Source organism: Thiemannella venezuelensis (assembly GCF_014203605.1).
GTDB classification, from domain to species: Bacteria; Actinomycetota; Actinomycetes; order Streptosporangiales; family Streptosporangiaceae; genus Planomonospora_A; species Planomonospora_A venezuelensis.
In genome coordinates this window covers 1-56,174 of sequence record NZ_JACHJJ010000016.1, presented here as the reverse complement: position 1 = coordinate 56,174, position 56,174 = coordinate 1, and the positions used below count along the sequence as shown (strand labels likewise).

Annotated in this window: 52 protein-coding genes, 2 rRNA genes and 1 riboswitch (1 of these 55 running past the window's edge); of the genes, 26 read left to right on the top strand and 28 right to left on the bottom strand. The window is 72.0% G+C overall.

All coding sequences use genetic code 11. From position 1 onward, the window contains the following. Positions 1–79, bottom strand: the 5' end (the start) of a protein-coding gene (locus FHS22_RS22565) for a PIN domain nuclease (RefSeq protein WP_184944554.1). The gene continues 350 nt to the left of window position 1, outside the view; 79 of the gene's 429 nt are visible here — the first part of the coding sequence; its start codon is at positions 77–79; its stop codon lies beyond the left edge, outside the window. After that, a complete protein-coding gene (locus FHS22_RS22560) occupies positions 76–342 on the bottom strand; it encodes a type II toxin-antitoxin system VapB family antitoxin (protein WP_184944553.1) in 267 nt (88 codons plus the stop codon). Before FHS22_RS22560 ends, FHS22_RS22565 begins: the two co-directional genes overlap by 4 nt. 298 nt (positions 343–640) lie before the next feature. Between FHS22_RS22560 and FHS22_RS22555 the strand changes: the two genes are divergently transcribed. Then, entirely contained in the window at positions 641–2,146 is a 1,506-nt protein-coding gene (locus FHS22_RS22555; protein WP_184944552.1) for an ATP-binding protein, read from the top strand. A 301-nt stretch (positions 2,147–2,447) separates the two neighbouring features. On the opposite strand, the gene FHS22_RS22550 is transcribed toward FHS22_RS22555, so the two are convergent. Beyond that, on the bottom strand, positions 2,448–3,929 hold the full coding sequence (locus FHS22_RS22550; protein ID WP_184944551.1) for an NCS2 family permease: 1,482 nt from the start codon (positions 3,927–3,929) through the stop codon (positions 2,448–2,450). 131 nt (positions 3,930–4,060) lie between these two features. On the opposite strand from FHS22_RS22550, the gene FHS22_RS22545 reads away from it, so the two are divergent. Continuing rightward, positions 4,061–4,390: a DUF2530 domain-containing protein gene (locus tag FHS22_RS22545; protein WP_184944549.1), complete on the top strand. Its 330-nt coding sequence runs from the start codon at positions 4,061–4,063 to the stop codon at positions 4,388–4,390. A 30-nt stretch (positions 4,391–4,420) separates the two neighbouring features. Here the strand turns inward: FHS22_RS22545 and FHS22_RS22540 are convergent, their stop codons facing one another. Together FHS22_RS22540 and FHS22_RS22535 are read right to left on the bottom strand one after the other, a co-directional pair. Further along, a complete protein-coding gene (locus tag FHS22_RS22540) occupies positions 4,421–7,552 on the bottom strand; it encodes a sacsin N-terminal ATP-binding-like domain-containing protein (protein ID WP_184944548.1) in 3,132 nt (1,043 codons plus the stop codon). Positions 7,553–7,687: 135 nt separating this feature from the next. Next, on the bottom strand, positions 7,688–8,506 hold the full coding sequence (locus tag FHS22_RS22535; protein WP_184944546.1) for a DUF3027 domain-containing protein: 819 nt from the start codon (positions 8,504–8,506) through the stop codon (positions 7,688–7,690). A gap of 200 nt (positions 8,507–8,706) precedes the next feature. Here FHS22_RS22535 and FHS22_RS22530 point away from each other — a divergent pair, with 200 nt between their 5' ends. Further along, on the top strand, positions 8,707–10,323 hold the full coding sequence (locus tag FHS22_RS22530) for an MFS transporter (protein WP_184944544.1): 1,617 nt from the start codon (positions 8,707–8,709) through the stop codon (positions 10,321–10,323). Between the two features lie 21 nt (positions 10,324–10,344). Here FHS22_RS22530 and FHS22_RS22525 read toward each other — a convergent pair whose 3' ends face one another. Together FHS22_RS22525 and FHS22_RS22520 are read right to left on the bottom strand one after the other, a co-directional pair. Further along, positions 10,345–10,743 (bottom strand): cold shock domain-containing protein, encoded by a 399-nt coding sequence (locus FHS22_RS22525; RefSeq protein WP_184944542.1) that lies wholly within the window; start codon positions 10,741–10,743, stop codon positions 10,345–10,347. A gap of 122 nt (positions 10,744–10,865) precedes the next feature. Beyond that, complete coding sequence (locus FHS22_RS22520; RefSeq protein WP_184944540.1) at positions 10,866–11,483, bottom strand: HAD family hydrolase; 618 nt, start codon at positions 11,481–11,483, stop codon at positions 10,866–10,868. Positions 11,484–11,715: 232 nt separating this feature from the next. Between FHS22_RS22520 and FHS22_RS22515 the strand changes: the two genes are divergently transcribed. Beyond that, positions 11,716–12,354: a TetR/AcrR family transcriptional regulator gene (locus FHS22_RS22515; RefSeq protein WP_184944539.1), complete on the top strand. Its 639-nt coding sequence runs from the start codon at positions 11,716–11,718 to the stop codon at positions 12,352–12,354. A gap of 43 nt (positions 12,355–12,397) precedes the next feature. Here the strand turns inward: FHS22_RS22515 and FHS22_RS22510 are convergent, their stop codons facing one another. After that, positions 12,398–13,459, bottom strand: coding sequence for a hypothetical protein (locus tag FHS22_RS22510; RefSeq protein WP_184944537.1), 1,062 nt, complete (start codon positions 13,457–13,459; stop codon positions 12,398–12,400). 123 nt (positions 13,460–13,582) lie between these two features. On the opposite strand from FHS22_RS22510, the gene FHS22_RS22505 reads away from it, so the two are divergent. The 4 genes from FHS22_RS22505 (at position 13,583) to FHS22_RS22490 (ending at position 19,756) form a co-directional block, all read left to right on the top strand. Further along, the gene (locus tag FHS22_RS22505; RefSeq protein ID WP_184944536.1) at positions 13,583–15,997 is read left to right on the top strand and encodes a helicase-associated domain-containing protein; all 2,415 of its coding nucleotides are present in this window, start codon (positions 13,583–13,585) and stop codon (positions 15,995–15,997) included. Between the two features lie 31 nt (positions 15,998–16,028). Continuing rightward, positions 16,029–17,588, top strand: coding sequence for an AMP-binding protein (locus tag FHS22_RS22500; protein WP_184944534.1), 1,560 nt, complete (start codon positions 16,029–16,031; stop codon positions 17,586–17,588). A gap of 46 nt (positions 17,589–17,634) precedes the next feature. Beyond that, positions 17,635–18,039, top strand: a complete 405-nt coding sequence (locus FHS22_RS22495) for a hypothetical protein (protein WP_184944532.1) — start codon at positions 17,635–17,637, stop codon at positions 18,037–18,039. A gap of 70 nt (positions 18,040–18,109) precedes the next feature. Then, a complete protein-coding gene (locus FHS22_RS22490; protein ID WP_184944530.1) occupies positions 18,110–19,756 on the top strand; it encodes a DNA repair helicase XPB in 1,647 nt (548 codons plus the stop codon). 196 nt (positions 19,757–19,952) lie between these two features. Here FHS22_RS22490 and FHS22_RS22485 read toward each other — a convergent pair whose 3' ends face one another. Then, positions 19,953–20,279, bottom strand: a complete 327-nt coding sequence (locus FHS22_RS22485; RefSeq protein ID WP_184944528.1) for a hypothetical protein — start codon at positions 20,277–20,279, stop codon at positions 19,953–19,955. Between the two features lie 120 nt (positions 20,280–20,399). Here FHS22_RS22485 and FHS22_RS22480 point away from each other — a divergent pair, with 120 nt between their 5' ends. Together FHS22_RS22480 and FHS22_RS22475 are read left to right on the top strand one after the other, a co-directional pair. After that, entirely contained in the window at positions 20,400–22,469 is a 2,070-nt protein-coding gene (locus FHS22_RS22480) for a HelD family protein (protein ID WP_184944526.1), read from the top strand. 20 nt (positions 22,470–22,489) lie between these two features. After that, the gene (locus tag FHS22_RS22475) at positions 22,490–22,909 is read left to right on the top strand and encodes a GNAT family N-acetyltransferase (RefSeq protein WP_184944772.1); all 420 of its coding nucleotides are present in this window, start codon (positions 22,490–22,492) and stop codon (positions 22,907–22,909) included. Here FHS22_RS22475 and FHS22_RS22470 read toward each other — a convergent pair. The 6 genes from FHS22_RS22470 to FHS22_RS22445 form a co-directional block, all read right to left on the bottom strand. After that, positions 22,906–23,088, bottom strand: a complete 183-nt coding sequence (locus FHS22_RS22470) for a hypothetical protein (protein ID WP_184944524.1) — start codon at positions 23,086–23,088, stop codon at positions 22,906–22,908. The genes FHS22_RS22475 and FHS22_RS22470 overlap by 4 nt on opposite strands. A 246-nt stretch (positions 23,089–23,334) precedes the next feature. After that, the gene (gene groL / locus FHS22_RS22465) at positions 23,335–24,963 is read right to left on the bottom strand and encodes a chaperonin GroEL (RefSeq protein WP_184944522.1); all 1,629 of its coding nucleotides are present in this window, start codon (positions 24,961–24,963) and stop codon (positions 23,335–23,337) included. A 413-nt stretch (positions 24,964–25,376) separates the two neighbouring features. Continuing rightward, a complete protein-coding gene (locus tag FHS22_RS22460) occupies positions 25,377–25,577 on the bottom strand; it encodes a cold-shock protein (RefSeq protein ID WP_113704857.1) in 201 nt (66 codons plus the stop codon). A gap of 356 nt (positions 25,578–25,933) precedes the next feature. Then, positions 25,934–26,209 (bottom strand): MoaD/ThiS family protein, encoded by a 276-nt coding sequence (locus FHS22_RS22455; RefSeq protein WP_184944520.1) that lies wholly within the window; start codon positions 26,207–26,209, stop codon positions 25,934–25,936. A gap of 22 nt (positions 26,210–26,231) precedes the next feature. Next, entirely contained in the window at positions 26,232–27,506 is a 1,275-nt protein-coding gene (thrC, locus tag FHS22_RS22450; protein ID WP_184944518.1) for a threonine synthase, read from the bottom strand. Positions 27,507–27,520: 14 nt separating this feature from the next. Then, positions 27,521–27,661, bottom strand: a riboswitch (SAM riboswitch). Positions 27,662–27,784: 123 nt separating this feature from the next. After that, entirely contained in the window at positions 27,785–28,348 is a 564-nt protein-coding gene (locus tag FHS22_RS22445) for an RNA polymerase sigma factor (protein ID WP_184944516.1), read from the bottom strand. A 101-nt stretch (positions 28,349–28,449) separates the two neighbouring features. Between FHS22_RS22445 and FHS22_RS22440 the strand changes: the two genes are divergently transcribed. Continuing rightward, positions 28,450–29,874 carry an alpha,alpha-trehalose-phosphate synthase (UDP-forming) gene (locus FHS22_RS22440; protein WP_184944515.1) on the top strand — a complete coding sequence of 475 codons (1,425 nt, stop codon included), beginning with the start codon at positions 28,450–28,452 and terminating at the stop codon, positions 29,872–29,874. Positions 29,875–29,978: 104 nt separating this feature from the next. Continuing rightward, positions 29,979–31,223, top strand: a complete 1,245-nt coding sequence (locus FHS22_RS22435; protein ID WP_184944514.1) for an MFS transporter — start codon at positions 29,979–29,981, stop codon at positions 31,221–31,223. A 51-nt stretch (positions 31,224–31,274) separates the two neighbouring features. Here FHS22_RS22435 and FHS22_RS22430 read toward each other — a convergent pair whose 3' ends face one another. The 3 genes from FHS22_RS22430 to FHS22_RS22420 all read right to left on the bottom strand — a co-directional run bounded on the left by FHS22_RS22430 (position 31,275) and on the right by FHS22_RS22420 (position 33,210). After that, entirely contained in the window at positions 31,275–31,862 is a 588-nt protein-coding gene (locus FHS22_RS22430; RefSeq protein ID WP_184944513.1) for a hypothetical protein, read from the bottom strand. 112 nt (positions 31,863–31,974) lie between these two features. Further along, complete coding sequence (otsB, locus tag FHS22_RS22425) at positions 31,975–32,748, bottom strand: trehalose-phosphatase (RefSeq protein ID WP_184944512.1); 774 nt, start codon at positions 32,746–32,748, stop codon at positions 31,975–31,977. Between the two features lie 159 nt (positions 32,749–32,907). Next, positions 32,908–33,210, bottom strand: a complete 303-nt coding sequence (locus FHS22_RS22420; protein WP_184944511.1) for a DUF3263 domain-containing protein — start codon at positions 33,208–33,210, stop codon at positions 32,908–32,910. A 118-nt stretch (positions 33,211–33,328) separates the two neighbouring features. Here FHS22_RS22420 and FHS22_RS22415 point away from each other — a divergent pair, with 118 nt between their 5' ends. The 5 genes from FHS22_RS22415 (at position 33,329) to FHS22_RS22395 (ending at position 37,710) form a co-directional block, all read left to right on the top strand. Next, entirely contained in the window at positions 33,329–34,135 is an 807-nt protein-coding gene (locus FHS22_RS22415) for an SAM hydrolase/SAM-dependent halogenase family protein (protein WP_184944510.1), read from the top strand. A 173-nt stretch (positions 34,136–34,308) separates the two neighbouring features. Continuing rightward, positions 34,309–35,580, top strand: a complete 1,272-nt coding sequence (mycP, locus tag FHS22_RS22410) for a type VII secretion-associated serine protease mycosin (protein WP_260408184.1) — start codon at positions 34,309–34,311, stop codon at positions 35,578–35,580. 24 nt (positions 35,581–35,604) lie between these two features. Continuing rightward, the gene (locus tag FHS22_RS22405) at positions 35,605–36,009 is read left to right on the top strand and encodes a Zn-ribbon domain-containing OB-fold protein (RefSeq protein WP_184944506.1); all 405 of its coding nucleotides are present in this window, start codon (positions 35,605–35,607) and stop codon (positions 36,007–36,009) included. A gap of 38 nt (positions 36,010–36,047) precedes the next feature. Next, positions 36,048–37,232 carry a lipid-transfer protein gene (locus FHS22_RS22400; RefSeq protein ID WP_184944504.1) on the top strand — a complete coding sequence of 395 codons (1,185 nt, stop codon included), beginning with the start codon at positions 36,048–36,050 and terminating at the stop codon, positions 37,230–37,232. Between the two features lie 124 nt (positions 37,233–37,356). Then, a complete protein-coding gene (locus FHS22_RS22395) occupies positions 37,357–37,710 on the top strand; it encodes a hypothetical protein (protein WP_184944503.1) in 354 nt (117 codons plus the stop codon). A gap of 85 nt (positions 37,711–37,795) precedes the next feature. On the opposite strand, the gene FHS22_RS22390 is transcribed toward FHS22_RS22395, so the two are convergent. The 5 genes from FHS22_RS22390 to FHS22_RS22370 all read right to left on the bottom strand — a co-directional run bounded on the left by FHS22_RS22390 (position 37,796) and on the right by FHS22_RS22370 (position 43,534). Further along, complete coding sequence (locus FHS22_RS22390; protein WP_184944501.1) at positions 37,796–38,812, bottom strand: ABC transporter ATP-binding protein; 1,017 nt, start codon at positions 38,810–38,812, stop codon at positions 37,796–37,798. Then, entirely contained in the window at positions 38,796–39,827 is a 1,032-nt protein-coding gene (locus FHS22_RS22385) for an ABC transporter ATP-binding protein (protein WP_184944770.1), read from the bottom strand. The genes FHS22_RS22390 and FHS22_RS22385 overlap by 17 nt, the downstream gene beginning before the upstream one ends. Positions 39,828–39,845: 18 nt before the next feature. Beyond that, entirely contained in the window at positions 39,846–40,865 is a 1,020-nt protein-coding gene (locus FHS22_RS22380; RefSeq protein WP_184944499.1) for an ABC transporter permease, read from the bottom strand. After that, complete coding sequence (locus FHS22_RS22375) at positions 40,858–41,799, bottom strand: ABC transporter permease (RefSeq protein WP_184944497.1); 942 nt, start codon at positions 41,797–41,799, stop codon at positions 40,858–40,860. Before FHS22_RS22375 ends, FHS22_RS22380 begins: the two co-directional genes overlap by 8 nt. Before the next feature lie 109 nt (positions 41,800–41,908). Further along, complete coding sequence (locus FHS22_RS22370; protein WP_184944495.1) at positions 41,909–43,534, bottom strand: peptide ABC transporter substrate-binding protein; 1,626 nt, start codon at positions 43,532–43,534, stop codon at positions 41,909–41,911. Between the two features lie 501 nt (positions 43,535–44,035). Between FHS22_RS22370 and FHS22_RS22365 the strand changes: the two genes are divergently transcribed. The 4 genes from FHS22_RS22365 (at position 44,036) to FHS22_RS22350 (ending at position 46,771) form a co-directional block, all read left to right on the top strand. Further along, positions 44,036–44,971 (top strand): ABC transporter permease, encoded by a 936-nt coding sequence (locus FHS22_RS22365; RefSeq protein ID WP_184944493.1) that lies wholly within the window; start codon positions 44,036–44,038, stop codon positions 44,969–44,971. Next, positions 44,964–45,818, top strand: a complete 855-nt coding sequence (locus tag FHS22_RS22360) for an ABC transporter ATP-binding protein (protein WP_184944492.1) — start codon at positions 44,964–44,966, stop codon at positions 45,816–45,818. Before FHS22_RS22365 ends, FHS22_RS22360 begins: the two co-directional genes overlap by 8 nt. Positions 45,819–45,870: 52 nt before the next feature. Next, entirely contained in the window at positions 45,871–46,440 is a 570-nt protein-coding gene (locus FHS22_RS22355; RefSeq protein ID WP_184944490.1) for a YbhB/YbcL family Raf kinase inhibitor-like protein, read from the top strand. A 151-nt stretch (positions 46,441–46,591) separates the two neighbouring features. Continuing rightward, on the top strand, positions 46,592–46,771 hold the full coding sequence (locus FHS22_RS22350; RefSeq protein ID WP_184944489.1) for a hypothetical protein: 180 nt from the start codon (positions 46,592–46,594) through the stop codon (positions 46,769–46,771). Between the two features lie 119 nt (positions 46,772–46,890). On the opposite strand, the gene FHS22_RS22345 is transcribed toward FHS22_RS22350, so the two are convergent. Together FHS22_RS22345 and FHS22_RS22340 are read right to left on the bottom strand one after the other, a co-directional pair. After that, positions 46,891–47,700 carry a hypothetical protein gene (locus tag FHS22_RS22345; protein ID WP_184944487.1) on the bottom strand — a complete coding sequence of 270 codons (810 nt, stop codon included), beginning with the start codon at positions 47,698–47,700 and terminating at the stop codon, positions 46,891–46,893. 443 nt (positions 47,701–48,143) lie between these two features. Further along, a complete protein-coding gene (locus tag FHS22_RS22340; RefSeq protein ID WP_184944485.1) occupies positions 48,144–49,466 on the bottom strand; it encodes a KamA family radical SAM protein in 1,323 nt (440 codons plus the stop codon). A gap of 129 nt (positions 49,467–49,595) precedes the next feature. Between FHS22_RS22340 and FHS22_RS37400 the strand changes: the two genes are divergently transcribed. The 4 genes from FHS22_RS37400 (at position 49,596) to FHS22_RS22325 (ending at position 54,217) form a co-directional block, all read left to right on the top strand. Beyond that, positions 49,596–49,703, top strand: coding sequence for a DUF1707 domain-containing protein (locus FHS22_RS37400; RefSeq protein ID WP_221473972.1), 108 nt, complete (start codon positions 49,596–49,598; stop codon positions 49,701–49,703). Positions 49,704–49,778: 75 nt separating this feature from the next. Then, positions 49,779–50,885 carry a phosphate acyltransferase PlsX gene (plsX, locus tag FHS22_RS22335; RefSeq protein ID WP_184944483.1) on the top strand — a complete coding sequence of 369 codons (1,107 nt, stop codon included), beginning with the start codon at positions 49,779–49,781 and terminating at the stop codon, positions 50,883–50,885. Positions 50,886–50,952: 67 nt separating this feature from the next. Next, positions 50,953–52,686 carry an arginine--tRNA ligase gene (gene argS, locus FHS22_RS22330; RefSeq protein WP_184944482.1) on the top strand — a complete coding sequence of 578 codons (1,734 nt, stop codon included), beginning with the start codon at positions 50,953–50,955 and terminating at the stop codon, positions 52,684–52,686. A 184-nt stretch (positions 52,687–52,870) separates the two neighbouring features. Next, positions 52,871–54,217 carry a hypothetical protein gene (locus FHS22_RS22325; RefSeq protein ID WP_260408182.1) on the top strand — a complete coding sequence of 449 codons (1,347 nt, stop codon included), beginning with the start codon at positions 52,871–52,873 and terminating at the stop codon, positions 54,215–54,217. A 120-nt stretch (positions 54,218–54,337) separates the two neighbouring features. On the opposite strand, the gene FHS22_RS22320 is transcribed toward FHS22_RS22325, so the two are convergent. Beyond that, positions 54,338–54,730, bottom strand: a complete 393-nt coding sequence (locus FHS22_RS22320) for a cell division protein SepF (RefSeq protein ID WP_184944480.1) — start codon at positions 54,728–54,730, stop codon at positions 54,338–54,340. A 192-nt stretch (positions 54,731–54,922) separates the two neighbouring features. Between FHS22_RS22320 and FHS22_RS22315 the strand changes: the two genes are divergently transcribed. Then, on the top strand, positions 54,923–55,714 hold the full coding sequence (locus FHS22_RS22315) for a PhzF family phenazine biosynthesis protein (protein ID WP_184944478.1): 792 nt from the start codon (positions 54,923–54,925) through the stop codon (positions 55,712–55,714). A gap of 97 nt (positions 55,715–55,811) precedes the next feature. Here FHS22_RS22315 and rrf read toward each other — a convergent pair. Then, a 5S ribosomal RNA gene (gene rrf / locus FHS22_RS22310) occupies positions 55,812–55,928 on the bottom strand. A gap of 151 nt (positions 55,929–56,079) precedes the next feature. Continuing rightward, a 23S ribosomal RNA gene (locus FHS22_RS22305) occupies positions 56,080–56,174 on the bottom strand; the annotation flags it as partial.

Genomic DNA, 56,174 nt, shown 5'->3' with positions numbered 1-56,174 from the left:
AGCGTCGGCGGACCTCGGCGTCCCGGTAAATTCGCATCAGCGCCGAGGTGTCGGCGAGATGGGTGCCGAAGGCGCTCACGCGATCTGACGCCCCTCGACCCCCTTCCGGGGAATCGGATCATGACCCTCCGGGACGGAACGGTAGTTGCGCTTGTCCATCAGGGAGTCGAAGTCCTCGCCGGAGAAGAGTCTCACCCCTTCTTCCAGGGCCTTTAGCCTGGTCACCCGGGTGACGGCTTCCGTCAGCGCCAGGTTGATGGTGTCCTTCTTCGTCTTGGTCCCGAAGATCCGCTGGGCGGCTTCCAGCGCTTCGTCGTCGACATCAACCAAGATCTTTGTCATCGGACACCTCCATATATAAAGACACCGCATGCGGTATATCCATCGTACCCAGCCGGTGCCTCACTCCGGCAGAACTTCCGGAACGAGAAGCCGAGCGACCTCATGCGTGCGGCACGCCCGGAGAACGTGCGGTCGCCCCCTTGCAGAGCCCGCTCTCCTCCAACCTCGGCTCCGGCATCCGGTGGAGCCGCTTTGAGCAATCCGCAGCGGGCAGACGATCCCTTATCTGGGAGCTAAAAAGCTAACATGAGCAACATCTATTTTGTATGCTTGGAAGCATACAAAATAGGAGGCATCCATGCACCCGCCTACACATGTCCTCTCGCGTGACTCCGAGTGGTCGACCCTCACGGAGTTCGTGACCCACCCCGATCCGCACCTTCGGCTGGGAGTCCTCTCCGGGCGGCGGCGTGTCGGCAAGAGTTACCTTCTGCGGGCGCTGGCCGATGCGATGGACGGGCTCTACGTCTCCGCCGTGGCCGAAGAGGGACCGGTGACCGCGCGGCGGCGATTCGCCGGTGACATCGCGCGGTACGCAGGCGTGAACTCCAACCTTTTGCGGGATGATGCCGACTGGGAGTCCCTGTTCGACACGGCGATCAGTCTGACCGTCCAGCGCCGTGGCGCCCCCGGACTGCTGATCATTGACGAGCTGCCCTACTGGATGGCTCACTCTCCGGAGGTGCCGGGCCTGCTCCAGCTGCTCTACGACCGTTCCCAGACAGGTCACGGCCACAACGGCGGCCGGGTGATCCTCTGTGGATCGGCGATGTCCGTGATGAACGACCTTCTGTCAGGCACGAAGGCGCTGCGCGGCCGGGCCGTCGTGGACATGCGCCTGCAACCGTTCGATCCGGCCACCACGGCACGGCACTGGGAGATCGACGATCCCGCGACCGCCCTGCGGCTGCACGCCGTACTCGGCGGATCTCCCGGATACCGCAACCTGACTTCGCAGCCCGCGCCCCGGAACCTCCAGGAGTTCGACACCTGGGTATCGGACACGGTCCTCAATCCCGGCCAGGCGCTCTTCTCCCGCAGCGAGGCGGAGTATCTCCTCCGGGAGGACCCGCAGTTCACCGGGAGCTCACTCCATTATGCGATCATCAACGCGGTCGCGGCGGGAGCCACCAGCCCGGCGAAGATCGGTGGCCTCCTGGAGCGGGACCGCACGTCCCTGAGCCGCCCGATCGAGATGCTGACGAGCTCCGGCTACCTCGACCAGACGATGGATCCTCTCTGGAAGCGGCGCCCGGTGATCACGGTCGCGGATCCCATCATCCGATTCCACAACCTGATCACCGTCCCCAATCGGGACCGTGTCGAGACGGGCGCGTCTCCGCAGGCATGGCGCGAATCCCAGCCCACCTTCGTCTCCCGCGTCCTCGGCCCCCATTTCGAGGAGTGCTCACGTGAGTGGCTCCGCCGCCACGTCGGCTCCGCCATCTCCGGGGAGGCGAGGATGGTCGCTTCGACGGTGGTCAACGACCGCGGCGGGCGGGCCAAACACGAGATCGACGTCATCGCCTTGGCCCCGGGGTCCGACCGCGCCACGGTGGGACTCATCGGAGAGGCGAAAGCCACTCTCGTACGGCGCGGCCCCGCGGACCTGGATCGGCTCGAACGGCTGAAGGCGGCTCTCCACGGCCAAGGCCATGACGTCACCTCCACCCGGCTGGCGATCTTCTCTCTTGAGGGTTTTCATCCTGACCTCATGACGACCGCACGCCGCCGGGGAGACGTCCTCCTGGTGGACCTGCCCGCCCTCTTCGGACGGACGGAACCGCCCGTCCTACCGAAATGACCCGGGGCCGCCACCTCGGCGGCCCCGGCCTCCCGTCATCGACGGCATCGTCGAGCTCACCGTCCGTCCTTCCCGCGCAGGACGGTCCGCACCCGACCGTGGTCGCGTGCCTCACCTACCAGAGTCGCTCCCGGCAGTCGGCTGTTCGCCGGCCCCCAGATCCCCATTCGGCCCCTTTCCAATCGATGTTCCCGGTGACGTTGCCGCCCGGGCCTGCGACCTGCCGCCGGAAGCGCTCCGGGTACGGAAGGCCGTCACGGTGACTCGACTCGGCCACCGTGACGGCCCGCTGAACCGGTCCTCAGGCGAGGCCGAGCAGGACCTTGATGGGACCGAGGGCGAAGTAGACGACGAACAGCGCCGCGACCACCCACATCAGCGCGTGCACCTCACGGGCCTTGCCCTTCACCAGCTTGATCAGCACGAAGGTGATGAACCCGGCGCCGATGCCGTTGGCGATCGAGTAGCTGAACGGCATGACCACGATGGTGAGGAACGCCGGGATGGCGATCTCGTAGTCGGTGAAGTCGATGTCGCGGATCGCGGTCATCATCAGGAAGCCGACGACGACCAGGGCCGGGGCGGCGGCCTCGTAGGGGACGACCGCGACCAGCGGCGAGAGGAAGATCGCCAGCAGGAACAGCACGCCGGTGACCACGCTGGCCAGGCCGGTGCGCGCGCCCTCGCCCACGCCTGCGGCCGACTCGATGTAGGTCGTGTTGGAGGAGACGGAGCCTGCACCGCCGGCCGCCGCGCCGATCGAGTCGACGAGCAGGATCTCGCGCGTCCTGGGCAGCGTGCCGTCCTCCCTGATCAGCCCGGCCTGGCCGCCGACGCCGACGATCGTGCCCATGGTGTCGAAGAAGTCGGTGATGAGCAGGGTGAAGACGAGCAGCAGGACCATGATGACCGAGACGGAGCTGAACGCGCCCACGGGATCGAACTCCCTGAACAGCACCAGCGGGTTGGTGAACCCGAAGATGTTGTCGGGCAGCTCGGGGACGACGAGCCGGAAGCCGAACGGGTTGGGGTTGTCGGGCGTTCCCGGGCCGCCGACCTTGGCCACCGCCTCGACGACGATCGCCAGGACCGTGGTGGCGACGATGCCGATGAGGATCGCGCCCTTCACCTTGCGGGCCACCAGCAGGGCGATCAGCAGCAGACCGACCACGAACACGAGGATCGGCCAGCTGGTGAGGTTGCCGCCGATGCCCAGCTCCAGCGGCGTGGCGGGGGCCTTGCGGACGAAACCGGCGTCCACGAAGCCGATCAGCGCGATGAACAGGCCGATGCCGACGCTGATCGCGGTCTTGAGCTGGGCCGGGATGGCGTTGAACACCGCCGTGCGGAAGCCGGTCAGCACCAGGAGGGCGATGATCACGCCCTCCAGGAAGACCAGGCCCATGGCCGACTCCCACGACATCTGCGTGGCGATGCCGAAGGTGACGAAGGCGTTCAGGCCCAGGCCCGCCGCCATCGCGAACGGCACCTTGCCGATGACGCCCATCAGGATGCTGAGCATCCCGGCGACGAAGGCGGTGCCCGCGGCCACCAGGGGGATGGGCGCCGAGGTCGCGTCGGCGATGTACTGACCCTCGACGTCCTTGGCCGTGGCGATGATCAGGGGGTTGAGCACCACGATGTAGGCCATCGTGAAGAAGGTCGCGAAGCCGCCGCGGACCTCCCGGCCCACCGACGAGCCGCGCTCGGAGATGTGGAAGAAACGGTCAAGGGCGTTTATTGGGGGTGTTTTAGCATCATGAACTGTCTTAGCGTCACTCACGGACGCAGGGTGGCAGTAAGCACTCCTGTCCGGAAGACCCGGTTCACGATGGTGATGGGATCGCAACCGATCCGCGCCCTCACGCGGCCCGTTTTGCGGGTAGTGGGATTTCGTCGCCTACGCTGGATCGTGTGAACCAGCCTCACCGTCAGGATCTCCAGCCGCTGAAGACCAACGACACGGCGACGATCCTCGCGGGCATGGGCCTGTGGGTGATCGCCCTGATCGTGCTCCTGGTGCTCCGGCCGGGGCCGGAGCACCAGTGGTGGATCTGGACGTGCGTGTCGGGCCTGTGCGGCGGCCTCTTCGGCCTCTGGTACGTCCGGCGGCGCGACCGCCACGGCCCGCCGCCCGCCTCGGAGGCGCCGGTCGAGCCCGCGACGGCGGTCCCGCCCGCCCCGCCCGCCCCGGAGGCCGGCGCCCCCGGTGCACTCGACGACCGCGGGCGGCCGGTCACCTGACGGCCCCGCCGGTACGGCCCCGCCCGGGCGTCAGCCGGTCGAGGCGGTCCAGCTGTCCAGGTCGGCCTCGGCGAGCAGCAGCGGCACCGCGGCGGGGTCGCGCAGCAGCGCGGCGACCGCGAGCCGGTCTCCCCACTGACCCGACGCCCACGCCAGCCCCCGCGCCAGTCCCTCCACCCCGCAGGCGTGCACGACGCCCTCGTCGAACCGCCAGGTGACCGGGACGCCGTCCACGAGGAGCTTCTCGTGCTCCAGGTAGGTCGCCGGAGCGGTCGGCAGCAGGGACCGCACGGCGGGCGGGACCTGCCGCACCTCGCCCAGGGAGGTCACCTCGCCGGCCGCCTCCTCCCCCGCGAGCGGCAGGTCGAGCAGCTCCGACAGGGCCTCGGCCAGGTCGAACGGGGCCAGGACCAGCGGCCGGTCCGCCACCAGCGGGAGCAGGTCCGGCGCCTCCACCACGACCGGCTCGCCCGACCCGGAACCCGGGCCGGAGCCGTGGCCGTGGCCACCGGAGAGCAGGTGCCCGTCCTCGACGTCCGCGACGACGATCTCGCCGTCGCGGACGGCGCGGACCGCGCGCGGCGGCGCGACGCGGGCCGGATCGACCGCGGCGAGGGCCACCCACAGGGCCCGCAACTGGGCCCGGTCGACCTCGATCGAGGGGTCGGCGAGCAGGTCGAGGAGCTCGTCCGGGCCGCCGTGCGAGGCGAGCAGGTCGGGCAGGGTGGTCCGTACGCCGATCATCGCCAGGGCCGCCTCGTCGGCGGCGGCCGGGGCCTCGCCGTACAGGCCGAACAGCAGCGGGTCGCCGGTGGCCAGGCGCAGCTCCGTGGGGCGCTTCCCGCCGAGCACCGGGTGGGTGGAGAGCCACCACGCGGTGTAGGAGGGCACCTCCACGACCTCTCCCGCCGCCAGGACGCGCAGCGGGTGCAGGACCGAGCGGAGCGGCGGCCGGGAGAGCAGGGCGAGGGCGGCGGGCCAGTCGGCGACGTACTCCAGGTCCCGGACGGCGGAGAACTCGCGCGCCACCGGGGGCACGTCCAGCTCGGGCAGGAGGTCGAGCACGTGCTCCAGCCACTCGTCCTCGCGGTCCAGGTCGTGGTCGCACTCGTCCGGGTCGATCATGACGTCGGCGTCGTTCACCACGGCGAAGCCGTCGAGCACCCCGGTCGCGGCCAGCACCCGCGAGCCGTACCGCTCCACCAGCTCGGGGGCCGCGGTGCCGAAGTGGGTCTCCGAGTCCAGCAGTCCGGCCAGCGCGCCCTCGGCCAGCAGCAGCTCGCCCGCCGGGTAGAGCCCGCCGTCGGCGCCGCGCAGCGCCAGGTCGGCCAGCCAGGGGGCCTCGCCCGCGGTCAGCCCGGCCGCGTCGACCAGGGCGAGCACCGCCTGGGCCACCGGCTCGGGGTCGGCACTCTCCAGGGACTCGGAGACCGCCGCGCGGGTCAGCGGGTCCTCCAGGACCGTCCGGGGCGTCGCCTCACCGGCGCCGAGGCGGAGCAGGAGCGGGTGGGCGGCGGCGGGATGGACCACGCGGAGGCCGAGCGGGGCGAGCACGGCCAGGTCCAGGGAGCCGCGCTCGGTCAGCACGAGCGTGCCGCGCGGCCCGCGGACCAGGCGGCCGTCGGCCAGCGGGACCGGCAGCGCGCCGAGTGCCTCGGGGTCGTCGGCGGGCAGCACCTCGTACAGCGAGCGCCACCAGGCCGGATCCCGGTCCTCGGCCGCACCGCCGGAGAGGTCGCCGGCGAGCAGGTCCACGACGTCGGCCAGCTCCACCCGCCTCACGCCGAGCGCGGCGATCGCGGGGTGCCGGGACGGCCATCCGGCGGGCAGCAGGCCGGGCACCACGGCGGCGACCTTCTCCAGCAGCGCGCCGGGGGCCGCCACCACCGAGGCCCGCCTGCCGGGCACGACCAGGTCCCCGCCCTCGGCCGCCGGGGGGTCGGCGGGCGGGGAGAGCGCGGGCAGGAGCGGGGCGTCCGGGAGCACCCGCAGGATCGCCCTGCGGATGCGGGCGTCGAGCTCGCCCTTGCCCATCAGGCCGGGCACGAGGTCGAGCAGCTTCGGAGTGCGGGGCAGTCCGGAGAGCAGCTCCAGGTAGGCCTCCGCGGCGCGCTCGACCAGGAAGTCGGTGAGCGGGCCCATCGCGACGTGCCGCCGGTCGGTGGCCAGCGGGAAGGAGGCGATCAGCAGCGCGGGCAGGTCGAGCGGCTCGTCGCTGGGGGTCGGCGCGTGCACCACGGCCGGCACCCTCGCGGGCAGCGGCAGCGGCTCGCCGCCCACCGGCCCGTCCCCGGCCCCGGAACCGCTCCGGGCGCCCCCGCCGGATCCCGCCGCCCCCTGCGGGGTGACGGGCACGGCCCAGCGGACCTGCCAGTACGGCCGGGCGCGCTCCTCGGTCGGCCGGTCGGCGAACAGCTCGGCCGCCTGGTCCGGGGAGAACCGCCCGGAGGCCGAGACGACCCGCCAGCCGTCCGGGACGACGGTCCGGGTCTCGCCGTCCACGTCGATCTCGATCGACTCCAGGACGGGCATGCCGAGCAGCAGCGCGGGCCCTGCCTCCCGGAGCATCCCCCGGACGGCCTCCACCGCCGCGCCGTCGCGCAGCGGGAGCCGTACCAGCGTGTCGAACCCCTGCGGGATCTCCACCGGCCCGCCGGGGAACGGCAGGCGGAGCAGGGGCACGTGCCCGCCGCGCTCGGCGAGCTCCCGGGCCAGCGCGGGCTCGGCGGCCACCAGCGCGGCGGTCTGCTCGCGGGACCAGCGGACCACCCCGGAACCGAGTGAGCCGATCACCGGCTCGTCGCAGACCGAGACCACGGCCGCGAACCCGACCCCGAACCGGCCCGTCGCCCCGGCCTCGTCGCGCTTGGCGGAGGCCCTGAGGGTGGACAGGCTCTCGATCCCGGCGGCGTCGATCGGGGCGCCGGTGTTGGCGGCCGAGAGCACGCCCTCGCGCAGCGAGAGCCGCAGGCGGCCGGGGACCCCGGCCCGCAGGGCGGCGTCGGCGGCGTTCTGCGCGAGCTCGACGATCAGCCGGTCGCGGTAGCCGCCGAGCGCGAAGTCCTCCTCCGCGTTGGCGTCCTCGCGGAAGCGCGCGGGTGAGGCGGTCCACGCCGCGAGCACGGCGGAGCGCAGCCGGTCGGTGCCGAAGGTGTCAGTCACAGCGATGATTCCAAACGTCGGGGCCCGCGGACGGCGTCACCCCGCCTCCGGACCGGGACCGAAGGCGATCCGGACGACGGCGGAATGACGGCCCCGGAGCATACCGAGCCGGGAGGACAATCCCGGCCCGGCCGGTCAGGAGTGGCCCAGCGGCTCGTCGGAGGAGGCGTCGTCCACGGAGCCGGCCAGATCCGCCTCGGAGGGCTCCTCCTCCAGGTCGTAGAGGTGGTCGTCGAGGATCGGGACGGCCGGCTCCACCTGGTGCGGCACCACGGTCGCCTCGGAGTGCGCGCCGCAGCCGTGGTCGGCGGCGACCACCTTGCCGTCGTCGGGGGCGTACTCGTTGGCGCAGACGCCGAAGCCGGTGCGGAGCGCGCCCGCGAGCGGCCAGTAGAAGCCGCAGGTGGAGCACTGCGCCGGAGCGGCGTGCGCGATCGGGGTGTGCGGGCCGGACTCGCCGGCGTGCCAGCGCCGCACGGCGAGGTCGCGGCCGATCGGGGAGAGCACCCGGGCCCGGCCGAGGCCGTACTCGAAGATCATCTGCCGGTCGGTCTCGTCGTCGGTCTCGGTGAAACCGGGCGCGAGCCGGTCGTCGTCGTCGGTGGTCGGCAGCAGGTCGCCCACGCCCAGGTCACCCGGGCGCAGCCGCTCGCTCCACGGCACCCACGGGGGCGGCAGGATCGCGCCGGCGCCGGGCAGCAGCACGACCTCGCTCACCGTGACGTTGCGCGCGCGGGAGGCCCGCGTGACGGTGACCGCCCATCGCCACCCGCGGTAGGCGCGGTCCAGGCAGGCGAAGTAGTGGGTGACGATCCGGTCGCCCTCGCTCTCGACCCCGAGGTGATCGCCGATCTCGTCCGGCCTGACGTCCTCCTCGACCGCGGAACGGGCCAGGTCGACCGCGGCGGCGCACGCCTGGTCGGGGGCTGCGGCACGGGCTCGGGTACGGGTCACGAGTCCTCCTTCGTCGTCCTCGCAACCCGAGGGGCGCCGTGTCCACTCGCGGCCCGGGGGGCGCCGTGTCCATTGGCTCGTTCACTCACGGTTTCATTCTCGCCCATGCCCGGAGCGGACCGCACCGGATACCGCCCATCGTCCGGCAAGCGACCGGTCAGGCCGGGCAAGACATCTGTCCGTCAGGTAAGACTGGATGTGTGGCAGGTGGCTGGGAGAGAACGTGGCGGACGGCGGTGGACGCCTCCCGCCGGTTCGGCCGTGCGGCCGCCGAGGCGGGGCGGGCGACCGTGCGGGCCGGCAGGAGCACGGGAAGGGCCGCGGCGCAGGCGGGCAAGAGCACCGGGCGGGCGGCGGCGCGGGCCGGGCGCGGCGTCGCCGGCGCCACCCGGGGGGCCGGCCGGGCCACGCGGCGGCTGACCCACGCCCAGGGGGCGGGCCGTACGGGGCTGGGCCAGCTGATCGAGCTGACCGCCGCGCACAGCGCGGGCGACGCGCTGGTCACCGCGGCGCTGGCCGGGACGCTGTTCAAGCTGCCGGTCAACGAGGCCCGGGGGCAGGTCGCGCTCTACCTGCTGATCACGATGATCCCGTTCGTGGTCGTCGCGCCGTTCGTCGGGCCGGTCCTCGACCGGTTCCGCTCGGGCCGCCGTTTCGTCATGGCCGGCACCCTGTTCGGCCGCGGGCTGCTCTGCTTCGCGATGGCGGCGGCGGTCGTCTCCGAGGACGCGTTCACCATCTTCCCGGCGGCGCTGGCCGTGCTGGTGCTGTCCAAGGCCTACAACGTCTCCCGGGCCGCGATCATGCCCAGCGTGCTGCCCGCGGACATCGCGCTGGTCACCGCCAACGCCAGGGTCGCGCTGTTCGCGCTGGTCTCGGCCGGGATCGCGGTGCCGGCCGGGGCGGGCGCCAGCGCCTGGCTCGGCGCCGAGTGGGTGCTGCGCGCGGCGATGCTGCTCTTCCTGCTCCAGGGGGTGCTGGCCGTACGGCTCCCGCGCCACGTCGACTCCCCGGACCTGGAGGAGCTCCAGGAGGACGACGAGCGCCCGCCCCGCTGGCGCACCATGCTCAACGTGGGCCCGGTGGTCGCCGAGTCGATGCTGGCCAACGTCGCCATCCGCCTCTACTCCGGGTTCCTCCTGTTCTACCTGCTCTTCCTGGTGCAGGAGAAGAAGGTGCCGGGCCTGCCGACGGCGGTCACGATCGGCGTGCTGGCGCTGGCCGCCGGGGCGGGCGGCCTGGCCGGGGCGGGCGTGGCCTCATGGGTGCGCAACCACTCGCCGCAGGTGATCGTGCTGGCCACGCTCGCGCTGTCGGGGGCGGCCACGGCCGTGGCGGCCGCGGTGTTCTCCCTGTGGACGGCGGTGGCCGTCGCCCTGGTGGCCGCGTTCGCGCAGGGGCTGGGCAAGCTGGCGCTGGACGCGATCGTGCAGCGCGAGATCGGCGAGGAGGTGCGCTCGTCCACCTTCGGCGTGGTCGAGGCGTTCCTGCAGATCGCCTGGGTGGGCGGAGGGCTGGTCGGGCTGCTGCTCTCGCTGTTCGCCGCCGGACCCGGCGGGCTCGCGGCGATGGCCGCGGTGCTGGCGGTCTCGCTCGGCTGGCTGCTGCTCCGGCGGCGTGCGCGGATCCGGGAGCGGGACGCCCGCGTCGCGGCCGCCCGGGCCGCCGCCCCGAGGAGGGCGCCCGCCGCCCCGGGGGCGGAGTCCGGCGCGGCGCGCCCGGAGAGCCGGAACGGGGGGACCACCACCACCGTCGTGCGGCGTGGTGATCCCCCCGCGGAGAAGCGGACCAAGCCGCTGACCAACCCGCACGGCTGAGGGCCCGCGCGGTGCGCGCGGTCAGGCGTCCAGGTCGTCGGCGACCGCGCGGAGCACGGTGGCGATCTTCTTGGCGTGCGCGGCCTCCGGGTGCTTGCCCTTCTGGTAGGACGTGGAGACCGCGTCGAGGAGCTTGATCAGGTCCTCGACGATGACGACCATCTCGTCGGGCTTCTTGCGTTTGCCCTTCGGCTTGGCCGCCTTGGCGAGGGTGGGGGGCTGGTCGATCACGCGGACCGAGAGCGCCTGCTGGCCGCGGCGCCCTTCGGCCACGCCGAACTCGACCTTCTGGCCCGGCTTGAGGGAGTCCACGCCGCCGGGCAGCGCGGACGAATGCACGAAGACCTCACCGCCGTCGTCGCGGGTGAGGAAGCCGAAACCCTTGTCGGCGTCGTACCACTTGACCTTGCCACTCGGCACAGGGGTGACCTCGTTCAGACTCTCGTTGAAGGAATGGAAACAGGTTATGCCCACGGGGGTCCGAGGGCGACCGGGTAAACCGGGCGAAGCGTCGCCGGTTGGAGGAGTGCCCTGCGGACGCCCTAGACGAGCGCGGCCGGGGTGCGCCACCCGTCGAACCACCCGGCGAACTCGGTCAGGTCTCCCAGCACGACATCGGCTCCGTGATCACGCAGCTCTCCTACCGGATAGAGGCCGGTCGCCACCGCCACGCTGACGGCGTCTCCCGCCCGCGCCGCCTCGATGTCGGCGACGTGATCTCCAACATAGGCCGCCGCGCCGAAAGTCGCGAGAGCCGGACCCTTGTCGGCGCCGAAAACCGATCCGGCGACCTCGTCCACCCCCAGGCCGAGGAACTCCACCGTGCTCCGCGCGTCGCGGAGGTTCTTGCCGGTGACCACGATGACCCTGCCTCCGGCCCGCCGTACGGCCTCGACGGCCTCCCGCGCGCCGGGCATGAGGGTGGTGGCGGGTACGGCGAGCGAGGGGTAGAGCGACCGGAAGACCGCGGCGGCTCCGGGGACCTCCTCGGCCGGGAGCCAGTTGGCCAGTTCCCATTCCAGCGGCGGGCCCAGCCGGGCCACCACGGAGGCGCTGTCGATGGCCACCCCGAGGCGCAGGGACAGCTCGTCGTAGACGGCGGCGATGCCCGCGCGGGTGTCCGCGAGTGTCATGTCGAGGTCGAACCCCACCGAATGCATACCTCGAAGCATGCCAAAGCACCGCATAACTGGGTAATCCCAGTTTTCTTCCGTTGATTCGCGACACAGCGTCCGGGGAGTGCTGTACGCGGCGGCGAAACCTGTGGAACCCTTTGGAAAGGAATCACTTACCGGGCGGCGGAGTGGTCGTCCCCACAGGTCCCGGCAGGGGGATCCGTGCTCCGGCGGATTCCCCAGTGGATAGGGTCATGGCGGAGGTATCGGCAGAGAAATGACCAGATCGACGCGCGAGCGGATCATCGACGAGGCCCTGCGGCTCTTCGCCGAGCGGGGGTACTCGGCGACCTCGGTGGCCGAGATCGAGGCCGCCTCCGGGCTCTCCCCCGGCGCGGGCGGGCTCTACCGGCACTTCAAGTCCAAGTACGAGGTGCTGGCCGCCGCGATGAACGAGCACGCCTCCCGCACCCGGGCCCAGATCGCCGAGGCACTGGCCGAGCTGGACGTCGTCGACGCCTCCCTCGGCGTCGAGGCCCGCCTGTCCCGCCTGTGCCGGGCCGGACTGGCCAAGGTCCGCGAGGAGAGCGAGCTGACGCGCGTCTTCTTCCGCGACCTGAGCCAGTTCCCCGAACTGGTGGCGGTCGTGCGCGAAGGACTGCTCCAGCCCATGTTCGACGCGATCACCACGTGGTTCCGCGCCCAGCCCGAGTACGCCGAGGCCGACCTCGACTGGGCCGCGCTCGGCGCCGTGCTCGGCGGCGCGGTGGTCCACTACCGGCTGTTCCAGGAGACGGTGGGCGAGCCTCCCGGCCACGCGGAGCGCGACCGCTTCGTGGCCGCCTGGGTGCAGCTCGCGCTCGGCCTCCTGCCCCGCCCCGCGGCGCTGAGCCCCGCGGCGGGAAGCGCGGGCTGAGCCCCCGCGGCGGGAAGCGCGGGCCGAGCCCCGCGGCGGGCGGCTACCGCGTCCTCCCCGTGAGCGGGGCGGGCGGGCTGACCAGCCGGTGGACCAGCCAGAGCACGCCCAGCGCCGTGCCGATCACGAACATGACCCCGCTCACCTCGAAGAAGTCCGCGACCATCAGGTCGAACCTCCCCCCGGTACGGACGAACGCCGCCACCACGCCGCCGACGGAGTAGGCGAACACCGGCACGGCCGCGCCGAGCACCTTGTCGCCGACCTCCCAGCCCGCGCAGGACAGCACGATCACCGCCCCGACCGCCCAGACCACGGCCGGGACCGGGAAGACCGCGATCGGCGCCAGCGGGAGCGGGACGAGGAGCGCGGCGAGGGCGAGCACGACCAGTCCCGCCACCTCGCGCGGATGACCGGCCAGGACCGCGACCGCGCCGGAGGCGTCCCACCCGTCTCCGGCCCGGCGGTCCCGCCCGGTCCGCCACCCGCCGCGCGCCCTCCCCGCGCGCGCCCTCCCGCCGCGCGGTCTTCTTCCGCGCGCCCTCCCGGCGCCCTCCGGCCCGCCCGGCTCCTCCCCGTCGCCGCCGTCCCGTCCGGACCGCCTCCGGCGCCGGGCGAACCGGGTTCCGGACCGCTCTCCGGCCAGCATCCTCCTGGCCTCCTCCATCGACCTGGCCATGCCGGGCGGTACCGCCCGGAGCCCGCCGCCGGGCGGCGCGCCCGCCGGGAGCGGCGCCCGCGCGGCCGGCGCCGTGCCCGGCGGCCGCGCCTCCACCGCGGGGAGCTCCTGGGTGACGGGTTCCACGGAGGCGACGAGCGTCGGGGGGTCGGCCGGGACCGGCCGGGGCGCGGGCCCCGCCGTACGGCCGGGCGTCTCCCCCGCCAGGCGCCTGACCTCCCGCTCCACCAGGACCGCCGGGTCACCGAAGATCGCGAGAACCTTCTCCGCGACGGCGGCGCTCTCCGACCCCCTCCGCTCGGCGTCGATCCGCGCGCGCAGGCGGTGGACGAAGTCGATCCTCTGCTCCGGGCGGAGCACGCCGTGCGCGGCGTCGGCCGCCCGGCTGACGTACTCCAGGACGAGCTGGTCGGCATGCTCGATCACTCTCGCCATCCTCCCTCAGCGGTGTCCTCCGGGCGACCCCTTCCCCGATTCGGCGCCGATCAGATGGTCATGGACATTTCCCCCTACGGCACATTGTCGGCGGAGCGGCTTACCATTGTCGGAATGAGCACGGAGTTCGCGGAGTGGCTGCGCGGCCGGAGTGACGAGCAGTTGAGGGAGCTCGTCACCCTGCGTCCGGAGCTCATCACCCCGGTCCCCGCCCACGTCGAGGGACTGGCCGGCCGGGCCAGCAGCCCGTCGGCGATCGGCCGGGTGCTCGACCGCCTCGACCGGTTCACCTCCGCGGTCCTGGAGACGCTCGCCGTGCTCGCCCCGCCCGTCGCCTACCGGCCGCTCCGCGCCCAGGTGGCCCGCGGGCTGAGCGGTCCCGCGGACTCGGTGTTCGAGGCCCGCTTCCGGGAGACGGTCGACCGGCTCCGCTCGCTGGCCCTCGTCCACGGGCCCGACCGGGCCCTGGTCCCCGCCCCGGGCGTGCGGGAGGTGCTGGACGGCCCGGCGGGACTGGGCCCGCCCGCGGCGGAGACGTTCCGCCACTACCACGCGGAGCGGCTGGCCGAGCTGGTCGAGGATCTCGGCGGGGGCGGCGGCGGGACCAAGGAGGGGCTCGCCGCGCTGCTGGCCGACCGGGAGACCGTCGCACGGCTGGTCGGGGAGGTCTCGCCGCAGGCCCGCGCGGCCCTCGACGAGCTGGCCTGGGGGCCGGCCGGGGGGCGGGTGCCCAACGCGCGCCGGGAGGTGCGGGTGGCCACCGCCCGCTCCCCCATCGAGCAGCTCCTCGCCCGCGCGCTGCTGGCCGCGACCGGCGAGGAGTCCGTCGTGCTGCCCCGCGAGGTCGGGCTGTTCCTCCGCGACGGCCGGATCCACCGGGACCTGTCGCCCGTCCCTCCCCCGCTCGGCGGCACCGCCCGCGACCGCGCGCTGGCCGACCGGACCGCCGCCGGGCAGGCGTTCACGTTCACCCGCGCGGTGGAGGAGCTGTGCGAGCGGTGGAGCGCCGACCCGCCCGGCGTGCTCCGCGGCGGCGGCCTGGCCGTGCGCGACCTGAAGCGCACCGCGGCCCTGCTCGACCTGCCCGAGTGGGCGGCCGCCCTCATCATCGAGGTGGCGCACGCGGCGGGGCTGGTGGCCGCGAGCGGCTCGGTCGACGGCGACTGGATGCCCACCCCCGGCTACGACGCCTGGAAGGTCCGCCCCGCCGAGGAGCGCTGGACGGCGCTGGCCACGACCTGGCTCGCCATGGACCGGGTGCCGGGCATGATCGGCGAGCGGGACGAGCGCGACCGGCTGCGCAGCGCCCTCCACCCCGACCTGCGCCGCGCGGCCGCACCGGAGGTCCGCGCCACCACGCTGGCCATGCTCGCGGCGGCGGGCGGGCCCGACGCCCCGCTGGCCCCGACCCTGGAGGCGGTCCGCGAGCGCCTCGCCTGGGAGCAGCCGCGCCGCCGGGTCGCCGACCGCGACCGGCTGGTGGAGTTCGCCCTGCGGGAGGCCGAGCAGATCGGGGTCACCGGCCTGGGCGCGCTCTCCGGCCACGGGCGGGCCCTGATCCGCCCGGTCCCGGGGTCCGGAGCCGAGGGCGGGAGCCGTACGGCCCCCGGATCCGGGGCCGCTGAGCTGCTGGCCCCGCTGCTGCCCGAGCCCCTCGACCACGTGCTGCTCCAGGCCGACCTGACCGCCGTGGCGCCGGGCCCGCTCACCGGTGAGCTGGGCCGCTGGCTGGCGCTGGCCGCCGACGTGGAGTCCACCGGCGGCGCGACGGTCTACCGGTTCTCCGAGGGCTCGATCCGGCGGGCGCTGGACGCCGGGCAGGGCGCCGACGAGATGCTGGCGATGCTGGCGCGGCACTCGACGACCCCGGTCCCGCAGCCGCTCGCCTACCTGGTCTCCGACGTGGCCCGGCGCCACGGCCGCATGCGGATCGGCACCGCCAGCGCCTACGTGCGCTGCGACGACCCCACGGTGCTCGACGAGGTGATGGCCGACCGCCGGGCGACCCCCCTGCGGCTGCGCCGCCTGGCCCCCACCGTGATCGCCTCCAAGACCTCCCGGGCGACCCTGGTCGACTCGCTGCGCGCGATGGGCTACGCGCCGGTGGCCGAGTCCCTGGACGGCGACGTGATCGTCACCCAGCTCGACGTGCGCAGGACCGAGGGCCCGCCGCAGCAGCGCGTCCCGGCCGCGTTCACCGGGCTGGACGCCGAGGTGATCACGGCGGCCGTGCGCGCCGTGCGCGCCGGGGACGCCGCCCACCGGGCCCGGCGCAGGCCGGTGGACGCGCCCGAGGGCCAGGTGCCCCGGTCCCCGGCGACCGCCACGATCGGCGCGCTGCGCGAGGCCATCCGGCAGGGCTCCCAGGTCTGGATCGGCTACCTCGACTCCCAGGGCAACGCCACCAGCCGCATCCTGGAACCGGCCCGGATGGAGGGCGGCTACCTCACCGCCTACGACGAGACGCGGGCCGCGGTGCACCGCTTCGCCCTGCACCGCATCACGGGGGTGGCCGAGGTCCAGGGTTGACGGCGCGGCCGTACCGGATCACGTTGGCGTCATGAGCGCTGAGCACACCCTGGGCCGGCTGGCGGAGGAGTCGTGGACCCGGTTCGGAGACGTCGACTCGCTGTACTACGAGGGCACCTGGCACCGCGCCGAGGCGCTCGCCGGGCGCGCCAGACGTGCCGCGGGCGGCTTCGGGGCGTTCGGGATCGGGCCCGGCGACCGGGTGGTGGTCATGATGGCCACCTGCCCGGAGGTGCCGATCGTCTACCAGGCGCTCTGGTCCGCGGGGGCGGTGGTCACGCCCGTGGTCTTCCTCGTCGGCGTCGAGGAGCTGCGGCACATCGTCTCCGACAGCGGGGCCGCGGCGGTGGTGACCTCCCCCGAGCTGCTGGGGACCGTGCGGGCCGCCGCCGGGGAGACCCCGGTGGTCGTGGTGGGCGACGCCCCCGCGGGCACGACGCCGTTCTCCGAGATCGAGGCGGCGCGGGAGCGGGGCGCGGTCGCGCGCGACCCGGCCGACCTCGCCGCGCTGATGTACACCGGCGGCACGACCGGCCGGGCCAAGGGCGTCATGCTCACCCACGGCGGGCTCTGGCACGTCGCGCGGGCCGCCCAGGAGATGTCCCACCTGCCCGGCGTGAACCGGGCGATCGTGCCGGTTCCGCTCTCGCACGCCTACGGGCTGATCGTCACCATCGCGGGCATGCACGCCGTCGAGCCGCAGCAGGCCGTGCTCATGCGCTGGTTCGACCCCAAGGCGTTCCTGGACCTGGCCGCCGGGCAGCTCGTCCAGTACGGCGCGGTGGTCCCGTCGATGCTGCAGATGCTGCTGGCCGAGCCGCTGGAGGAGACCGAGCTGCCCGAGCTGCGCTACCTGACCTGCGGGGCGGCGCCGCTGGGCCGGGAGGTGCTGGAGGAGTTCGAGCGGCGGGTGCCGGGCGTGCAGATCCTGGAGGGGTACGGCCTCACCGAGACCAGCGCGGTCACCACCTTCAACCCGCCCGGCAGGCGGAAGGTCGGCAGCGTCGGCCTGCCGCTCCCCGGATACACGATCACCGTCAGGGACGACGACGGCGAGGAGCTGGAGATCGGGGACGTGGGCGAGGTCTGCGTCCGCGGCGAGGCGCTGATGCGGGGGTACTGGACCGGCGACCCGGAGGAGGCCGCACCCGACACCGCGCCCGTCCCGTCCTCGACGGCGCTGGTCGGCGACGAGCTCTACACCGGCGACATCGGCTGCCTGGACGACGACGGCTACCTGCACATCGTGGACCGGAAGAAGGACCTGATCATCCGGGGCGGGTTCAACGTCTTCCCCCGCGACGTCGAGGACGCCCTGAACGAGCACCGCGACGTGCTGATGTCCGGCGTGGTCGGCCGCCCCGACCCGGTCCACGGGGAGGAGGTGGTGGCCTTCGTCCAGCTCCGCCCGGGGGCCACGGCCACGGCCGAGGAGCTCATCGACTGGGCCCGGGTCCGGGTCGGCCGGGTGAAGTACCCGCGCGAACTGCACTTCACCGACTCGATACCGGTCACCAGCATCCTCAAGCTCGACCGCAAGGCGCTCCGCGCCCGTCTCGGCATCCCCGGGTCCGGCCCGCCCCCGCCGTGATATCTGTTGAGCTGCACGGTTCCGCAGAAGTGAGACGGATTCTCCAGTGAGCAGTGGCACCCCCGAAGGCCCCGGCACGCACCCGGGGGGCGGGAAGAGCCCCTACGGCGCCTACGACCCCTACGATTCCGGCCCCTACCCCTACGGCTCCCACGGGCAGGCGTACGGCTACGCAGCCGGGCCCCACCTCGACGTCGAGGGGGTCAGGACGCACGCGATCGTCGCCCTGGTGGTCAGCATCACGCTGGCGCTGAGCTGCTTCGTCAGCCTCGGCGGCATCGCCGGAGCGGTCCTGTCGGGGATCGCGCTCGGCAAGGTCGAGACCGAGACCCCGCGGGCCAGGGGCCTGATCAGGTGGGCCTGGATCGGCATCGGCGTCAACCTGGGGCTGATCGCCCTGGCCACCGTCGTCTTCCTCGTCGCGGGCCTCAGCAACGCCTTCGGCTCCTGAGCCGGCCCGGGACTTCCGGGGCGTGTTCTCTTGTTGGATATGCGGTAGCCGTACATGAGGGAGAGATTCTGTGGCCGACGGCCCGCTGATCGTACAGTCTGACAAGACCCTTCTACTGGAAGTTCAGCATGAAGAGGCCGACGAGTGCCGCAAGGCGATCGCGCCCTTCGCCGAGCTGGAGCGTGCGCCCGAGCACGTGCACACCTACCGGGTGACCCCGCTGGCGCTGTGGAACGCGCGTGCCGCGGGGCACGACGCCGAGCAGGTGATCGACGCGCTGATCGGCTACAGCCGCTACCCGGTGCCGCACGCGCTGCTGGTGGACATCGCCGAGACCATGGCGCGGTACGGCAGGCTCCGGCTGGAGAAGCACCCCATCCACGGGCTGGTGCTGACCAGCACCGACCGGGCCGTGCTGGAGGAGGTGCTGCGCTCGAAGAAGATCCAGCCGCTGCTGGGCGAGCGGCTGGACGGCGACGCGGTGGTGGTGCACCCGAGCGAGCGCGGCAACATCAAGCAGCTCCTGCTCAAGCTGGGCTGGCCCGCCGAGGACCTGGCCGGTTACGTCGACGGCGAGGCCCACCCGATCGTGCTGGCCGAGGACGGCTGGGAGCTCCGCTCCTACCAGCGCGAGGCGGCCGAGGCGTTCTGGCACGGCGGTTCCGGCGTGGTCGTGCTCCCCTGCGGGGCGGGCAAGACGATCGTGGGCGCGGCGGCGATGGCGCACGCCAGGGCCACCACGCTGATCCTGGTGACGAACACGGTCTCGGCCCACCAGTGGAAGCAGGAGCTGCTGCGCCGCACGTCCCTGACCGAGGACGAGATCGGCGAGTACACCGGGACGAAGAAGGAGATCCGGCCGGTCACCATCGCCACCTACCAGGTGATGACGACCCGGCGGCAGGGCGTCTACAAGCACCTCGAACTGTTCGACGCGCGCGACTGGGGTCTGATCATCTACGACGAGGTGCACCTGCTGCCCGCGCCGATCTTCCGGATGACCGCTCACCTGCAGGCCAGGCGGCGGGTCGGGCTGACCGCGACGCTGGTGCGCGAGGACGGCCGGGAGGGCGACGTGTTCTCCCTGATCGGGCCCAAGCGCTACGACGCGCCGTGGAAGGAGATGGAGAACCAGGGCTGGATCGCGCCGGCCGACTGCGTCGAGGTGCGGGTGACGCTCAGCGACTCCGAGCGGCTCGCCTACGCGATGGCCGACGCCGAGGAGCGCTACCGCTTCTGCGCGACCACGTCGTCCAAGACCAGGGTCGCCGAGGCGCTGGTCAGGCGGCACCCGGACGAGCAGGTGCTGATCATCGGCCAGTACATCGACCAGCTCGACGAGCTCGGCGAGCATCTGGGCGCGCCGGTGATCAAGGGGGAGACGAGGGTCAAGGAGCGCGAGCGGCTCTTCCAGGCCTTCCGCGACAGGGAGATCCGGGTCCTGGTCGTCTCCAAGGTGGCCAACTTCTCCATCGACCTGCCGGAGGCGTCGGTGGCCGTGCAGGTGTCGGGCACCTTCGGGTCCCGGCAGGAGGAGGCCCAGCGGCTCGGCCGGGTGCTGCGCCCCAAGGCCGGCGGAGGCGGGGCCCGGTTCTACTCAGTGGTGAGCAGGGACACCGTCGACCAGGAGTTCGCCGCCCACCGGCAGCGGTTCCTGGCCGAGCAGGGCTACGCATATCAGATCATCGATGCTGACGACGTGCTCGCCGGCGACTAGGCGCGCCGGGCCGCGGAACGAGCACGCCGACCGTCCGAGTCAGATCCACGAGATACCGCGGGTCTTCGACAAACAAACCACCCCCTCGCTGAGGTCGCGACGACCAGTGGCGGCATACCCTATGATCTGCGCAATTCACCGGATATGCCCGCCTTTTTCGCCGTTTCACAAAGAATGACCGAGAGTTACAGATCGACTACCTGACGATCATTCCGCCCGCGAACACCGTGCCCACGGCCGCCGTCCAGGCGGCCGCCGCGGCCCCCGTCAGCGCCATGAGGCGCCTGTCGTCGCGGCGGGCCGCCGGAGGCAGCCAGGCGGCGGCCGTACAGCAGACCGCGACGGCGGCGAACAGCCCCGAGACCAGCGCGACCTCGTTCATCCGGGCGGCGCAGCCCGCGTCGGAGCAGAAGGCCTTCGTTCCCCACCCCGCGAAGACCGACATGACCCAGAGTGCGGCGAGCAGCGCGTTGGCCACGGTCGGTATCACGATGGAGATCCGCACGGCCTCGGAGATACCCACCGGCCCCGCCGCCCACTCCGGGGTTAATGCTTTTGAGACCGCTGACGGCCCTGGGTAAGCTGGTCAATTCGCTGCCTGATGACCACCACCTCCGTTTGCCGAATGAGAGGCGCTTTTCGCATGCCCACCGACCGGTTGGCCCCCGACATAGACCCAACCTCCTCCACGGCCCCGGCGCCCGCCGCCACGCCGGAGGCCGGCCCCGATCCCGCCGCGGCCCTCGCCGCCGAACGCGAGCACCTGGCCGTCTCCCGCGCCGCCCTGCGCGCGATGCGCGAGCACGCCCAGTCCCTCTCCTCCGACGCCGCCGGCGACTGGGTCTCCCAGCAGATCCTGCAGGCCCTGCTGGACCAGCGGGTGGCGGCGCTCGCCGACCACGCGGGCACGCCGCTCTTCTTCGGCCGCCTCGACCGCTCGGCCGACGACGACCTGCCCGCCACGATCCACGTCGGGCGCAGGCACGTCCACGACGACCGGAGCCGCCCCCTGGTCATCGACTGGCGCGCCCCGGTCTCCCGGGCCTTCTACCAGGCCAGCCCGGCCGACCCGATGGGCGTCTCGCGCCGCCGCCGGTTCGGCTACCACGGCGGCGAGCTGACCGCCTTCGAGGACGAGCACCTCGGTCAGGGCCAGGCGCTCCAGCAGTCGAGGATCCTGACCGAGGAGATCGAGCGCCCGCGCTCGGGGCCGATGCGCGACATCGTCGCGACCATCCAGCCCGACCAGGACGAGATCGTCCGCGCCGACCTGGCGCAGACCGTGTGCGTGCAGGGCGCGCCCGGGACCGGCAAGACCGCCGTCGGCCTGCACCGGGCCGCCTACCTGCTCTTCACCCACCGGGAGAAGCTCGCCCGCTCCGGCGTGATGATCGTCGGCCCCAACCGCGCGTTCCTGTCCTACATCTCCTCGGTGCTCCCCGCACTGGGCGAGGTCAAGGTCGACCAGACCACGGTCGCGGGCATCCTCGGCGAGCACTCCGCGCCGGAGGAGCCCGCGGTCTCCACGATCAAGGGCGACGCGCGGATCGTCCCGGTGCTGGAGCGCGCGCTCTGGATGCACATCGTCAAGCCGGTCGAGGGGGTGCTGTTCACGAAGGGGGTCAACCGCTACCGGGTCGCCGACCACGAGGTCCGCGAGATCGTCGCCTCGCTGCGCGGCACCACCCGGTACGGCCCCGGCCGCGCGGCCCTCGCCCAGCGCCTGGCCCACCAGATCCTCGTCCGGATGGAGCAGCGCGGCGAGTCCCCCGACGACCGGGTCCAGGACGCGGTCGCCCGGTCCAAGCCGGTCAGGCAGCTCGTCGACCGGGTCTGGCCCAAGCTCACCCCCGCCCAGGTGCTGTACCGGCTCCTCAGCGACGCGGAGTTCCTCGCCGCGGCGGCGAAGGACGACCTCACCGCCGACGAGCGGGCCGCCCTGCTCTGGGCCAGGCCCGCCAAGTCGTTCCGCTCCGCGAAGTGGTCGGCGGCCGACGGCGCGCTGATGGACGAGCTCGCCGACATGATCGAGCGGACCCCGGTCCTCGGCCACCTGGTCGTGGACGAGGCCCAGGACCTGTCGGCGATGCAGTTGCGCGCGCTCGGGCGGCGGTGCCGTACCGGCTCGGCGACCGTGCTGGGCGACATCGCCCAGGGCACCACCCCCTGGTCGGCCCGCTCCTGGACCGAGGTCCTCGCCCACCTGGGCCTCGCCGACGGCGCGGTCACCGAGCTGACCCTCGGCTTCCGCGTGCCCCGGGAGGTCCTCGACTACGCCGCCCGGCTGCTCCCCTCCGTCGCCCCGGACCTGGCCGCGCCCCGCTCCCTGCGCCCCGGCGCGGGCTCGCTGTCCGTACGGCCCGCGCCCGACCTGGCCGCGTCCCTGGCCGAGGCCGCCGCGGAGGCCCTGTCCAGGGAGGGCTCGATCGGCGTCATCGTCCCCGACGCCTCGGTGGCCGCCGTCTCCGGGATGCTCTCCCACCTCGACCACCGGGTGCTCTCCCCCGACTCGGTCGAGGAGCACCGGCTCCTGGTCGTGCCCGCCGGCCTGGCCAAGGGCCTGGAGTACGACCACGTCATCGTGGCCGAACCGGCCGACATCGTGGCGGCCGAACCCCGCGGCCTGGCCCGGCTCTACGTGGTGCTCACCCGCGCGGTCACCTCGTTGACCGTCCTGCACACCAAGGACCTCCCCGCCCAGCTGGCCGGATGACGCTGGTAGTTTCCCCGGACATGGAGATGATCATCCGATATGGGCGGATTGAGGATGTCGAGGCGCTGCTGGCCTTCTGGCTGGCGGCGGCGGAGGGGACCGACCGGCACGACGACCCGGCCAAGGTGAAGGCGCTCATCGAGCGTGATCCCGAGGCCGTGCTCATCGCCGAGATCGACGGGGCGATGGCCGGGACGCTGATCGCGGGGTGGGACGGCTGGCGGGCCCACCTCTACCGGCTGGCCGTGGACCCGGCACGGCGGCGGCAGGGGATCGGGAGCGCGCTGATCCGGGCGGCCGAGGAGCGCTTCGCGGCGTTCGGCGCGTTCCGGGCCGACGCGATGGTGCTGCACGGCAACGAGCTCGCCCATCACGCCTGGGCCGCCGCCGGTTACGCTCCCCAGCCCCAATGGTCCCGCTGGGTCAAGCCGCTCGGCTAGAAGCAGATCGTTTTCCAATCGAACACGAGGATCGGGAGGCCGTTCGGAGGCCCGCTGTAGAGCCAGATGTGAGGAATCCTGATGCACGTCCCGGCCTGGGCCGTCCCGGCGTGAGCGGCGGGAGCGACGGCGAGCAGGGCCGTGGCCGCCAGGGCCACGCTCGCGATCCGACGTTTCATGGAACCGCCTTCCGTGGAGGTTGAATCTCCTCGGTTCTACCGAGCGGTCCGGAGAGGGGATACCTCGGCGGCCAACAAATCCCGGGGGGGCGGCTGTGCGATCCGCCAAACGGCGACCGGGAGCCGCCTGGCCGTACCGGGAGGTGCCGGACCCCGAGGAGCCGGGCCGTACGGCGTGCCGGAGGCGGAGAAAGAAAGGGCCGGTCCCGTGGCGGGACCGGCCTCTTCTGTGTTCAGGCGACGGACTCAGAAGTCCATGTCGCCGCCGCCCGGCATGCCGCCGGGAGCGGCCGCGGCCTTCTCGGGCTTCTCGGCGATGACGGCCTCGGTGGTGAGGAACAGCGCCGCGATGGACGCCGCGTTCTGCAGAGCGGAACGCGTCACCTTGGCCGGGTCGATGATGCCCGACTCGAACATGTTGACGTACTCGCCGGAGGCGGCGTTGAGGCCCTCACCCGGGGTGAGGTTGCGCACCTTCTCCACCACGACGCCGCCCTCGAGGCCGGCGTTGACGGCGATCTGCTTCAGCGGCTCCTCGAGCGCCTTGCGGACGATCGCGGCACCGGTGGCCTCGTCGCCGGCCAGCTCCAGCTTGTCGAAGGCCTTGGCGCCGGCCTGCAGCAGCGCGACACCGCCGCCGGGGACGATGCCCTCCTCGACGGCCGCCTTGGCGTTGCGGACGGCGTCCTCGATGCGGTGCTTGCGCTCCTTGAGCTCGACCTCGGTCGCCGCGCCGGCCTTGATGACGGCGACGCCGCCGGCCAGCTTGGCGAGGCGCTCCTGGAGCTTCTCGCGGTCGTAGTCGGAGTCGGTGTTCTCGATCTCGGCGCGGATCTGGTTGACCCGGCCGGCGATCTGCTCGGCGTCACCGGCGCCGTCGACGATCGTGGTCTCGTCCTTGGTGACGATGACCTGGCGGGCGCGGCCGAGCTGGTCCAGCGTGGTGGACTCGAGCTTGAGGCCGAGGTCCTCGCTGATGACCTGGGCGCCGGTCAGGATGCCGATGTCGCCCAGCATGGCCTTGCGGCGGTCGCCGAAGCCCGGGGCCTTGACGGCGACGGACTTGAACAGGCCGCGGATCTTGTTGACGACCAGGGTGGCCAGGGCCTCGCCCTCGACGTCCTCGGCGATGATCAGCAGCGGCTTGCCGGCCTGCACGACCTTGTCGAGGACCGGGAGCAGGTCCTTGTTGGCGGAGACCTTGGAGTTGACGACCAGGATGTACGGGTCGTCGAGGACGGCCTCCATGCGCTCGGGGTCGGTCACGAAGTACATCGAGATCAGACCCTTGTCGAAGCGCATGCCCTCGGTGAGCTCGAGCTCCAGGCCGAAGGTGTTGCTCTCCTCGACGGTGATGACGCCTTCCTTGCCGACCTTGTCCATCGCCTCGGCGATCATCTCGCCGATCTGCGCGTCGCCCGCGGAGATGGAGGCGGTGGAGGCGATCTGCGCCTTCGTCTCCACGTCCTTGGCCAGCTTGGAGAGCTCCTCGGAGACGCGCTCGACGGCGGCCTCGATGCCCTTCTTCAGGGACATCGGGTTGGCGCCGGCGGCGACGTTGCGAAGGCCCTCGCGGACCAGAGCCTGAGCGAGCACGGTGGCGGTGGTGGTGCCGTCGCCCGCGACGTCGTCGGTCTTCTTGGCGACTTCCTTGACGAGCTCGGCCCCGATCTTCTCCCACGGGTCCTCGAGCTCGATCTCCTTGGCGATGGAGACACCGTCGTTGGTGATCGTGGGGGCGCCCCACTTCTTCTCCAGCACGACGTTGCGGCCCTTGGGGCCGAGGGTCACCTTGACGGCGTCCGCGAGCTGGTTCATACCGCGCTCGAGACCGCGCCGGGCGTCCTCGTCAAACGCGATCATCTTGGCTGCCATACGGCTAGACCTCCCAAACACGGGGTGGCGTGCACCGGATCGAGCCGACGCCCGCGACGGCATGCGGGCCCGCGACTCCGTTCGGCGGGCCCCATCGCCTCGATCCAGGGTTGGCACTCTCAAACAGAGAGTGCCAACGAATTGTTTAGCACTCTACCCTGCCGAGTGCAAGCCTCGGCCATCCTGACCTGGGATCAGCTCAGGGCGAAGACGGGAAGGCCCCTCCGGCCGGGACAGGAGGCGACAGAGGGGGCGAAGCAGAGGAGACGGGGACGGAGGAGCGGAAGAAGGCTCCGGAGACGCGAGGGCCCGGCCCACCGGATGAGGCGGGCCGGGCCGACAGGTGCGGGGACCCACGCGGACTGCGCTGCCCCGGGGTCCGCCGGCAGCTCTCCCCGACGCGACGGAGGGCCTCAGACGGTCCGGACGGACTCCGCCTGGGGACCCTTCTGACCCTGGGTGATCTCGAACTCGACCCGCTGGCCCTGCTCGAGCGCACGGTAGCCATCCATCATGATCGCGGAGTAATGGACGAAAACATCCTTACCACCGTCTACCGCGATGAAGCCGTAGCCCTTGTCCGCGTTGAACCATTTGACGGTGCCCTGCGCCACTTCCGACTCCTCTTACCGGACTTTGAGAGCCGCGCCCATTCCACTCGCGCGGTCCTCGATCTCCGGGGCGGAGCACCGCCCGCGTCGATCGTTCTCGACCATACCTGTGGGACACCGTGGGGCAACAGAGTCAATCACCGATCAATGCTTTAGGAACCCTTTTAATACGTAGCAGAAGTTTGCTATCACGATTAGTTAGTTCAAGTTTGCATTATTTCATTGCGTCCCAGAAGCGGACTCCCGCCGCAGAGCACGACACCCGCACGCGGCCGGAGCCGGTGCGGGTGTCGGGGAACGCTGCGGGAGGCCCCTCGAAGGCCCCGCAGGGGCACGGAGAGGGCCAGAGGGGCGCGGCTTCAGCCTCCGGCGACCGCCGGGATGATGGAGACCTGGACGCCGTCCGGCGTGGCGGTGTCGAGGTTGTCCGCGAAACGGACGTCCTCTTCTCCGACGTAGACGTTGACGAAACGACGGATCCTGCCCGTTTCATCAAGAATGCGGGCACCGATGCCGGGGAAGTCCGCGTCGAGCTTCTGGAGAACCTCGCGGAGGGTCGCGCCCTGCCCGCTCACTTCTGCCGAGCCGTTGGTATACGTGCGCAGGATCGTCGGAATCCGCACAGAAACAGACATGTCTAAGACCTTTCAGGAGTTCTTACGCGAAAGCCGTACGGAACGCGTCGAGGGAAGGGCGAATGACCGCGGCGGGACGCGCCTGGTCGGCGACCGCGTCGAGGGTCTTCAGACCGTCGCCGGTGTTGAGGACCACCGTCTCGGCGTCGGGGTCGATCCTGCCCTCGGCGGCCAGCTTGCGCAGCACGCCGACGGTGACGCCGCCCGCGGTCTCCGCGAAGACGCCCTCGGTCCTGGCCAGCAGCCGGATCGCCTCGACGATCTCGGCGTCCGTGACGTCCTCCACCGCGCCGCCGGTACGCCGGGCGATGTCCAGGACGTACGGGCCGTCCGCCGGGTTGCCGATCGCCAGCGACTTGGCGATCGTGTCGGGCTTCACCGGCCGGATCACGTCGTGGCCCGCCTTGTACGCGGACGAGACCGGGGAGCAGCCCTCGGCCTGGGCGGCGAAGATCTTGTACGGCTTCTCCTCGACGAGACCGAGGGCGATCAGCTCCTTGAACCCCTTGTCGATCTTCGTGAGCTGGGAGCCGGAGGCCACCGGGATGACGATCTGGTCCGGGAGCCGCCACCCGAGCTGCTCGGCGATCTCGTAGGCCAGCGTCTTGGAGCCCTCGGCGTAGTACGGGCGGAGGTTGACGTTGACGAAGCCCCACTTGTCGCCCAGCTCGTCGCCGATGAGCTCGGAGCAGAAGCGGTTCACGTCGTCGTAGGTGCCGTCGATGCCGACGAGGCGCCCGCCGTACACCGAGGCCATGACGATCTTGGCCTGCTCCAGGTCGGCGGGGATGAACACGCAGGCGTCCAGCCCGGCGCGGGCGGCGGCCGCGGTGACCGCGCCCGCGAGGTTGCCGGTGGAGGAGCAGGACAGGGTGTGGAAGCCGAAGTTGCGCGCCGCCTCGACGGCGATGGCCACCACGCGGTCCTTGAAGGAGTGCGTGGGGTTGCCGGAGTCGTCCTTCACGTGCAGGGAGCGCAGGCCCAGCTCCCGGGCGAGGTTGTCGGCCTTGACCAGCTTGGTCCAGCCGGGGGCCATGTTGGGCTTGTCCGTCACGTCCGCCGGGACCGGGAGCAGCGAGCGGTAGCGCCAGATGTTGGCCGGCCCCGCGGCGATCTGCTCGCGGGTGACCTTCGGGAACTCGTAGGCGATTTCGAGGGGACCGAAACACTCGGTACAGGCGAAGCTGGGACCGAGGTCGTAGCGGGCTCCGCACTCCCGGCAGGACAGCGCGACGGCGGGGCCGAAGTCCAGGTCGCGGACGAGAGCGGGGGTGGTTTCAGCGGTCGTGAGCGCCATGAAGCGAGGCCTTTCCCTCATCTTCGTCTGCGGCCACCTTGGTCGCAGACCGGAATTGGCACCTGTCCCGGCCGACCTCGTCAGATCACGAGTCTTGAACCGGGAGGGTTGCCGGGGCTTCGCAGGGCCGGTCCCTCCACCCCTCTGGATGAGCACATATGAAGTTGTCGCGACCTGGCTGGCAGGTCACCTGCACTCTACCTTGCCCGTCGCCGTGCTCCACCACTCATCTCACTTCGCGAGACGCCGTGTGTTATCTGGTGGACGGCCGGCTCCGCTCAGGACCGGAGGCCGTAGGCGTCGCCCAGCGCTCCCTGCACGTACTTGCGGGCCTGGTGGATGCGGGACTTGGCGGTGCCGAGCGGGATGCCGAGCTGCTCGGCCACCTCGTTGTAGTCGAGCTGGCAGATGTCGCGCAGCACCAGCGCCTGCGCCAGCTCCGGCTTGGACGCCTCCAGCGCCTCCATCGCGTCGAGCAGGTCCAGCCGGGACCCCGCGATCACGCTCACCCGGGCGACGTCGGGTTTCTGCAGCGGCAGCTCGTCGGAGCTCTGCTCGGCGGCCCGGCGCTTCAGCGAGCGGTAGGTGGTCCGGGCGCAGTTGGCGGTCACGATGTGCAGCCAGGTGCTGAACCTGGCCCGGCCCTCGAAGCGGCCGATGTTGCGGGCCACCGCCAGCAGGGTGTCCTGGCTCGCCTCCTCGGCGTCCTGCCGGTAGGGCAGGATCCGCCCGCAGTGCCGCAGCACGTCGGGCTCGATCCGCTTGAGCAGCTCGCCCAGGGCGCGGTGGTCGCCGCGGGCGGCCGCGCGGGCCAGTTCCTCGGTCGTCTCGTCCAGCGCCATCACGAGCCCCCATCAGCGGTCACAGTCGCTGCATATCCTACGGGCGAAGGTCATGGAAGGTTAACCTTCGTGGCAAGCACGTCCGCCGGCGAGGGATGCCCATGAACGCGATCCTGGTGGCCTCCAACCGTGGCCCCTTCTCATTCACCACCTCCGAGGACGGCTCGCTGTCCATGCGCAGGGGCGGCGGCGGCCTGGTCTCCGGCCTGTCGGAGGTGGCCAGGGACCTGAAGGTGCTCTGGGTCTGCGCCGCGCTCTCCGACGGCGACCGCGCCGCCGTACGGCAGGCGCCCGGCGGCCGCCTCGACCAGGCGGGCTACGACACCGGCGCCCTGCGGATGCTCGACATCCCCCCGGCCACCTTCCACCGCGCCTACAACGCGGTGGCCAACTCCACCCTCTGGTTCGTCAACCACCTGCTCTACGACACGCCCAACACGCCGCACTTCGACGCCCGCTTCCGCCGGGAGTGGGAGTCCTACCAGTCCTACAACGCGGCGTTCGCGCTGGCCCTGGCCGAGGAGGCCGGGCACGGGGCGCGGGTGATGGTGCAGGACTACCACCTGACCCTCACCCCGGCCATGCTCCGGGTCGAACGGCCCGACCTGCGGATCGCGCACTTCTCGCACACCCCGTGGGCGCCCCCGGAGTACTTCGCCCTGCTCCCCGACGACGTCGCCGCCGAGGTCCTGGAAGGCATCCTGGGCGCCGACCACGCGGGGTTCCTGACCGCGCGCTGGGCCGGGGCCTTCATGGACTGCTGCGAGCGGCTGCTCGGCGCCGGAGTCGACCGCGTGAGCCGTACCGTCTCCCACGCCGGGCGGACCACCCGGATCGGCGTGCACGGGCTGGGCGTGGACGGCGAGGCGCTCTGGGCCCGGGCGAGCGAGCCCGACGTCGAGTCGAACATGGCGGCCCTGCGCGACCAGGTCGGCGACCGGAAGCTGATCGTCAGGATCGACCGGACCGAGCTGTCCAAGAACATCGTCCGGGGGCTGAGCGCCTACCGGGAGTTCCTCGGCGCGCACCCGGAGTGGCACGGCCGCGTCGTGCACCTGGCCTTCGCCTACCCGTCCCGGCACGACCTGCCCGAGTACCGCGAGTACACCGCCGCGGTGCAGCGCTGCGCCAAGGAGATCGAGGACGAGTACGCCACCGAGGACTGGGACCCCCTGATCCTCAACGTCAACGACGACTACCCGCGCTCGCTGGCCGCCTACCGCCTGGCCGACGTGCTGCTGGTCAACCCGATCCGCGACGGCATGAACCTGGTGGCCAAGGAGGGGCCCGTGCTCTCCCCGGACAGCGCGCTGGTCCTGTCCCGCGAGGCGGGGGCGGCCGCGGAGCTGGGCGAGCACGCGCTGGTGGTCAACCCCTACGACGTCACGGCCACGGCCGCGGCGCTGCACCGGGGGCTGGTCATGCCCGAGGAGGAGCGCGTGCGGCGCGGCGCCCGGCTGGCCGCCGCCGCCACCGCGCTCCCTCCGCACCGCTGGTTCGCCGAGCAGCTCACCGCCCTGCAGTGAACCCCCGCCCCGGCGGTCCCCGTGGACCGGTCCCGCGGGCGTTCCCGACCGGGTGAGATAGTTTTCGTGGACATTTCAACTTTCGTCCGCTCGGGGGAGACGCAGTGACCACGATCGCGCCCGTCAGACTGGTCCGTGATCGCGCCACCTGGCTCATCTACCTGCAGCTCGCCGCGTTCGCCACCTACCTGTACGGCCTCAGCGCGGTCCTGCCGCTGCTCCGCATCGACCAGGGCGTCACCCAGGCGGTCGCCGGCCTGCACGGCACCGCGATGGCCGTCGGCGCCGTCCTCACCGGCCTGGCCCTCCCCTGGCTGACCCGCAGGTTCGGCCGCCGGGCCGTCACCTGGACCGGCCTGGCGGGGATGAACGCCGGCGTGCTGCTGGTGGCCGTCGGCGACGCCCTCCCGATCACCCTCCTCGGGTACGGCGTCGCCAGCGGGATGGCCTCGCTCACCCTCTACTCGGGCATGGCCGTGCTCAGCGACCACCACGGCCCGGCGGGCGCCGCGGCGATCAGCGAGGCCAACGCCGTCGGCGTGACCGTCGGCGTCGCGGTGCCGTTCGCGGTGAGCTTCGCCGCGCAGAGCGCGCTGGGCTGGCGGGTGGCGCTGGTCATGACCCCGGTCGTGACCGTCCTGCTCGCCCTCGTCATGGGCCGCGTCTGGATCCCCGGGGAGAAGGCCGCCGGAGCCGCGGCCGGGGGCACCGGCGGGACCGCGGCCCGGACCCCGGCCGGAGCCGCCGCCGGGACCCCGGCCGGAGCCGGGGCCCCCGCCGGGGTCGCCGCTCCGGTGGGCGCGGGGCGGTTCGGGCGGCGGTTCTACCTGGCCGGCGCGGTGCTGTTCTGCTGCGTCGCGCTGGAGTTCTCCTTCAACCTGTGGGCGGCCGAACTGGTCTCCGCCCAGACCGGGCTCTCGGCCGCCGAGGCGGCGACCGCGCTGACCGCGTTCACCGCGGGCATCGCGGCCGGGCGGTGGGGCGGGGCCCGGCTGGCCCTGCGGGTCCCGCCCGCCACCCTGCTGGTGGGCGCGCTCGCCCTCACCTGCGCGGGCTGGGCGATCCTGTGGACGAGCGGGGACCCGGTCCTGTCCTACCTGGGCGTGGCGCTGTCCGGCCTCGGAGTCTCGCTGCACTTCCCGCTGGCGCTGGCCCGCGTGCTCGACGCCTCGGCCGGCCGACCGGACCGGGCCTCGGCCGTGGCCTCGGTCTTCTCCGGTCTCGCGGTCGGGGCCGGGCCGTTCCTGCTGGGCGCGCTGGCCGACGGGTTCGGCACCCGGCAGGCGTTCCTCCTGGTCCCCGCCCTCATCGGCCTGGCCGCCGGCGGGGTGCTCTCAGCCGGCCGCTGAGAGCCCCCGGCGGGCAGTCCGCGAAGCCATCGCCCGCCGGGGAGATCATGGTCACCTCCAGGTGGCGTTCTTCAGGATGTTCGGCAGCCCCGGCGTCCTCCACACGTCCACCACGAGGATCTTCGACGCGGGCAGGAACCACTCGCGCTGGTCGAAGGTGGCCGTCTGCTCGCCGTTGCCGTCCTTCACGCACCGGCCGAACCAGGACACGTATTTCGCCTTGTGCCCGCGGCCGACCTGGCGCAGGCCGAGCGCGGTGGGCTTGCCGAGGACCTGGCCGTACCTGCCGTTGAAGGGGCACCGCTGCACGTCGCTCGCGGGGTAGAACGGCTGCTCGCCGGTGTAGGGGTCGAACCCTTCGTCACCGTACTTGATCGCCTTCGGGCCGAGGACCCAGAAGCCCTGGCACTTCGGGGCGAAGTAGGCGGGCGTCTCGCACTTTCCGGTCTGCACGAGCATCCAGTCGCCATCCCGGTGCACCTGCCAGCCGGAGGGCACCTTCAGGTTCATCCCGCGGAAGGACACGGTCTTCGTCCCGGCGGCGGAGGCCTCGGCGGCCGGGGAGGCGGAGGCGACCGCGGGCGCCGCGAGGAGGGCGGAGCCGGCCAGCGCGGCGATGACGATGGAGCGCTTTCTCATGCCGTGCACGCTAGCGACGCCCGCTTGCCGTTCGCTTAACGGGCGGTTGTACGCGCCCGCACGCCCCGGGACCGTCCGCCCGGAGCGGGGGCCCCGGGAGCGCCGGTCCGCGCTACACCGGGCGCCGCGCCGAGAGCGCGTCGGCGATGGAGCCGAGGAGGCCGACCACCCCGGAGGGGCCGTCCACCACGAGGTCGGCCTCCACGCTGAGCTCGGCGGATCCGCTGAACACCGTCACCCCCGGCAGCCCGGACGCCCGCACGGCCGCGAACGCCGCCAGGTCCCCCAGGTCGTCCCCGGCGAACAGCACCGAACGCGCCGAGCGCTCCTCCAGGAAGGCCCCGAGCGCCACGCCCTTGTCCATCCCGGGCGGGCGGAGCTCCAGCACGAACTTGCCCGGCTCGACCGCCAGGCCGGTCGCGGCGGCCAGCGCGCCGACCGGCTCGCGCAGCGCGTCGAGCGCGGCCTGCGGAGCGGAGGCCCGGCGCGTGTGCACGGCGACGGAGCGGCCCTTGTCCTCGATCCTGGCCCCGGCGAGCCCGGCGACGAGCCGGGGCAGCTCGGCCCTGACCAGGTCCAGGCCGGGGTGGGGGGGCGGGGCGGTGAGCCGGCCCGCCTCCCAGCGTTCGAGGCCGTAGTGGCCGAGCACGACCAGTCCCGGCACCCGGGCCAGGGAGCCGTACTCGACGGCCGTGCCGGCGGGGCGGCCGGTGACGACCACCAGGGAGCCGACCAGGTCACCGAGCCTGGCCAGCACCCCGGGACCGGCCGGGTGGATCCTGGCCGCCTCCGGATCGGGCACGATCGGGGCGAGCGTGCCGTCGAAGTCGAGGCCGATCACCGCTCCGGCGGGATCGTCCAGGATCGCTTCCAGTCCTTCGGTCATCGATCGTCTCCAGCGGGGAGACCCCGGCGTCCGGGGCCGGGGTGTCCTTGACGCATCACGGTCCTGCCTTCCGGGACGTCCTCCTGTCCGGGCGGCCGCCCGGATCGCGCCTCCTGTCACAGCAGTGCACAGGAGGCACTTTCCGGCCGTACCCGGATATCAGGGACGTAGGCCCAGTCTTCGGGCGGCGCGGTCGCGCCTGCGGGCGTCCCGGAGCCGGCGCAGGCGCTTGACCAGCATCGGATCGTGGGCGAGCGCCTCGGGTCTGTCGATGAGCTCGCCGAGCAACTGGTAGTAACGGGTGGCGGAGATGTCGAACGCCTCGCGGACGGCCTGCTCCTTGGCGCCCGCGTAACGCCACCATTGGCGCTCGAAGGCGAGCAGGTTCTTCTCCCTCTCCGTGAGAGCCCGCAAGGCTGGTTTCCGGGCAGCACTGTCACCGGGAATCGGCGCAGTGTCCATTGGCGGTCCTCCTCGGTCGGGCACGCGGTGATCCCACCGCGCGCACGCGGCCCGAAGCCAGGATAGTCGGGAACTTCCGGCTGTTCATGGCGGATATGGAGACGTACAGTCACCAGATGTGACCTCTGTCATCACCCTCCTCACTGACTACGGCCTGGAAGACGGCTACGTCGCCGCGTGCCACGGCGTGATCGCCCGGATCGCGCCGCAGACGCGGATCATCGACGTCTGCCATCTGGTCCCCTCCGGCGACGTACGGCGTGGCGCGGCGATCCTGGCGCAGACGATCCCCTACCTCCCCGCGGGCGTGCACGTCGCCGTGATCGACCCCGACGGCGGCCGCTCGCGCCGGGCCGTGGCGGTCACGGCCGGCGACCACGTCCTCCTCGGCCCGGACAACGGAGTGCTGTCGTGGGCGGCCCAGGCCGTCGGCGGGGCCGGGGCGGCCTACGAGATCACCGACGAGGAGCTGTTCCTGCGGCCGGTCTCCCCGACCTTCCTGGGACGCGACGTCTTCGCGCCGGTCGCCGCCCACCTGGCGGCCGGGCGGGACCCGGCCGGCCTGGGGCCGCAGGTCCCGCTGGACCGGCTGGCCAGCTTCCCGACGCCGACCTCCCTGGTGCGGGAGGGCGTGGTGGAGGGCGAGGTGCTCTCGGTGGACCACTACGGCAACGTGCAGCTCTCGATCGGCGCGGGCGACCTGGCCGGGCTGGGGGCCCGGCCGGGGGGCACCCTGGCGGTACGGCTGGGCCGGCGGCAGATCTCCGTCCCGTTCCGGGAGACGTTCGCCGCGGTGCCTCCGGGCGAGGTGGTCGCCTTCACCGACTCGGCCGGGCTCATCGCGCTGGCGATCAACTCCGGTGACGCCTCGCAGCGTCTCGGCCTGCCCCCGGGCGCTCACGTACGGCTCTCCCCGGCCCCCTGAGGGCCCGGAGCCGCACGAGCCCATCCCTCACATATGGGACTGTTGTTACCAAAGAGACTAACAGTACGTATCGCTCCGTTTACCGAAAGCGCCGGTTTCATCGCGGGACCACATGCCAGAATCCCCCCACCCGCACCTGCCGTCTCCCCTCCGACGAGGTCGCCGTGTCCCGCATGCACGCGCTCGGCGCGATCCTGATCACGATCTCCCTGGTCGCCTTCGCCTGGCCCTCGGTCCGCGGTCCCGACGACCCCCCGGTCCCCGTGCACCAGCGGGCCCGGCAGTGGGCGCTGGCCCCGCTGGACGCGCCGGAAGCCTGGCGGACGACCCGCGGCGAGGGCGTGGTCGTCGCGGTGCTGGACACGGGGGTCGATCCCGCCCACCCCGATCTGGCGGGCGCGGTCGTCGAGGGTCCCGACCTGACGGGGACCGCGCGCCGGGAGTCCCTGTGGGGCCGCCACGGCACGGCCATGGCCAGTCTCATCGCCGGGCGCGGGCACGGCGGCGGCCGTACCGCCGGGGTGCTGGGGGTCGCCCCCGGCTCGACGATCCTCTCGGTCCGGGTGGCGCTGGAGAACGACGACCCCCGGCGCGGCCGGGCCAGGCAGCGGGGCGGGAACGCGCTCGCCCGGGGCATCCGCTACGCCGTGGACCACGGCGCCCAGGTGATCAACATGTCCCTGGGATGCGGCAGCGGGTCGTGGGAGGGCTCGGCGGCCGAGCAGCGCGCGGTGCGGTACGCGCTCGGCCGGGGCGTGGTGCTGGTGGCCTCCTCCGGCAACGACGGCGCGGGCCCCGGCCGGAAGAACTTCCCCGCCGCCTACCCGGGCGTCATCTCGGTGGGCGCGGTGGACGAGAACATGCGGGTGGCGCCCTTCTCCAACCGCCAGGACGACCTCTCGGTGGTCGCGCCGGGCACCGGGATCGTCACCGCCGACAGGACCGGATCCTACGTCGTCACGGACGGCACGAGCTCGGCCGCCGCCCTGGTCGCCGGGGTCGCGGCGCTGGTCAGGGCGGAGTTCCCCGAGCTGAGTCCGGCGCAGGTCCGCCGGGCCGTCGAGCGCGGCGCCACCCGTCCACCCGCCGAGGGCCACGATCCCGCCTACGGCCACGGCGTGGTCAACGCCGCCCGCGCGCTGGAGCAGGCGGCCGGGGCACGGCAGCGGCCGCTCCGGGCGCGCGTCCCCCCGCGGGGCGCCTCCGGCGAGGGCACGGCCGCGGTCTCCGGCGAGGACGCGGGCGCCGCCGTGCCGACCGCGGCCACCGTCACCGGGCGGGACGCGATGGCGGACTCGCGCCAGGCCGTCTGCGCCGCGCTGGTCCTGTTCGTCCTCGTCCTCGCGCTCCACCGGCTGGCCGGACGCCGCCGCCGGGGACGCCCGCCGCTCCCGGCCGCCCGGCCCCGCCCCTCCGGCCCTCCTCCCGGAGGGGATGTCACCTAACAAGCGCTTGTGTAATATCGGTCCATGGCCGCACCCGCGATCGACGGCTGGTTCGTCACCGACGACGGCGCCGTGTACCTGCTCGGCACCCGCTGCGCCGACTGCCGGACCGTCTACTTCCCTCCCCAGACGGGGTTCTGCCGCAACCCGCACTGCGCGGGGGAGGACCTGGCCCCCGCGCGCCTCTCCCGGCGCGGCACCGTCTGGTCCTACACCAACGCCTGCTACCCGCCCCCCGCCCCGTTCGTGGCGGCGGAGCCGTACACGCCGGTGACCCTGGCGGCGGTGGAGCTGTCCGAGGAGGGGATCGTCGTGCTGGGACAGGTGAAGGACCTGGCCGTGGAGGACCTGCGCGTCGGAATGGAACTGGAGCTGACCTCGGGCGCGCTCGCGGACGGCCCGGAGGTCTGGATGTGGGGCCGGCCGTGAGCGCGCGGCCCGGCACCGGCACGAGGATGGGATAACGCGTGGACGTCGTCATCGCGGGCACCGGAATGCACCCCTGGGGCAAGTGGGGGCGGCCCTTCACCGAGTACGGCGTGGCCGCCGCCCGGGCCGCGCTGCGCGACGCGGGCCTGGACTGGACCGAGGTCCAGTACGTGGTGGGCGCCGACACGATCAGGAACGGATACCCCGGTTTCGTCGCCGGAGCCACCTTCGCCCAGGCGCTCGGCTGGACGGGTGCGCGGATCGCCTCCTGCTACGCGGCGTGCGCCTCGGGCGCGCAGGCGATCGACATCGCCCGCACCCGCATCCTGGCGGGCCTGTGCGACGTGGCGCTGGTCGTCGGGGCCGACTCCACGCCCAAGGGCTTCTTCAGACCGGTGGGCGGCGACCGCCCGGACGACCCCGACTGGCTCAGGTTCCGACTGCTCGGCGCCACCAACCCGGCGTACTTCGCGCTCTACGCGCGCAGGCGGATGGCCCTGTACGGCGACACCCCGCAGGACTTCGCCGCGGTCAAGGTCAAGAACGCGCTGGCCGGCTCGCTGAACGAGAACGCCCGCTACCGCAGGACCGCGACCGCCGAGGAGGTCCTCGCCTCCCCGATGGTGGCCGACCCGCTCCGGCTCATGGACATCTGCGCCACCTCCGACGGCGGCGCCGCGGTGGTCCTCGCCTCGGCGGACTACGCCCGCCGCCGCGGCCTGAGCACGGCGGTGCGCCTCGCCGCCGTCTCCACGGTCACCCCCGCCTTCCCCAACACCGTTCTCGAACTGCCGTGCTTCGCCACCGACTCGACCGCGGCCGTGCCGCCCCCCGAGCGGACCTTCCGCGCCTCCATCGCCCACGCCGCCTACGAGGAGGCCGGGATCGGCCCGCAGGACCTGTCGTTCGCCGAGGTCTACGACCTGTCCACCGCGCTGGAGCTCGACTGGGCCGAGGACGTCGGGCTGGCCCCGCCGGGCGAGGCGGGCAAGCTCCTGCGCGCCGGGGACACCGCGCTCGGCGGCCGGATCCCGGTGAACCCCTCGGGGGGGCTCGCCTCCTTCGGCGAGGCCATCCCGGCGCAGGCGATCGCTCAGGTGTGCGAACTCGCCCGGCAGCTGCGCGGTACGGCGGGAGCCCGCCAGGTGGTCAACGCCAGGGCAGGTCTGGCCGCCAACCAGGGCCTGTTCGGTCATGGATCGGCCATCATCGCCGTTAGTTGACGTGCCTTCATGCGCCGCGGCGGACGGAGGCCCATACTGCTAGGCGCCAACGCGTAGTCATGTGGGCACGGAACGCGGCCGGATATTCGCGTGTCCTGCCCGGGATTCCTTCGGGGGAAACATCATGGTCCGTCGCATCATCGCCGCCTCCGCCATCGCCTGCCTCGCCGTCGTCGGCACGGCCGCCGTCGCGTCCGCCGACCCCTGGCCCCAGCCGCAGGAGAACGGCATGCAGGAGCAGTGGCACGGTCCGGAGCAGGAGCAGTGGCACGGCCCGGAGCAGGGCCAGGGCCCTGAGCAGTGGCACGGCCCCGAGCAGGGACACGGGCCGGAGCAGGGGCACGGCCCCGAGCAGGCCGGCGGCGGGAGCCCGGTGGGCGGCCAGCTCGGCAGCCTGCTCGGCGGTGGCGGCGGCAACCCGCTCACCAGCCTCGCCGGCGGCCTCCTCGGCAAGCTGTTCAACGGCCTGCAGGGCTGACCCGCGTGCGGCCACCGCGCCGGCCGCCGCCCCGTGCACGGGAGAGGGTCCTTCCCCCGGTGGGGAAACCCCTCTCCCGTGCGCCTCAGAAGGCGCGGATCACGTCGTGGATCTGCGGGAAGTGGCAGGCGCTCTCGTGCCAGGTGCCCGGCCGCAGCTGCAGCGGCGGCTCCTGCTGGGCGCAGACCTCCTGCGCCTTCCAGCACCTGGTGCGGAACCGGCAGCCCGAGGGCGGGTTCGCCGGGGAGGGCGGGTCCCCCCGCAGCACGATCCGCTCGCGGCGCTCGCGCCCCTCGGGGTCGGGGACCGGCACGGCCGAGAGCAGCGCCTGGGTGTAGGGGTGCGCCGGCTGGCCGTAGACCTCGGCGTCCCTGCCGAGCTCGACCATCTTGCCCAGGTACATCACGCCGACCCGGTCGGCGATGTGCCGGACCACCGACAGGTCGTGGGCGATGAAGACGTAGGACAGGCCGAGATCCCGCTGCAGCCGCGCCAGCAGGTTGACCACCTGGGCCTGGATCGAGACGTCGAGCGCGGAGACCGGCTCGTCGCAGACGATGACCTCCGGCTGGAGCGCCAGCCCTCTGGCGATGCCGATGCGCTGGCGCTGCCCGCCGGAGAACTGGTGCGGGTACCGGTTGACGTGGTCGGGGTCGAGGCCCACGAGCTCCAGGAGCGCCTGGACCCTGCGGCGCCGGTCGCCCTTGGGCGCCGCCTCCGGATGGATCTCGTACGGCTCGCCGACGATGTCGCCGACCGTCATCCGCGGGTTCAGCGAGGTGTACGGGTCCTGCATCACCAGCTGGATGTTGCGGCGGATCCGCTTGAGCTCGCCGCCCTTGGCCCCGGCGATCTCCCGGCCCTTGATCCGGACCGATCCGCGGGTCGGCCGCTCCAGACCCATCAGCAGCTTGGCCAGCGTGGACTTGCCGCAGCCCGACTCCCCCACGATGCCGAGGGTCTCGCCGCGGCGCAGGTCGAAGGAGATCCCGTCCACGGCCCTGACCGCGCCGATCTGCTTGCGCACGACCACGCCCTGGGTGAGCGGGAAGTGCTTGACCAGGTCGCGGACCTCGAGGATCGCATCACCCGTGGCTGCCATCGAGGACCTCCCTCCAGTAGTGGCAGGCGCTGCCGCGCGTCGAGCCGATCCGGTGCAGCGGCGGCGCCGCGGTGACGCAGTCGTCCTGGCGGTAGGGGCAGCGGGGGGCGAAGGCGCAGCCCGGCGGCATGTCGAGCAGGTTCGGCGGCATGCCCGCGATGGCGTGCAGCTCCCGCCCCTTCCGGTCGATCCTGGGGATCGAGTCCAGCAGGCCCCTGGTGTAGGGGTGGGCGGGGGCCCGGTAGAGGTCGTGCACGGGGGCGTTCTCCACGACGCGCCCGCCGTACATGACCACGATCTTGTCCGCGACGTCGGCCACCACGCCGAGATCGTGGGTGATCAGGATCAGGCCCATGTCGCTCTCGCGCTTGAGCTCGGCGAGCAGCTCCATGATCTGCGCCTGCACCGTCACGTCGAGCGCGGTGGTCGGCTCGTCGGCGATCAGCACCTCCGGGTCGAGCGCGATCGCCATCGCGATCATGATGCGCTGGCGCATGCCGCCGGAGAACTGGTGGGGGTAGTCGTGCAGCCGCTGCCGGGCGCCCGGGATGCGGACCCGGTCCATGAGCTCGACCGCCCTGCGCTCGGCGTCCCGCCGGGACATGCCCCGGTGCACCCGGAACATCTCGGCGATCTGCGAGCCCACGGTGAACACCGGGTTCAGCGCGGAGAGCGCGTCCTGGAAGATCATCGCGATCCGGCTCCCGCGCACCTGGGAGCGCGCGTCCTCGGAGAGCCCGAGCAGGTCGGTGCCGCGGAAGCGGATCCGCCCCTTCGGGACGCGGGCCGGCGGCGTGTCGAGGATGCCCATGATCGCCTGCGCGGTCACCGACTTGCCCGAGCCCGACTCGCCGAGCACGGCGAGCGTCTCGCCGGGGTGCAGCGCGTAGCCGACCCCGTTGACCGCCTTCACCGTCCCCTGCCGGGTGACGAACTCCACGTGCAGGTCCTCGACGGCGAGCAGCGGCTCGCTCTCCGGGGCTCCCCAGGCCGGCAGCGGCGGCATTGAGGTCATGCTCACGAAAAACTCCCCCTACCGCAGCTTCGGATCGAGGGCGTCGCGCACCGCGTCGCCCAGCATGATGAAGGCCAGCACGGTCAGGCTCAGGAACGCCGCCGGGAACAGCAGCGGGCTCGCCGCCTCCAGGAAGCGCGGCCGAGCATCGGCGATCATGAGACCCCAGGAGATCTCGGGCGACTGGATGCCGACGCCCAGGAACGACAGACCCGCCTCGGCGGCGATGAACACGCCGAGGTTGACCGTGGCGACCACGATCACCGAGGTGACCGCGTTGGGCAGGATGTGCCGGAACATGATCCGCCTGCCGGAGGCCCCGAGCGCCCGGGCCGCGACCACGTAGTCCTGGCCCCTGGCGGCGATCACCGCCGCCCGCATGATGCGGAAGGTCATCGGCCAGGCCAGGACGGCCAGCGCGAGCATGACCGTCCACACCGTGCCGGTGCGGAAGACCGCCAGGATCAGCAGCGCGCCGAGGACCGACGGGATCGCGAAGAAGACCTCGCTCACCCGGGAGAGCAGCGCGTCCGGCAGCCCGCCGCGGAACCCGGCCACCAGGCCGAGGAGTCCCCCGACCAGGACGGTGACGGCGGTGGTGCTCAGGCCCACCAGCAGGGAGTTGCGCGTCCCGTAGACCGTGCGGGCGAGGGTGTCGCATCCCTGGTTGTCGGTGCCGAACCAGTGCGCGGCGCTCGGCGCCTGGCGGGCGTCGCCCAGCCGGCAGCTCGCGGCGTCGTACGGGTCCACCGACGTGAAGAGCTGGGGCACCGCGGCCATGAGCAGGATCACGCCGATCAGCACGGCCGCGGCGACGAAGAGCGGACGGCGGCGCAGCTCGTGCCAGGCGTCGCTCCAGAGGCTGGCGGGCCTGCCCGCCGGCGCGCCCCGGGAGGGCCGGGCGGGGGATCCGCCGGGGGACTTGGCGCGCCTGGCGTGCCTGGCCCTGGGGGCCGCGGCGCCGCGCGGGGCGGTGCCGCTCCCGCCGTCACCTCCGCCGACGCGCACGGCGGGGCCACTCACAGCGGGGTCACTCATAGCGGATCCTCGGGTCGAGCACGGCGTAGAGCAGGTCCACGATCAGGTTGGCCAGGATGTAGACGAGGACCAGGAGTGTCACGATGCCCACGACCACGGGTTGCTGGCGCTCGTAGACCGAGCGGAACAGCTCCTGCCCGATGCCGGGCAGATTGAAGATCGTCTCGGTGATGACGGCCCCGCCCATCAGCGTGCCGAGGTCGGCGCCGAGGTAGGTGACCAGCGGGATGAGCGCGTTGCGCAGGGCGTGCCGCCCGACGACCCGGCGCCGCGGCATGCCCTTGGCCACCGCGGTGCGGATGTAGTCGGCGCGCAGGGTCTCGGCGAGGCTGGTCCTGGTGAGCCGGGTGAGGTACGCGATCGAGGTCCCGGCCAGCACGAAGGCGGGCAGCAGGTAGCTGCGCCACCCGTCCGAGACGCCCGAGATCGGGAAGATCTCGATCCCGGTGCCCTGCCTGAGCCTGACCCCCAGCAGGAGCTGCAGCACGAAGCCGGTGACCAGGGTGGGGATCGAGATGAGCAGCAGCGTGGCGGCGAGCACCATCGTGTCCTGGGCCCGGCCGCGGCGCAGCGCCGCGTAGAACCCGAGCCCCACGCCGATGACGGCCTCCATGAGCAGCGCGGTGAGGCCGAGGTTCAGCGTGACCTGAAACTTGCCCGCGATGATCTCGGAGACCGGGACCTTGGCGAACGTGGTGCCGAGGTCTCCCTGGAACACCCCGGAGATGTAGTGCCAGTACTGGACGATGAAGGGGTCGTTCAGGTGGTACTGCTCACGGACGATCCTGATGATGTCGGGATCCATCCGCTTCTCGCCGTACATCGACGCGATCGGGTCACCGGGCAGCGCGAAGACGACGGCGTAGATGAGCAGCGTGGCGCCCAGCAGCACGGGGATGGCCTGGAGCAGGCGCCTGATGATGTAGCGGCCCAAGACAAGCCTCTCGTACAGCTCCGCCGGCGTCTCCCGGATCGCGGGAGGGCCGCGGCGGAGCGGGACCTGGTGGGGCCGGGCGGTCACCCGCCCGGCCCGGGGGGAACCGTCAGACCACCTTCTCGACCGAGACCCACTCGACCTGGTTGAGCAGGTTGATCTTGACGCCCTTGACGTGCTCGGAGAACGCCGCGTTCATCCGGTAGTAGAAGATCGGGATCATCGGCAGGTCCCGCAGGAGGATGTCGTCGGCCTTCTGGTAGAACTTCAGGCTCTGCTCCGGCGTGGTCGCGGAGTCGCCCTTGGTGACGAGCTCGTCGAACTCGGGGTTGGAGTAGCCCGCGTAGTTCGAGCCGTTCTTGATGGCGCCGGTGGAGAAGATCGGCGTGAGGTAGTTCTCCGGCGACGGGTAGTCGATGATCCAGCCGCTGCGGAACATGCCGGTGTACTTCTTGGCGTCCAGCTCGTCGAGGAGCTGCCCGAACTTCTCGTACGGCGAGACCTTGACCTCGACGCCCAGGTTGGAGCGGAGGTTGTTGGCGACGGCCTCGATCCACTCCTTGTGGCCGTTGTCCATGTTGGAGCCGATCTCCAGCTGCTTGGGGCCGTTCGCCTCGGTGTAGAGCTTCCTGGCCGCGGCGGGGTCGTAGACGCAGGCCGTGCAGGCGCCGGCGCGGTAGCCATCGAGCAGCGGGTTGATGAAGTCGTCGGCCGGGGCGCGCGTGCCGGAGAAGACCGCCTCGGAGATCGTCTTGCGGTCGATGGCCATCGAGACGGCCCTGCGGACCTGCACGTCGTCGTACTGGTCGCCGGCGACGAGGGGGAAGCCGATGTAGCCGATGCCGGCGTCCTCCTGGTCGATGTAGCGGTCGCCCAGCTCGGCCTTCGCGGTCGAGATCGCCGACGGGGGAAGCTGCTCCTGGACGTCGATCTCGCCCGCCTGCAGGTCGTTCCAGGCGGTCTCGGCGCTGTTGTAGATCTTGAACTGCAGCTTGTCGAACTTCGGCTTGTCGCCGGGGAAGGCGTCGTAGCGCGTGAGGGTGATCGCCTGGTCGCTGCCCTTGTTGTAGGGGTTGTCGATCTTGAAGAGGCCCTGGCCGATCGGCTTCTTGGCGTACTCCTCGGTGACCTTCCCGTCGTCGCCGAAGGCGACCTCGGGCAGCGGGTAGAACGCGGTATATCCCAGCATGGTGCCGAACTGCGAGAACGGCCGGGTGAGGGTGACCTGGAAGGTCGTGTCGTCGACGACCTTCAGGCCGCTCATCCCCTCGGCCGAGGGGGTCTTGCCCTCTCCGGGGTTGAGGGCGTCGTAGCCCTGGACCCGCGCGAAGAAGTAGTTGGCGCTCTGCGCGTTCTCCTGATTGGCCGTGTAGTTCCACGCGTCCACGTAGTTCTGCGCGGTCAGCGGGTCACCGTTGTGCCATGTGAAGCCGGACTTCAGCTTGATCGTCCAGACCCTGTTGTCGGAGGTCTTGACCGAGTCGGCGACGTGCTCGACGAGCTCCTTGTTCTCGTCGTACTTCACCAGCGGGGCGAAGATCGCGGCCAGGACCTCCGCGCCCTCGGACTCCACGGTGTCGCCGGGATAGAACAGCTTCTGCGGCTCGCCGATCCTCATTCGCACGGCCCCGGCGGCGGACGCCTCGTCGGTGGAGGTCGCGCTGCCACAGGCGGCGAGCCCCAGAGCGAGCAGCGCTGTGCTGGCGATGATCTTCGCGCCCTTAGTGACACGCATTTGTGGTAAATCCTCCCTATACAGGTGAGCGCCGACACTGATCTCCCGCCGTCCGAGGCAGTCCCTCGGAGGATCCAGCGCCCCCCGGTTCCCACTGACCCGGCCGGCACGCTGACGCCGCACCGGTCGGACGCGACTATCCCGTACAGCCCCATACCGGGTCGTCTCCGGGATGTTGCAGTTCGGTCACGCGGCACCGGTTCGGCGTCACACGGCGACCAGCCCACCCGCTGCAAGCTTCCCAAAACTCCGCAAAGCGGATATTGGTGCACATGTAGCACAGGAATGGTCACGCCAACATACCTCCCCGGTCAGAGTGGCCGCGCCATTGCTCCCATACGACCCCCGCCTGGGCTACCGTTGACGCGGCACGGGGACGGGGGACGGGGGGAGGCGACCAACGCAATTGCCGTGGAACCACCCATCCCGCGATCCCGTCCAATGTGCGGCGGAGCCCCGCCGCAGGCATGTCATCCACCCACATCCAATAGAGTCCTAGCCATGAGCCAGCCGGAATCCGCCACCGCGGACGCCCAGGCGGGCGGCCCGAGTGACGGCACCCCCACTACGGGGCAGGAGCCGCTGGCCAAGCTCGCCGAGCGTTACGGACTTCGGCGTGCCATCGCACGCCCGAGTCTCCCCGTCTACCTGCGCCAGTTGTGGGAGCGACGGCACTTCGTCATGACGTACGCGACCTCGCGCAACGTCTCGAAGTACAGCAACTCAGCCCTGGGCCAGCTCTGGCAGGTCCTCACGCCCCTGCTCAACGCCGCCATCTACTGGCTGATGTTCGGCCTGATCCTCGGCGCGAGCAAGGACATCGAGAACTACCCCGCGTTCCTCATCACCGGGATGTTCGTCTTCACCTACACCCAGCGCGCGGTGAGCGGCGGCGCCAAGTCGATCTCCGGCAACCTGTCGATGATCCGCGCCCTGCACTTCCCTCGCGCGGCGCTCCCGCTCGCCTACACCATCCAGGAGTTCCAGCAGCTCCTGATCTCCATGGGCGTGCTGTTCGCGCTGGTCCTGGTCACCGGAGAGCCCCTCACCTGGTTCTGGCTGCTCGTCCCGGTCGCCCTGGTGCTGCAGACCATGTTCAACGTGGGCGCCAGCCTGGTCCTGGCCCGCGTCGGCGCCACCGCCCGCGACCTGAACCAGCTCCTGCCCTTCATCATGCGCACCTGGCTCTACGCCTCCGGCGTGTTCTTCGCGATCGGCGACAAGGTCGTGAACTCCGCCGGCCTCCCGCAGTGGGTCGCCGACGTCATGTACTTCAACCCCGCCGCCGCCTACATCGAGCTCATGCGCAACCTGCTCATCGAGTCGCATTCGACGCGACCGTACATCTGGTCGGTCTGCGTATTCTGGGCAGTGTTCGCCCTGATCGGTGGCTTCTGGTACTTCTGGCGAGCCGAGGAGAAGTACGGCCGTGGCTGAGTTGACCGAGGAGCTGTCCCGAGTGAAGGCCGAGGAGCCCGCCGTCCCGAGTGCGGACGTGCGGGTGTACCCCAACCCGGAGCCCCCGCACGATCCGCGCGAGGGCACCCCGACAGTGATCGTCGACGACCTGCACATCATCTACCGGGTGTACGGCGCCGCCACCGACGCGGAGAAGGGCAACGCCGCCAACGCCCTGATGCGCCTGCTCAAGCGACAGGGGCGGCCCCAGATGAAGGAGATCCACGCCGTCCGGGGCGTCTCCTTCGTGGCCCGCCACGGCGACGCCATCGGCATCGTCGGCCGCAACGGCTCGGGCAAGTCCACCCTGCTGCGCGCCATCGCGGGCCTGCTGCCCCCGCACTCCGGCGCGGTCTACACCGACGGCCAGCCCTCCCTGCTCGGCGTCAACGCCGCCCTGATGCGCGAGCTCACCGGCGAGCGCAACATCGTGCTCGGCTGCTACGCCATGGGCATGAACCCCACCCAGGTCCAGGAGAAGTTCGACGACATCGTCGACTTCTCCGGCATCGGGGAGTTCGTGCAGTTCCCCATGTCGACCTACTCCTCCGGCATGGGCGCCCGGCTCCGCTTCGCCATCGCCTCGGCCAAGAAGCACGACGTGCTGATCATCGACGAGGCCCTGGCCACCGGCGACCGCGAGTTCAAGCGCAAGAGCCAGGAGCGCATCAAGCAGATGCGCGAGGAGGCCGGCACGGTCTTCCTCGTCGCGCACAACCTCGACGTGATCGAGGAGACCTGCAACCGGGTCATCTGGCTGCACAAGGGGAAGATCAAAATGGACGGCGACCCCAAGACCGTGATCGCCGCCTACAACAAGGCCTGACCCGCCGGGGTCCGGCGCGAGGTCTGACGGCGGAGCCGGACCGCGGGGCAAGATGGGAGCGACCGAGAACGCCGCTTCCCACCGGAGGTTGACCGTGCCGCCACGCCCACCGCTCCCGTACGACTTCCTGCCCGAGGTCCCCGCGCTGACCGTCGAGAGCGACGACGTCCGCGACGGGCAGACCCTGGCCGAGACCCACGTCTTCGACGGCTGGGGCATGACCGGCCGGAACGTCTCCCCGCACCTGCGCTGGTCCGGCGCGCCGGAGGAGACCAGGAGCTACGCGGTGACCTGCTTCGACCCCGACGCGCCCACCGGCAGCGGGTTCTGGCACTGGCTCCTGTACGACATCCCCGCCGGCGTCACCGAGCTCCCCTCGGGCGCGGGCACCGCCGACACCGCGTTCGGCGTGCACGGCCGCAACGACTACAGCTCCAGGGAGTACGGCGGCGCCGCCCCGCCGCCCGGCGCCCCGCACCGCTACGTCTTCGCCGTCCACGCCCTGGGCGTGGAGAAGCTCGGCCTGGACGCCGACACCCCGCCCGCCGTGGTGGGTTTCAACATCACCGCCAACACGCTGGCCCGCGGCTACGTCGTCCCCGAGTACGGCGTCTCCGGCTGAGCCCGCGCCCTCCTGCGGCGCCGGGCGGCCCGCGCGAGCCCGCCCGGCGCGCCGTACGGCGAGTCGTGGGGCAATCGACTGACACCGGGACCAGCGTTCGGCTATGATTCGAACGTTGTTTCGAGCAGGGGGTTCGACCCTAGGAAGCGTCATGGAGTGGGGGCGCGCGATGCGAGAGCTGTCGACCGCGATCGACCACCTGGCCGCAGAGGATCCAGCCGAGATTTCCCGTCTCCAGCTCGCCGAGCAGCTCATCGAGCTGCACTGGCAGATGGCCCGGCTCCAGGCCCAGATCGCCCGCCGCACCTCCGTGCGGATCCACGGGCTCTGAGCCGGGCGGGCCCGGACAGCCGACCCCGGACGCGACGTCCGGGCCGCGACACGAAGAGACCGGCCGGTGCGCACCGGCCGGTCTCTTCACGTCCCCGGGCCATGCCGCGGGAGCGGCGGCTACCTGGTGGTGGCCCGCTTGGCCGCCCCGCCGACGAGCCCGGTCATGGAGCCGACGAGCCCGGTCGCGGCCTGGGTGGCCTGCCCGGTCGCGGCCTGGCCGCCCTGGGCCGGCGCCGGAGCGCCCTGCCCGGTCGAGACCTGCACGCCCTGGCCGCCGCCGGTGGCGCCGCTCAGCAGCGGAGCGAGCTGGTCGATGGAGGCGGAGCGGGTCACCGGCCCGACGACCTGCCTGAGCGGGGCACCCTGCTCGGGGGCGACGGCGTCGACGAGCGGCGAGAGGTTGCCCGCCTGCTCGGGACCCTGCGGCACCGCCTCGTTCAGCCCGTACACCAGACCGTCGACCGCGCCTCCCTGGTTGCCGACCCCCTCGACGGCCTCGCCGGTGCCCTGCAGGTCCTCCGTCAGGCGCCCGACGGAGGCGGCCGCGTCGGAGGTGTTGCCGAGGAGCCCCCCGGTGGTGTCGACGGTCTGCCCCACCGGGCCCATCCCGTCGGCGACGCCCCGGATCGGGCTGCCCCAGGTGATCTGGTCCGCGGAGATGCCCAGGATCCGCCGGACGCTCTCCGAGCCCGTCCCGAACACGCCGTCTCCGGCCATGGCTCCCTGACCGTTGCCCAGCCCGCTCAGCGCGGCACCGCCGTCGAAGAGCCCACCGGAGAGCCCCTGGAGCGCCATGGAGACGGTGCCGGCCGCAGCCTGCTCGTTGAAGGGGTCCGCCGCCGCCGCCTCCGCCTGTGCGGGCGAGCAGATCGCCGCCGCGAGGCCGAACGCGGCCGCGGCTACGGCCGCTTTGATGACTCGCTTCATGATTGCCTTCCCAGCTCGTAATCGTTCTGCTTCTCCGGAAAATGCCGAGAAAAGCAGACCATAAGACTCACTTCACCGGCGGGCACGGTTTGGAAGATTGCACAGAACGCCCCCGGCCGGAAGCTGCTCCGGCAGTTGTATCACCGGGGCGAGCGCGTCCCCGGTCTGTTTACGATGCCTAGACCACCCGCCGACACACCAGGACAGGCGGTTGCGCACGCGCGCCGGGCGACTCCGGGGAGCCGCCCGGCGCGGGCGGTGAAACCGGAAATAACAGTGCGAAGGATTACGGTCCGGCAATCCTTATGCCGGAAATGGCACAGAGGTCCGGGGCTCCTCTCCGGCATCGGTACGGCAATGCCGGATAAAAGAAACGGGAAAGCGCGGGCCGCCGGACGCGATACCGGATTTTCCCGTCGCCGGACGCCCGCTTGACCCGGGCATCAGGCCGACAGCAGCGCCCCGGCCGTCTCGGCCTCGAACGGGAAGCGGTCGGCGAAGGCCGGCCTGAGATCGGTGAGCCAGACGGCCTCGGGGTCGTACCTGGCGAAGAAGGGGCGGCCGACCAGTTCGGGATCGCGCGCCTGGATGAGGTGGAGGACGAAGACCTTCTGACCGGCGATCTCCGCGACGCCGTCCACGCACACCTTGCCCGGCGTGGCCGACATGGAGGGGCCGCGCACCGTGCGGCACAGCCCCGAGACGCTCGCGTAGGCGTCCCTGAAGATCTCGTACGCCCGGGCGAGCGGTACCGCGAAGTAGTCCTGGGGTCCGGTGTCCCGCTCGACGAACATGTAGTAGGGCACCATGCCCATGGTGAGGTGGCGGCGCCACATCGCCGCCCAGATCCCCGGCTCGTCGTTGATCGACCTGATCAGCGGCGCCTGGGTGCGGATGACCGCCCCCGTGCTGAGGATCCCGGCCACGGCCGCCTCCACGACCGGTGGCTCCATCTCCCTCGGATGGGAGAAGTGCGCCATGAACGCGAGGGTCTTGCCCGCCTCCGCCACCGAGGAGAACAGGCGGAGCGTCTCCCCCGCGTCCGGGTCCGAGACGAACCGCTGCGGCCAGTAGGCCAGCGACTTGCTCCCGATACGGATGGACTCCAGCTGCTCCACCTCCAGCAGCGGCTCCAGGTAGCGGCGGAGCACCGGCTCACCCATGATCATGGGATCGCCTCCGGTGAGGAGCACACTCGTCACCTCGGGGTGCTCCTTGAGATAGCCGACGAGGTCCCCGATCTCGTCGGAGGCGAACTTCAGGTCGGGTTCGCCGATGAACTGCGCCCACCGGAAGCAGTAGGTGCAGTAGGCATGACACGTCTGCCCCTGCTTGGGGAAGAAGAGAACGGTCTCGGGGTATTTGTGCTGCGTGCCGGGGAGCGGCTCGGTGCCGACGCGCGGGACGTTCAGGTCGAGCTGTCCGGCGGGATGCGGGTTGAGCCGCGCCCTGACCCGGTTCGCGGCCACCTGAATCTCCGCATTCGGTGCATTCGATCGCAGCAGACCTGCGAGTCTGGTGACGTCGGCCTCGGGCAGCATGTCCTCCTGGGGGAAGACCAGCCGGAAGATCGGGTCGTCGGGTACGGCGGACCAGTCGATGAGCTGGTCCACCACGTAGGCATTGGTCCGGAACGGCAGCACGGCCGCCACCGCCCGGATCCGGAGCCGCTCCTCCTCGGAGAAACCGCCCCGTCGCAGAAGGTCGTCGAGATGCTTCACGGTGTAGGCACGGAAGCCGCGTACTGAGCCTTCTTTCAAGATCACTAGGCTTTTCCCTTCGTTTTTTGTCGCGGTTCGCGTAAACCTCTTCGGATGGTCACGCGTCTAGGGGGCCTGTATACCGGACGCATCCATCCCCGCGACGGGTTCCACCCGGACCGAAACCGGCGTGTTATGGACGCCGCCTACCAGGCGACGACCGTGGGCGATCTCGCCCCCCTCACCCGCGACCTGCCCGGCGCCGTCCCGCCGGGCCGGGAGATCGCACCGAGCGCCCGCTGATCCGCCCCGCCTGTTTAACCCATCGGTAACCGCGCCTACGATGCGGGGACACACCCTTCCGCACGAGGTGACCGATTGCCTGACACCGCCGCTCCCGGCGCCGCACCGATCGCGCTGGACGCCATGGGCGGCGATCACGCCCCGGGCGAGATCGTGGCGGGAGCCGTACAGGCGGTGCGGGAGCACGGGGTCCCCGTCGTGCTCGTCGGCGCGCCCCGCCCGCTCTACGAGGCACTGGCCCGGCACGACGCGACCGCCGAGATCCCGATCGTCCGCGCCGAAGAGGTCCTGTCCATGGACGAGGGCGCCCTGGCCAGCCTGCGCCGCCCGCGCTCCAGCATCGCCGTCGCCTGCCACCTCGTACGGCGCGGCGACGCCGCCGCCGTGGTCTCGGCCGGATCCACCGCCGGAGTCGTGGCCACCGGGAAGCTCCGGCTCAAGGGCCAGCCCGGTGTCCTCAGGCCCGCGATCGCCGTCGCCCTCCCGACCCGCCCGGAGCCCTCGGTGCTGCTGGACGCCGGCGCCAACGCCGAGGTCAAGCCCGAGATGCTGGTCCAGTTCGCGCACCTCGGCGCGGCCTACGCGGAGACCGCCTTCCAGATCCGCAGGCCCCGCGTCGGCCTGCTGACCATCGGCAGCGAGCCGGGCAAGGGCAACAAGCTCGTCAAACGGGCGCACGAGCTGCTCTCGGCCTCCCCCGGCCTCGACTTCGCCGGCAACATCGAGGGCCACGACCTGCTCACCCGCTCCGTCGACGTCGTCGTCACCGACGGCTTCACCGGCAACGTGGCGCTCAAGACCATCGAGGGGAGCGTCCGCTACGCCTTCGCCGAGCTCCGCGAGGCGATCGGCGAGAGCCGTACGGCCAGGCTCGGCGGGCTGCTGCAGAAGCGGCGCATCAGGGAACTCCACCGGCGGCTGGACCCCGAGCAGTACGGCGGCGCCGTCCTCCTCGGGCTGAACGGCACCGTGGTCATCGCGCACGGCGACTCCCGGGCCCGCGGCGTGAGCGCCGCCTGCGTGCTCGCCGCGAAACTGGCCGGGCAGGGCGTGGTCGCCAGGATCGGCGAGCGCCTCGCCGCCGCCCACCGGCCGCACCGCCTCTGGCGGCCCTCCGGAGGCCCCCACTCCTCTCCCGCGCGGCCGGAGGAGCGGCCGAAGGACGAGCGGCCGCAACCATGATCGAACGGACGTGCGGACGGCGGTACATCCCCGGGAACCACGGCGGCGCTACCGATACGCTTGGTCCATGACCGACCCGCAGCTCTTCCTCGCCGAGCGCGTCCAGCAGGCGCTGGCCGCCGCCTTCGGCGCGGAGTTCTCCGACGCAGACCCGCTGATCCGTCCCTCGCAGTTCGCCGACTTCCAGGCGAACGTCGCGATGAGCCTGGGCAAGCGGCTGCGACGAGCCCCGCGGGAGGTCGCCCAGGAGCTCGCCGACCGGCTCACGGAGGCGGGCTTCCCGGGCACGGTCGAGGTCAGCGGCCCCGGCTTCCTCAACATCACCCTCGACGACGCCTGGATCGCCGGGCAGACGGCCGGCATCCTGGCCGACCCGCGCGCCGGAGTGCCCACGGCCACGCCGCCGCAGACCATCGTGATCGACTACTCCGCGCCCAACGCGGCCAAGGAGATGCACGTCGGCCACCTGCGCACGACGATCGTCGGCGACTGCCTGGCGCGCACGCTGGAGCACCTCGGCAACCGCGTCGTCCGGCAGAACCACGTGGGCGACTGGGGCACCCCGTTCGGCATGCTCATCGAGCACCTGCTGGACATCGGCGAGGAGGCCGCGATCGCCCGGCTGGAGGCCGGCGAGGGCAGCGAGTACTACCAGGAGGCCCGCGTCAAGTTCGACTCCGACGAGGAGTTCAAGCAGCGCTCCCGGCGGCGCGTGTCGACCCTGCAGTCCGAGGACCCGGAGACCATGCGGCTCTGGCACCTGTTCATGGGCGCCACGATCCGCTACTTCGACAAGGTCTACTCCATGCTCGGCGTCACGCTCACCGACGACGACATCGCCGGCGAGAGCATGTACAACCCGATGCTCGCCAAGACCTGCGACGACCTGGAGGCCGAGGGCATCGCGGTGGTCAGCGAGGGCGCCCTCTGCGTCTTCCCGCCCGGCTTCACCGGCGCCGAGGACAAGCCGCTCCCCCTCATGATCCGCAAGAGCGACGGCGGGTACGGCTACGCCACCACCGACATGGCCGCCGTCCGCTACCGGGTGGACGACCTCAAGGTCGACCGCATCCTCTACGTGGTCGGCGCCGACCAGGCCCTGCACTTCCGGATGGTCTTCGCCGCCGCCCGGATGGCCGGCTGGCTGCCCGACACGGTCTCCGCCGAGCACGTCCAGATCGGCATGATGCTCGGCACCGACGGCCGCCGGTTCCGCACCCGCAGCGGCGAGACCGTCAAGCTGACGGACCTGCTCGACGAGGCCGTCGACCGGGCCAGGGCGGCGATCGCCGACCGCGGCTACGACGAGGCGACCCAGCGCGAGATCGCCCACACCGTCGGCATGGGCGCGGTGAAGTACGCCGACCTGTCGGTCAGCCACGACAGCGAGTACATCTTCGACTTCGACCGCATGCTCGCCTTCACCGGCAACACCGGCCCCTACATGCAGTACGCCACGGCCCGGATCCGCTCCATCTTCCGCAAGGGCGGAGTCGATCCGGAGTCGGCCACCGGCCCGATCGCGCTGGGCGACCCTGCCGAGCGCGCGCTGGCGCTGCAGCTGCTGGGCTTCGGCCCGGTCGTCGAGCTGGCCGGCACCGCGGCCGAGCCGCACCGGCTGTGCGCCTACCTCTACGAGACCGCCAGCGCCTTCACCACCTTCTACGAGAACTGCCCCGTCCTGCGGGAGGACGTCGACGAGGCCACCCGCGCCTCCCGGCTCGCGCTGTGCGCGCTCACCATGCGCGTACTGGAGACCGGCCTGGACCTGCTCGGCGTCCGGGTGCCCGAGCGCATGTGACCCGCACCGGTACGGCCCGCGCGCCGTACCGGCCGACCCGCCGGGTGGTCGGCCCGTATTCCCAAAATCGGGTCGATCATCCGGCAAAGCCCGGTCCGGCGCGCCTCCCGGCGGTGACCGCCGGTCCCGACTACGCTGGCGCGGTCAACGGCCACGATGTCGAGAGAGTTCTCTGCCCTTGAGCATGGACCTGAGCGCGAATCCTCACGCCGGGACGGAGCTGCACCGACACGCCGAGGCGCTCCTGGCGGACCTCGCCGCCGACGGCGTCCTCACCGGCACGCCGCCGGATCTGCCGGACGTGCCGGACTACTGGCTGGCACCGGCCGTCAAGGCCCTGACGGCGCTCATCCGCGGCGAGGACGCGCTGGAGCCCCTCGGCCTCGCCGCCCAGCGCGACCCGCAGAAGACCGCGCTCTTCCTCTGCCTCGCCCTCGCCGTCGCCGGGCAGGGCGACCGCATCCACGCCTCCTGGTTCGGCACCGCCTTCGGCGAGCTCAGCACGGACCGGCCCGTCACCCACGGCCAGCGGGCGCTCTGGCTCGCCGCCGCCAGGGGCGCGTACGGCCCGGCGGGAAAGATCTTCATACTCCGCAGGCTCGACGCGGTCTCCTCGGAGCCGGACGATCCTTCTCCCTGGCTGCGGGCGCTGACCCCGGACGAGCCGTCGATCGTGGTCCCCCCCTCCCTGGCCGACTTCCCGGAGCTGGCCGAGTTCCCGGACCTGGCCCGGCCGGTCCACGCCGCAGCCCAGCTCGCCCGGCTCCGCGGCCGCTGCGTGGAGATCACCTCCGCCGGGGAGAGCCGGGCCCGCGACGGCGACGGGAAACTGGCGAACCGCTCGCGCACCCCGGCCACCGCGTGGGCCGAGGAGGAGCCGCTGGCCGTCCTCCGCCGGCTGATCGGCTCCGGCGGCCCGGAGGGGCCGATGAGCTCGCTCACCGGCCATCTCCTCGCCGACCTGCGGCCCGGCTCCGACCCCCGCCTGGCGGCGATCGCGCTGCACGTGGCCGCTCCCGCCGTGCGGAACGCCGCGGAGGGCCTCGCCAGGGCGACCCAGACCACCCCGCCCGACTCCGTCACCTTCTCGCTCCTCGGGCACCAGGTCGTGCTCCGGCCGGAGGGTCCGGACCCCGCCTCCTTCGCCGCCGCCGAGGAACGGGTCGTCGCCGAGGGCGTGCCCGCCCGCGGCAGGCTCTGGTACGCCTACGCGCTGCTCGCCGTGGGGGCGGTCTTCGTGGTCGTGGCCGCCCTGGCCTCGGCCTTCCTCGCCTCCGCGACGGTCCCGGCCGCGGTGCTCGCCGCGGTCCTGGCCGGTGCGGGCGGCCACCTGCTCAGGAAGCGGCGCCGTCAGGAGCAGGCGGACGCCGACTACGTCGCCGCGCAGCTCATGGAACTGCGCGAACTGGCCGAGGGCGCGGTGTGGGCGCTGCATGAGTACGCCAGGGAGGCGGACAAGCGCGCCCAGGCCGCGACCGCGGACCTGACCGAGTTGACCCGCCTGCTCCGCCGGGGCCCCCGCGCCGGTTAGGCCGCCCCGCCGGCGCCGCCAGCCTGCTCCGCGATCCGCTCGCCGCGGCACACCGATGCGCCCCGGGGTGCCCGTCGCGGCGGCGGGCGGGACCGGCCGCGGAGCCGGCCCGCCGCCGGTTCACCCGGTGGTGACCTCCACCTCGGAGGGAGCCAGCAGGAAGACCTTCTCCGCGATCCGCTCGATGCGCCCGTCGCAGCCGTAGGCCAGCCCGGCGGCGAAGTCGACCAGCCGCGTCGCCTCGGCCATGCTCATGCCGCTGACGTCCATGATGACGGCCTGTCCCTCCCGGAAGTGCCGGCCGATGGTGGGAGCGTCGTTGTACTTCTTCGGAGTCAGCATCACGATCCGCGAGGGCTCGTTCACCGAGTGCCAGCGCTTGGCCGCGCGCTCGGCGGCGGACTGCCAGTCCTCGCCCTCCTCCGTCTCGACGTCCTCCTCGTAGTCGTAGGAGTCGTCGTAGTGCTCTGCCCCCAGACCAAGGTAGGTGGCCACCTTGCGCACTGCCCCCATCGGCTCGTCCTTTCCTTCAGGACCCGGCCGTATCGGCTTTCAGTCCCTGCATATTGGACGCTAACCGACGACAAGAAGTTCACGGTGCGACACGCCCATCATGTATTTCCATTTGGCACGACCAACGTCCCCCGTTGCCTGCCCCTGGGCACGGTCTCCAATCTTCACGGGCGGCACGGCTACCATCACGTCATGCAGATCTTCACGGTAGATGCCTTCACCGACAGTTCTTTCCGGGGCAACCCCGCCGGAGTGTGCCTGCTGGACGCTCCGGTGCCGGATTCCTGGATGCGGTCGCTCGCCGCGGAGATGAGGCATTCGGAGACGGCCTTCCTGCTCAGGGAGGAGAACGGCGGCCCGCATTCACTGCGCTGGTTCACCCCTGTGGTCGAGGTGGCCCTGTGCGGACATGCGACGCTGTCGACGGCGCATGTGCTCTACTCCACCGGAGCCGCCTCCGGGGTCATCGAATTCTCGACCAGGAGCGGCATCCTGTCGGTGGTGCGGGACGACACGACCGGACTCATCTCCATGGACTTCCCGGCGAAGGTCCTGGAGAAGACGGACCCCCCGCAGGGCCTGATCGAGGCGCTCGGAGTCGAGCCCGTCTGGGTCGGCAGGAACGAGTGGGACTACCTCGTCGAGGTCGGGCACGAGGACGCGGTGCGTGCCGTCTCCCCCGACTTCGCGGCCCTGGAGTCCGTGGACGCCCGTGGAGTCATCGTGACCGCCGGCTCCGCGGCGGAGGGCGCGGACTACGTGTCCCGGTTCTTCGCACCCCGGGTCGGCGTCCCCGAGGACCCGGTGACCGGGTCCGCCCACTGCGCCCTCGGCCCCTACTGGACGGCCAGGCTGGGCGGGGAGACGCTCACCGGTTACCAGTGCTCGGAACGCGGGGGCACGGTCCGCACCACCGTACGCGGCGACCGGGTCGAGCTGGCCGGGCACGCGGTGACCGTGCTCTCCGGTGAGTTGCACGTCTGAGAACGAAGGGAAGGGGGCCGTCGGGCGAGAGCGCCCGGCCCCCTTCCCCACAAAACAGAAAGGGCCACCCCGAAGGATGGCCCTCACTGAAAAGATTGTCCGGCGGCGACCTACTCTCCCACACCCTCCCGAGTGCAGTACCATCGGCGCTGAAGAGCTTAACTTCCGGGTTCGGAATGTAACCGGGTGTTTCCCCTTCGCCATAACCGCCGTAACCCTATGAAACAATCAACCCGCACACAGCGGCGTTTGTTGTCTCAGAATTGCCTAGTGGACGCGAGCAACAGAACCCACACGCTTTCGCGCTGCCCCACACCCCCTGAAGAGACGCAGAGCGCTGCAGAAAACCCATGGACGCTTGCTTCATGGTCAAGTCCTCGGCCTATTAGTACCGGTCAGCTCCACACATTACTGCGCTTCCACCTCCGGCCTATCAACCCGGTCGTCTACCGGGAGCCTT

Excerpts from the sequence above, each read along its gene's own strand:
- FHS22_RS22560 (WP_184944553.1), bottom strand. The coding sequence starts at position 342 with ATGACAAAGATCTTGGTTGATGTCGACGACGAAGCGCTGGAAGCCGCC.
- FHS22_RS22555 (WP_184944552.1), top strand. The coding sequence starts at position 641 with ATGCACCCGCCTACACATGTCCTCTCGCGTGACTCCGAGTGGTCGACC.
- FHS22_RS22520 (WP_184944540.1), bottom strand. The coding sequence starts at position 11,483 with ATGCATTCGGTGGGGTTCGACCTCGACATGACACTCGCGGACACCCGC.
- FHS22_RS22515 (WP_184944539.1), top strand. The coding sequence starts at position 11,716 with ATGACCAGATCGACGCGCGAGCGGATCATCGACGAGGCCCTGCGGCTC.
- FHS22_RS22505 (WP_184944536.1), top strand. The coding sequence starts at position 13,583 with ATGAGCACGGAGTTCGCGGAGTGGCTGCGCGGCCGGAGTGACGAGCAG.
- FHS22_RS22500 (WP_184944534.1), top strand. The coding sequence starts at position 16,029 with ATGAGCGCTGAGCACACCCTGGGCCGGCTGGCGGAGGAGTCGTGGACC.
- FHS22_RS22480 (WP_184944526.1), top strand. The coding sequence starts at position 20,400 with ATGCCCACCGACCGGTTGGCCCCCGACATAGACCCAACCTCCTCCACG.
- FHS22_RS22475 (WP_184944772.1), top strand. The coding sequence starts at position 22,490 with ATGGAGATGATCATCCGATATGGGCGGATTGAGGATGTCGAGGCGCTG.
- FHS22_RS22470 (WP_184944524.1), bottom strand. The coding sequence starts at position 23,088 with ATGAAACGTCGGATCGCGAGCGTGGCCCTGGCGGCCACGGCCCTGCTC.
- groL (WP_184944522.1), bottom strand. The coding sequence starts at position 24,963 with ATGGCAGCCAAGATGATCGCGTTTGACGAGGACGCCCGGCGCGGTCTC.
- FHS22_RS22455 (WP_184944520.1), bottom strand. The coding sequence starts at position 26,209 with ATGTCTGTTTCTGTGCGGATTCCGACGATCCTGCGCACGTATACCAAC.
- thrC (WP_184944518.1), bottom strand. The coding sequence starts at position 27,506 with ATGGCGCTCACGACCGCTGAAACCACCCCCGCTCTCGTCCGCGACCTG.
- FHS22_RS22445 (WP_184944516.1), bottom strand. The coding sequence starts at position 28,348 with ATGGCGCTGGACGAGACGACCGAGGAACTGGCCCGCGCGGCCGCCCGC.
- FHS22_RS22440 (WP_184944515.1), top strand. The coding sequence starts at position 28,450 with ATGAACGCGATCCTGGTGGCCTCCAACCGTGGCCCCTTCTCATTCACC.
- FHS22_RS22430 (WP_184944513.1), bottom strand. The coding sequence starts at position 31,862 with ATGAGAAAGCGCTCCATCGTCATCGCCGCGCTGGCCGGCTCCGCCCTC.
- otsB (WP_184944512.1), bottom strand. The coding sequence starts at position 32,748 with ATGACCGAAGGACTGGAAGCGATCCTGGACGATCCCGCCGGAGCGGTG.
- FHS22_RS22420 (WP_184944511.1), bottom strand. The coding sequence starts at position 33,210 with ATGGACACTGCGCCGATTCCCGGTGACAGTGCTGCCCGGAAACCAGCC.
- mycP (WP_260408184.1), top strand. The coding sequence starts at position 34,309 with ATGCACGCGCTCGGCGCGATCCTGATCACGATCTCCCTGGTCGCCTTC.
- FHS22_RS22405 (WP_184944506.1), top strand. The coding sequence starts at position 35,605 with ATGGCCGCACCCGCGATCGACGGCTGGTTCGTCACCGACGACGGCGCC.
- FHS22_RS22395 (WP_184944503.1), top strand. The coding sequence starts at position 37,357 with ATGGTCCGTCGCATCATCGCCGCCTCCGCCATCGCCTGCCTCGCCGTC.
- FHS22_RS22390 (WP_184944501.1), bottom strand. The coding sequence starts at position 38,812 with ATGGCAGCCACGGGTGATGCGATCCTCGAGGTCCGCGACCTGGTCAAG.
- FHS22_RS22385 (WP_184944770.1), bottom strand. The coding sequence starts at position 39,827 with ATGACCTCAATGCCGCCGCTGCCGGCCTGGGGAGCCCCGGAGAGCGAG.
- FHS22_RS22380 (WP_184944499.1), bottom strand. The coding sequence starts at position 40,865 with ATGAGTGACCCCGCTGTGAGTGGCCCCGCCGTGCGCGTCGGCGGAGGT.
- FHS22_RS22370 (WP_184944495.1), bottom strand. The coding sequence starts at position 43,534 with ATGCGTGTCACTAAGGGCGCGAAGATCATCGCCAGCACAGCGCTGCTC.
- FHS22_RS22365 (WP_184944493.1), top strand. The coding sequence starts at position 44,036 with ATGAGCCAGCCGGAATCCGCCACCGCGGACGCCCAGGCGGGCGGCCCG.
- FHS22_RS22355 (WP_184944490.1), top strand. The coding sequence starts at position 45,871 with ATGGGAGCGACCGAGAACGCCGCTTCCCACCGGAGGTTGACCGTGCCG.
- FHS22_RS22350 (WP_184944489.1), top strand. The coding sequence starts at position 46,592 with ATGGAGTGGGGGCGCGCGATGCGAGAGCTGTCGACCGCGATCGACCAC.
- FHS22_RS22345 (WP_184944487.1), bottom strand. The coding sequence starts at position 47,700 with ATGAAGCGAGTCATCAAAGCGGCCGTAGCCGCGGCCGCGTTCGGCCTC.
- FHS22_RS37400 (WP_221473972.1), top strand. The coding sequence starts at position 49,596 with ATGGACGCCGCCTACCAGGCGACGACCGTGGGCGATCTCGCCCCCCTC.
- argS (WP_184944482.1), top strand. The coding sequence starts at position 50,953 with ATGACCGACCCGCAGCTCTTCCTCGCCGAGCGCGTCCAGCAGGCGCTG.
- FHS22_RS22325 (WP_260408182.1), top strand. The coding sequence starts at position 52,871 with ATGGACCTGAGCGCGAATCCTCACGCCGGGACGGAGCTGCACCGACAC.
- FHS22_RS22320 (WP_184944480.1), bottom strand. The coding sequence starts at position 54,730 with ATGGGGGCAGTGCGCAAGGTGGCCACCTACCTTGGTCTGGGGGCAGAG.
- FHS22_RS22315 (WP_184944478.1), top strand. The coding sequence starts at position 54,923 with ATGCAGATCTTCACGGTAGATGCCTTCACCGACAGTTCTTTCCGGGGC.